Annotated in this window: 54 protein-coding genes (1 of these 54 running past the window's edge); 15 read left to right on the plus strand and 39 right to left on the minus strand. The window is 36.2% G+C overall.

The features are described 5' to 3' along the window. Nucleotides 1-165: 165 nt before the first annotated feature. Nucleotides 166-993 carry a glutamate racemase gene (murI, locus tag J3U56_RS08570; RefSeq protein ID WP_267348858.1) on the minus strand — a complete coding sequence of 276 codons (828 nt, stop codon included), beginning with the start codon at nucleotides 991-993 and terminating at the stop codon, nucleotides 166-168. Between the two features lie 199 nt (nucleotides 994-1,192). Here murI and metK point away from each other — a divergent pair, with 199 nt between their 5' ends. From metK to J3U56_RS08590, 4 genes are all read left to right on the plus strand, one after another. Then, nucleotides 1,193-2,344 (plus strand): methionine adenosyltransferase, encoded by a 1,152-nt coding sequence (metK, locus tag J3U56_RS08575; RefSeq protein WP_267334189.1) that lies wholly within the window; start codon nucleotides 1,193-1,195, stop codon nucleotides 2,342-2,344. Further along, a complete protein-coding gene (locus tag J3U56_RS08580; protein ID WP_267344563.1) occupies nucleotides 2,328-2,831 on the plus strand; it encodes a SprT family zinc-dependent metalloprotease in 504 nt (167 codons plus the stop codon). The genes metK and J3U56_RS08580 overlap by 17 nt, the downstream gene beginning before the upstream one ends. Before the next feature lie 161 nt (nucleotides 2,832-2,992). Then, on the plus strand, nucleotides 2,993-3,457 hold the full coding sequence (locus J3U56_RS08585; RefSeq protein ID WP_179854760.1) for a hypothetical protein: 465 nt from the start codon (nucleotides 2,993-2,995) through the stop codon (nucleotides 3,455-3,457). Beyond that, complete coding sequence (locus J3U56_RS08590) at nucleotides 3,451-4,293, plus strand: 23S rRNA (adenine(2030)-N(6))-methyltransferase RlmJ (RefSeq protein ID WP_267344561.1); 843 nt, start codon at nucleotides 3,451-3,453, stop codon at nucleotides 4,291-4,293. The genes J3U56_RS08585 and J3U56_RS08590 overlap by 7 nt, the downstream gene beginning before the upstream one ends. 75 nt (nucleotides 4,294-4,368) lie before the next feature. Here the strand turns inward: J3U56_RS08590 and J3U56_RS08595 are convergent, their stop codons facing one another. The 31 genes from J3U56_RS08595 to pgk all read right to left on the minus strand — a co-directional run bounded on the left by J3U56_RS08595 (nucleotide 4,369) and on the right by pgk (nucleotide 39,785). Then, entirely contained in the window at nucleotides 4,369-4,737 is a 369-nt protein-coding gene (locus tag J3U56_RS08595) for a diacylglycerol kinase (RefSeq protein WP_141671541.1), read from the minus strand. A gap of 21 nt (nucleotides 4,738-4,758) precedes the next feature. Further along, nucleotides 4,759-5,718, minus strand: a complete 960-nt coding sequence (accA, locus tag J3U56_RS08600) for an acetyl-CoA carboxylase carboxyl transferase subunit alpha (protein WP_267344560.1) — start codon at nucleotides 5,716-5,718, stop codon at nucleotides 4,759-4,761. Nucleotides 5,719-5,955: 237 nt separating this feature from the next. Further along, entirely contained in the window at nucleotides 5,956-9,435 is a 3,480-nt protein-coding gene (gene dnaE, locus J3U56_RS08605) for a DNA polymerase III subunit alpha (RefSeq protein WP_267367378.1), read from the minus strand. Between the two features lie 190 nt (nucleotides 9,436-9,625). Beyond that, complete coding sequence (gene fabF / locus J3U56_RS08610; RefSeq protein ID WP_267334183.1) at nucleotides 9,626-10,870, minus strand: beta-ketoacyl-ACP synthase II; 1,245 nt, start codon at nucleotides 10,868-10,870, stop codon at nucleotides 9,626-9,628. A 155-nt stretch (nucleotides 10,871-11,025) separates the two neighbouring features. Next, nucleotides 11,026-11,259 carry an acyl carrier protein gene (gene acpP, locus J3U56_RS08615; RefSeq protein ID WP_034948180.1) on the minus strand — a complete coding sequence of 78 codons (234 nt, stop codon included), beginning with the start codon at nucleotides 11,257-11,259 and terminating at the stop codon, nucleotides 11,026-11,028. 150 nt (nucleotides 11,260-11,409) lie between these two features. Continuing rightward, complete coding sequence (gene fabG, locus J3U56_RS08620; protein ID WP_065634142.1) at nucleotides 11,410-12,144, minus strand: 3-oxoacyl-ACP reductase FabG; 735 nt, start codon at nucleotides 12,142-12,144, stop codon at nucleotides 11,410-11,412. Nucleotides 12,145-12,162: 18 nt separating this feature from the next. Continuing rightward, nucleotides 12,163-13,098, minus strand: coding sequence for an ACP S-malonyltransferase (gene fabD, locus J3U56_RS08625; protein ID WP_267344559.1), 936 nt, complete (start codon nucleotides 13,096-13,098; stop codon nucleotides 12,163-12,165). A 34-nt stretch (nucleotides 13,099-13,132) separates the two neighbouring features. Continuing rightward, nucleotides 13,133-14,086: a beta-ketoacyl-ACP synthase III gene (locus J3U56_RS08630; RefSeq protein ID WP_065634140.1), complete on the minus strand. Its 954-nt coding sequence runs from the start codon at nucleotides 14,084-14,086 to the stop codon at nucleotides 13,133-13,135. A 4-nt stretch (nucleotides 14,087-14,090) separates the two neighbouring features. Then, nucleotides 14,091-15,137: a phosphate acyltransferase PlsX gene (gene plsX / locus J3U56_RS08635; RefSeq protein ID WP_267334181.1), complete on the minus strand. Its 1,047-nt coding sequence runs from the start codon at nucleotides 15,135-15,137 to the stop codon at nucleotides 14,091-14,093. A 33-nt stretch (nucleotides 15,138-15,170) separates the two neighbouring features. Then, nucleotides 15,171-15,338, minus strand: coding sequence for a 50S ribosomal protein L32 (gene rpmF, locus J3U56_RS08640; RefSeq protein ID WP_065557369.1), 168 nt, complete (start codon nucleotides 15,336-15,338; stop codon nucleotides 15,171-15,173). A 4-nt stretch (nucleotides 15,339-15,342) separates the two neighbouring features. Then, a complete protein-coding gene (gene yceD, locus J3U56_RS08645; RefSeq protein WP_267334180.1) occupies nucleotides 15,343-15,852 on the minus strand; it encodes a 23S rRNA accumulation protein YceD in 510 nt (169 codons plus the stop codon). Nucleotides 15,853-16,082: 230 nt separating this feature from the next. Further along, nucleotides 16,083-18,002 carry a BglG family transcription antiterminator gene (locus J3U56_RS08650; protein WP_267344558.1) on the minus strand — a complete coding sequence of 640 codons (1,920 nt, stop codon included), beginning with the start codon at nucleotides 18,000-18,002 and terminating at the stop codon, nucleotides 16,083-16,085. Nucleotides 18,003-18,005: 3 nt separating this feature from the next. Further along, the gene (gene dagF, locus J3U56_RS08655) at nucleotides 18,006-18,746 is read right to left on the minus strand and encodes a 2-dehydro-3-deoxy-phosphogluconate aldolase (RefSeq protein WP_267344557.1); all 741 of its coding nucleotides are present in this window, start codon (nucleotides 18,744-18,746) and stop codon (nucleotides 18,006-18,008) included. Next, nucleotides 18,746-19,885 carry a DgaE family pyridoxal phosphate-dependent ammonia lyase gene (locus J3U56_RS08660; RefSeq protein WP_267334177.1) on the minus strand — a complete coding sequence of 380 codons (1,140 nt, stop codon included), beginning with the start codon at nucleotides 19,883-19,885 and terminating at the stop codon, nucleotides 18,746-18,748. Before J3U56_RS08660 ends, dagF begins: the two co-directional genes overlap by 1 nt. Then, entirely contained in the window at nucleotides 19,863-21,017 is a 1,155-nt protein-coding gene (locus J3U56_RS08665) for an amidohydrolase/deacetylase family metallohydrolase (RefSeq protein ID WP_267344556.1), read from the minus strand. Before J3U56_RS08665 ends, J3U56_RS08660 begins: the two co-directional genes overlap by 23 nt. Nucleotides 21,018-21,068: 51 nt before the next feature. Continuing rightward, nucleotides 21,069-21,722 (minus strand): DUF4310 family protein, encoded by a 654-nt coding sequence (locus J3U56_RS08670; RefSeq protein ID WP_267344554.1) that lies wholly within the window; start codon nucleotides 21,720-21,722, stop codon nucleotides 21,069-21,071. Nucleotides 21,723-21,740: 18 nt separating this feature from the next. Further along, nucleotides 21,741-22,493: a DUF4311 domain-containing protein gene (locus J3U56_RS08675; RefSeq protein ID WP_267344553.1), complete on the minus strand. Its 753-nt coding sequence runs from the start codon at nucleotides 22,491-22,493 to the stop codon at nucleotides 21,741-21,743. A gap of 20 nt (nucleotides 22,494-22,513) precedes the next feature. Beyond that, complete coding sequence (locus tag J3U56_RS08680; protein WP_267334173.1) at nucleotides 22,514-22,810, minus strand: DUF4312 family protein; 297 nt, start codon at nucleotides 22,808-22,810, stop codon at nucleotides 22,514-22,516. 14 nt (nucleotides 22,811-22,824) lie between these two features. Further along, nucleotides 22,825-23,193, minus strand: a complete 369-nt coding sequence (locus J3U56_RS08685) for an SFCGS family glycine-rich protein (protein WP_267334172.1) — start codon at nucleotides 23,191-23,193, stop codon at nucleotides 22,825-22,827. A gap of 47 nt (nucleotides 23,194-23,240) precedes the next feature. Further along, nucleotides 23,241-23,570, minus strand: a complete 330-nt coding sequence (locus J3U56_RS08690; RefSeq protein WP_267334171.1) for a hypothetical protein — start codon at nucleotides 23,568-23,570, stop codon at nucleotides 23,241-23,243. A gap of 494 nt (nucleotides 23,571-24,064) precedes the next feature. After that, nucleotides 24,065-24,949, minus strand: a complete 885-nt coding sequence (locus J3U56_RS08695; RefSeq protein ID WP_267367380.1) for a TPM domain-containing protein — start codon at nucleotides 24,947-24,949, stop codon at nucleotides 24,065-24,067. Nucleotides 24,950-24,988: 39 nt separating this feature from the next. Next, a complete protein-coding gene (locus J3U56_RS08700) occupies nucleotides 24,989-25,588 on the minus strand; it encodes a LemA family protein (RefSeq protein ID WP_267367382.1) in 600 nt (199 codons plus the stop codon). A gap of 417 nt (nucleotides 25,589-26,005) precedes the next feature. After that, nucleotides 26,006-26,317 (minus strand): antibiotic biosynthesis monooxygenase family protein, encoded by a 312-nt coding sequence (locus J3U56_RS08705; RefSeq protein WP_267348872.1) that lies wholly within the window; start codon nucleotides 26,315-26,317, stop codon nucleotides 26,006-26,008. 81 nt (nucleotides 26,318-26,398) lie between these two features. After that, nucleotides 26,399-30,625 carry a DNA-directed RNA polymerase subunit beta' gene (gene rpoC / locus J3U56_RS08710; RefSeq protein ID WP_267348873.1) on the minus strand — a complete coding sequence of 1,409 codons (4,227 nt, stop codon included), beginning with the start codon at nucleotides 30,623-30,625 and terminating at the stop codon, nucleotides 26,399-26,401. A gap of 91 nt (nucleotides 30,626-30,716) precedes the next feature. Further along, nucleotides 30,717-34,745, minus strand: a complete 4,029-nt coding sequence (gene rpoB, locus J3U56_RS08715) for a DNA-directed RNA polymerase subunit beta (RefSeq protein WP_267334166.1) — start codon at nucleotides 34,743-34,745, stop codon at nucleotides 30,717-30,719. A gap of 250 nt (nucleotides 34,746-34,995) precedes the next feature. Then, nucleotides 34,996-35,364, minus strand: a complete 369-nt coding sequence (rplL, locus tag J3U56_RS08720; RefSeq protein WP_034884317.1) for a 50S ribosomal protein L7/L12 — start codon at nucleotides 35,362-35,364, stop codon at nucleotides 34,996-34,998. A gap of 59 nt (nucleotides 35,365-35,423) precedes the next feature. Next, nucleotides 35,424-35,921, minus strand: a complete 498-nt coding sequence (rplJ, locus tag J3U56_RS08725; RefSeq protein ID WP_065634123.1) for a 50S ribosomal protein L10 — start codon at nucleotides 35,919-35,921, stop codon at nucleotides 35,424-35,426. A gap of 232 nt (nucleotides 35,922-36,153) precedes the next feature. Next, nucleotides 36,154-36,855 (minus strand): 50S ribosomal protein L1, encoded by a 702-nt coding sequence (gene rplA / locus J3U56_RS08730; protein WP_065634122.1) that lies wholly within the window; start codon nucleotides 36,853-36,855, stop codon nucleotides 36,154-36,156. Between the two features lie 3 nt (nucleotides 36,856-36,858). Next, the gene (gene rplK, locus J3U56_RS08735) at nucleotides 36,859-37,287 is read right to left on the minus strand and encodes a 50S ribosomal protein L11 (RefSeq protein ID WP_034884321.1); all 429 of its coding nucleotides are present in this window, start codon (nucleotides 37,285-37,287) and stop codon (nucleotides 36,859-36,861) included. Between the two features lie 177 nt (nucleotides 37,288-37,464). Next, entirely contained in the window at nucleotides 37,465-38,544 is a 1,080-nt protein-coding gene (gene fbaA / locus J3U56_RS08740; RefSeq protein ID WP_065634121.1) for a class II fructose-bisphosphate aldolase, read from the minus strand. A gap of 77 nt (nucleotides 38,545-38,621) precedes the next feature. Continuing rightward, complete coding sequence (gene pgk, locus J3U56_RS08745) at nucleotides 38,622-39,785, minus strand: phosphoglycerate kinase (protein ID WP_065634120.1); 1,164 nt, start codon at nucleotides 39,783-39,785, stop codon at nucleotides 38,622-38,624. A 226-nt stretch (nucleotides 39,786-40,011) separates the two neighbouring features. On the opposite strand from pgk, the gene rpsT reads away from it, so the two are divergent. The 4 genes from rpsT to dtd all read left to right on the plus strand — a co-directional run bounded on the left by rpsT (nucleotide 40,012) and on the right by dtd (nucleotide 42,334). Then, nucleotides 40,012-40,275, plus strand: coding sequence for a 30S ribosomal protein S20 (gene rpsT / locus J3U56_RS08750; RefSeq protein ID WP_065634119.1), 264 nt, complete (start codon nucleotides 40,012-40,014; stop codon nucleotides 40,273-40,275). Between the two features lie 120 nt (nucleotides 40,276-40,395). Then, entirely contained in the window at nucleotides 40,396-41,043 is a 648-nt protein-coding gene (locus J3U56_RS08755; RefSeq protein WP_267334165.1) for an SPOR domain-containing protein, read from the plus strand. A gap of 5 nt (nucleotides 41,044-41,048) precedes the next feature. After that, nucleotides 41,049-41,891, plus strand: a complete 843-nt coding sequence (locus J3U56_RS08760) for a virulence factor BrkB family protein (protein WP_267334164.1) — start codon at nucleotides 41,049-41,051, stop codon at nucleotides 41,889-41,891. Nucleotides 41,892-41,899: 8 nt separating this feature from the next. After that, a complete protein-coding gene (dtd, locus tag J3U56_RS08765) occupies nucleotides 41,900-42,334 on the plus strand; it encodes a D-aminoacyl-tRNA deacylase (protein ID WP_267334163.1) in 435 nt (144 codons plus the stop codon). A gap of 105 nt (nucleotides 42,335-42,439) precedes the next feature. On the opposite strand, the gene J3U56_RS08770 is transcribed toward dtd, so the two are convergent. Then, nucleotides 42,440-43,798, minus strand: a complete 1,359-nt coding sequence (locus J3U56_RS08770; protein ID WP_267367384.1) for a histidine-type phosphatase — start codon at nucleotides 43,796-43,798, stop codon at nucleotides 42,440-42,442. A gap of 279 nt (nucleotides 43,799-44,077) precedes the next feature. On the opposite strand from J3U56_RS08770, the gene dauA reads away from it, so the two are divergent. Further along, nucleotides 44,078-45,751 (plus strand): C4-dicarboxylic acid transporter DauA, encoded by a 1,674-nt coding sequence (dauA, locus tag J3U56_RS08775; protein WP_267334161.1) that lies wholly within the window; start codon nucleotides 44,078-44,080, stop codon nucleotides 45,749-45,751. Nucleotides 45,752-45,935: 184 nt separating this feature from the next. Beyond that, nucleotides 45,936-46,481, plus strand: coding sequence for an HdeD family acid-resistance protein (locus J3U56_RS08780; RefSeq protein WP_267334160.1), 546 nt, complete (start codon nucleotides 45,936-45,938; stop codon nucleotides 46,479-46,481). A gap of 111 nt (nucleotides 46,482-46,592) precedes the next feature. Here J3U56_RS08780 and rsgA read toward each other — a convergent pair whose 3' ends face one another. Further along, complete coding sequence (gene rsgA, locus J3U56_RS08785) at nucleotides 46,593-47,621, minus strand: small ribosomal subunit biogenesis GTPase RsgA (protein WP_267344547.1); 1,029 nt, start codon at nucleotides 47,619-47,621, stop codon at nucleotides 46,593-46,595. Nucleotides 47,622-47,700: 79 nt separating this feature from the next. Here rsgA and orn point away from each other — a divergent pair, with 79 nt between their 5' ends. The 5 genes from orn to J3U56_RS08810 all read left to right on the plus strand — a co-directional run bounded on the left by orn (nucleotide 47,701) and on the right by J3U56_RS08810 (nucleotide 53,679). Further along, nucleotides 47,701-48,264 (plus strand): oligoribonuclease, encoded by a 564-nt coding sequence (orn, locus tag J3U56_RS08790; protein WP_267334158.1) that lies wholly within the window; start codon nucleotides 47,701-47,703, stop codon nucleotides 48,262-48,264. A gap of 22 nt (nucleotides 48,265-48,286) precedes the next feature. After that, nucleotides 48,287-49,552: a lipid IV(A) 3-deoxy-D-manno-octulosonic acid transferase gene (gene waaA, locus J3U56_RS08795; protein ID WP_267334157.1), complete on the plus strand. Its 1,266-nt coding sequence runs from the start codon at nucleotides 48,287-48,289 to the stop codon at nucleotides 49,550-49,552. Nucleotides 49,553-49,566: 14 nt separating this feature from the next. After that, nucleotides 49,567-50,544: a ferrochelatase gene (hemH, locus tag J3U56_RS08800; protein ID WP_267367386.1), complete on the plus strand. Its 978-nt coding sequence runs from the start codon at nucleotides 49,567-49,569 to the stop codon at nucleotides 50,542-50,544. A gap of 192 nt (nucleotides 50,545-50,736) precedes the next feature. Further along, on the plus strand, nucleotides 50,737-52,068 hold the full coding sequence (locus tag J3U56_RS08805) for a CoA-disulfide reductase (RefSeq protein WP_267348881.1): 1,332 nt from the start codon (nucleotides 50,737-50,739) through the stop codon (nucleotides 52,066-52,068). A 189-nt stretch (nucleotides 52,069-52,257) separates the two neighbouring features. Next, a complete protein-coding gene (locus J3U56_RS08810) occupies nucleotides 52,258-53,679 on the plus strand; it encodes a cation:dicarboxylate symporter family transporter (protein WP_267367388.1) in 1,422 nt (473 codons plus the stop codon). Between the two features lie 212 nt (nucleotides 53,680-53,891). On the opposite strand, the gene galU is transcribed toward J3U56_RS08810, so the two are convergent. The 5 genes from galU to J3U56_RS08835 form a co-directional block, all read right to left on the minus strand. Continuing rightward, the gene (gene galU / locus J3U56_RS08815; protein WP_267367391.1) at nucleotides 53,892-54,806 is read right to left on the minus strand and encodes a UTP--glucose-1-phosphate uridylyltransferase GalU; all 915 of its coding nucleotides are present in this window, start codon (nucleotides 54,804-54,806) and stop codon (nucleotides 53,892-53,894) included. Between the two features lie 506 nt (nucleotides 54,807-55,312). Next, a complete protein-coding gene (locus tag J3U56_RS08820) occupies nucleotides 55,313-55,816 on the minus strand; it encodes a hypothetical protein (protein ID WP_267334152.1) in 504 nt (167 codons plus the stop codon). Between the two features lie 69 nt (nucleotides 55,817-55,885). Continuing rightward, a complete protein-coding gene (locus J3U56_RS08825; protein ID WP_081297505.1) occupies nucleotides 55,886-56,035 on the minus strand; it encodes an entericidin A/B family lipoprotein in 150 nt (49 codons plus the stop codon). A gap of 27 nt (nucleotides 56,036-56,062) precedes the next feature. Then, a complete protein-coding gene (locus J3U56_RS08830) occupies nucleotides 56,063-57,256 on the minus strand; it encodes an aromatic amino acid transaminase (protein WP_267344542.1) in 1,194 nt (397 codons plus the stop codon). A gap of 255 nt (nucleotides 57,257-57,511) precedes the next feature. Continuing rightward, nucleotides 57,512-57,671 carry the 3' portion of a RidA family protein gene (locus J3U56_RS08835; protein ID WP_267367393.1) on the minus strand. 227 nt of this gene lie beyond the right edge of the window, so the window shows 160 of its 387 coding nt (coding positions 228-387); its start codon lies beyond the right edge, outside the window; it ends in the stop codon at nucleotides 57,512-57,514.

Raw genomic sequence — 57,671 nt, forward strand, 5'->3', positions numbered from 1 at the left:
ACACCTTTTTATTCGTCAAGATCTTTTTTCAATATTTTTGATCTTGCTCTCTAACACGTTCTTCGTTTGTTTTTCACTAACGCCGAGTCAGTGGATGCGCATTATAGGCACTTCATTTTTTTTATCAAGCAAAAAAACATGATCTTTTAATTGTTCGAATAAGCTTTAAACACTCAAAACATTAATGCATTGATATCGTTGAAGATTATATTGAGCTAATTTGCTAGTTAATTTTTCAACATATTGGTTAAGCGCTGTGCTAACAATAATATTCTCTTTATTTAGTGGTAAATTACTATCAATCAATTTGCCTTTTTCATGAAGTAATTCATAAACACGCATCGCAATTGCATTACCAGAGTCAATAAAAGTAGCGTGAGGAAAAATTACCTGCAACTCTTCTTTGATAAAAGGATAATGTGTACATCCCAATACAATAGTATCAGGGCAAACCGATAAACTTAGCCAAGGCTGTAATAACTGTTTAAGTTGCGGCATATTAACTGCCATACCTTGCAGTTTATTCTCTGCAATCTGTGCTAGTTCAGATAGCCCAAGTAATTCAACTTTACAATCAGGTGCAAACTGTTTAATCAAATTGTTTGTATAGGCTCTTTGAACTGTTGCTTTGGTTGCTAATAGCCCTATACATTTATTTTTAGTCATTTGACTAGCTGGTTTAATAGCTGGCACGACGCCAACAATCGGAAAAGAAAATTTAGCACGTAAACTAGGTAAACATATGGTACTTGCTGTATTACAAGCAATAACCGCTAAATCAATAGTATATAATTTGCTAATGTTATCAATAACATTAATTACTCTATCAATAAGAAACTGTTCTGATTTATCTCCGTAAGGGAACATTTCATTATCAAATGCATAGATATAGTGTAGATTAGGCATCTTTTTGTAGATTTCATTATAGACAGATAACCCACCGATACCCGAATCAAATATTAATATTGTTGGAGATTGTCTCGCTATGCTCATATTAAATAAAGATTAGGAAATTAAATCGACATTATCCTAAATTGAATAAAAATTTATGCAAGTAATTTTGTTTAAGGTAATACTGGCTTTTTTACTCATAAATTATTAAAATAGACGTCTAGATGGTAAAACTGCTAAAATAGAATACATCTCATCGCATATCAAGTATTGCATTTAATAAGTTAAAAGAAGGTATATCATGTCAGAATTTTTATTTACTTCAGAATCTGTTTCAGAAGGTCATCCAGATAAAATCGCCGATCAAATATCTGATGCAGTGCTTGATGCTATTTTAAAGCAAGATCCAAAAGCAAGAGTAGCTTGTGAAACTTATGTTAAAACTGGTATGGCTTTAGTCGGTGGAGAGATAACGACATCTGCTTGGGTAGATATTGAAGAGTTGACTCGCAAAACTATTCATGACATCGGATATACTAGCTCAGAAATGGGGTTTGATGCCAATTCATGTGCGGTACTCAATGCTATTGGTAAACAATCACCAGATATAAACCAAGGTGTCGATCGCAAAGATCCTCTTGAACAAGGTGCAGGTGATCAAGGCATTATGTTTGGTTATGCTACCAATGAAATGCCGAATTTAATGCCTGCAGCAATTAGTTATGCACATGATTTAATGCGCCGTCAGGCAGAAGTCAGAAAAAATGGAACGCTCCCTTGGTTACGCCCTGATGCTAAAAGTCAAGTCACATTAATCTATCAAAATGGTCAGATAAAAGGCGTTGATACAGTAGTTTTATCAACCCAGCATTCAGAAGGTATTGAACAAAAAGCAATACAAGAAGCAGTAATGGAAGAAATCATTAAACCAACATTGCCTGCCAAATGGTTAACATCAAGAACCAAATACTTTATTAATCCTACGGGTCGATTTGTTATCGGTGGTCCAATGGGGGATTGTGGATTAACGGGTCGTAAGATTATTGTCGATACTTATGGTGGAGCTGCACGTCATGGCGGAGGCGCATTTTCAGGAAAAGATCCATCTAAAGTTGATCGTTCAGCTGCATATGCTGCTCGGTATGTTGCTAAAAATATTGTTGCAGCAGGGCTTGCCGATAAATGTGAATTACAAATATCGTACGCAATAGGCGTTGCAAATCCAACATCGATTTATGTCAATACTTTTGGCACAGAAAAGATTGATCATGATAAAATAGTAAATTTAATCAAAGAATTTTTTGATTTAAGACCTTATGGATTGATTCAAATGCTTGATTTGATTCAGCCAATTTATCAACAAACTGCTAGTTATGGCCATTTTGGTCGTGATATTTTCCCATGGGAAAAAACAGATAAAGCTACATTACTTCGCGATGCCGCAGGATTATAGACGAATACCCATTTTATTACATAATAAAGTCATGGCTTGTTTAAGGGAAAACCTAAGACAAGCCAGCCTTATTTTACACACCGTATTTCCTGAACCTAAAGTAATTTATAAAGTTAAAGGAAGTATTGCCGGTAGCGCACTGTTAACACGCTGGGAAATACAGCTTAATTCAATAATGTTAACTGACAATGGTGATACATTTATTGATGAAGTCGTTCCTCATGAACTTGCTCATCTACTGGTGTTTAAAACATTTGGTAAAGTTAAACCTCATGGCAAAGAGTGGCAATATATGATGTCTGAAGTATTAGGTAAATTACCAAAAGTAACCCATAACTTTACAATAAAGCGCAATAGCTATATGTACCGTTGTAATTGCCAAATCCACCATTTAACTAAAATCAGACATAATAAAATCCAAAACAATAAAACTAGTTATTTATGCCAAAAATGCGGTAGTATACTTAAACAAGTTATTCCAATTTAGACCATTACATGTGTAAACTCGATTTTCATTTTTATAAAAGTTCATTTTTTATTCTTCTCTTAGGTGTGTTTCTGTATATTTTCGGTAATTTTTATATTCCTCTATATAATGGGTTAACAGTTACACTTATTGAACACCTACAATCTCTCTTTTTATTATTTATGTGTGGTTATACGTTTTATTATGCAAAACGCGTACAACATCATGCTACCTTATATAAATTCTGGATTTGGACAATCTTTTGGTGGATTATGCTTTTTGGACGAGGAATAAGTTGGGGGCGTGATTTTTATCCTGACGTTCCACGTTTTTATTATAAAATCATTGCAGCTATTGTAATGGGTATACCATTACTGACGACTTTCTTACCAACAATCCGCAAAGAAATAGCACGGCGTTATAAATTTGAAAGTATTCCTTTTTGGCATATCTTTTTCGCATTTCTTTTTTTGGGAATTGCAGATATCGCAGAGCACCATCGTATGGGACACGAATTTTTAGTATTAACTCGAGAACGTAAAGATTTGATTGAAGAATTAATGGAAATTCCTTGCCTGCTCTGTATAGCATTAACAACTTTCTATATGCAAACAAATGAACAAAAAAGGTTGAGTAAATCATGTTAAGTTATCGTCATAGCTATCATGCTGGTAATCATGCAGATGTGTTAAAACATATTGTTTTAACCTTGTGTCTTGAATCGTTAAAAGAAAAAGAAAAATCGATTTTATATTTAGATACGCACTCTGGTGCTGGCCGTTATTTATTACAAAGCGAGCATGCTGAAAAAACGGGTGAATATTTATCAGGAATAAATTTAGTTTGGCAACAAACAGCTATACCAGAAGCTCTTACTCCGTATATTTCAGTGTTAAAACGATATAATCCTTTTGATACTTTGAAATATTATCCAGGTTCTCCTTTAATTGCTAAACAACTATTAAGAGAACAAGATAAATTGAATTTAACTGAATTACACCCAAGTGACTATCCTTTATTAAAGCAAGAATTTGCAAAGGATAAGCGCGCTAACGTGTTACGTGAAGATGGTTTTTTGCAATTAAAATCTAAATTACCACCACAATCACGTCGCGGCATTATTTTGATCGATCCATCTTACGAAATAAAAGAAGACTATCAAAAAATTCCAGCAGCAATTTATGAAGCTTATAAACGTTTTGCAACTGGAGTTTACTTGATTTGGTATCCTGTTGTGTCAAGAACACAAAGCCAAAAAATGATAGATGGAATTGTAAATTTAGGAATTAAACGAATATCACAATTTGAACTAGCATTAAGGCCGGATAATAATCATAAAGGAATGACCGCATCGGGCATGATTGTCATCAATCCACCTTGGAAATTGCATGAGCAAATGCAAACAATCTTACCGTGGCTATCCAATATTCTTGATACAGATAAGACTGGCAATATACTGATTAAAAAATTAGTGACAGAATAAATTGTCAGGTTAATAAACAAAATGCGAGGTTTTCTCGCATTTTAAATAATTATAAAGAAAACGTTAAAACTGAAATTATGGAAAAAAATGGCATGCAAATAAATAGATCCATAAAATAATAGTTAATAATAAAGATAAAAATACCGCTGCTGAACCATAATCTTTAGCTCGACCTGATAACTCATGTCTTTCCTTACCTATACGATCAACAACACACTCAATTGCACTATTAATCAGTTCAACAATCATGACTACACCAATCGAGCCAAGTAATAAAATACGTTCATAAATAGAAAAATCGATTAGCATCACAATAATATAAGCTACTATTAATAAAATTAATTCTTGACGAAATGCAGCTTCATACCTAATAGCCGATTTAAAGCCTTTTAAAGAATATTTGGTTGCATTAAAAATACGTTGTAAACCTGTCGATTTTTCCATCATAACATTCCAAATTAAAAATTATCTAACATATCCGTAATTCATTAGCCTTTGAAATCTTCTCTCCAATAAAACCGACTCATCCATATTTTCAAGCTCGTCAAGATCACTTAGTAGCTGCTTTTTCAATGAGGTAGCTACTGTACTATAATCACGATGCGCACCGCCAAGAGGTTCAGGCACAATAGAATCAATAAGATTTAATTTGAGTAATTTATCAGCTGTCATATTCATGGCTTCAGCAGCAACTGATGCCTTATCTGCGCTTTTCCATAATATAGAAGCACAGCCTTCAGGAGAAATCACAGAATAGGTACTGTACTGTAGCATATTCACTTTATCTGCAACACCAATAGCCAGTGCGCCGCCAGATCCACCTTCACCAATTACAGTACAAATTGTTGGCACTTTTAAACGTGACATTTCACGTAGGTTACGCGCTATGGCTTCAGCTTGACCTCGTTCTTCTGCACCAATCCCAGGATAAGCACCGGGTGTATCGATAAAAGTAATAATAGGTAATTTAAAGCGTTCAGCCAATTGCATCAGCCTTAATGCTTTACGATATCCTTCCGGAGCAGGCATACCAAAATTACGATATATTTTTTGTTTGGTCTCACGACCTTTTTGATGGCCAATAACCATAACAGCACGATCATCAATACGTGCAATTCCACCTACAATAGCTTTATCATCAGCATAAGCACGATCACCAGCTAATTCATCAAAATCAGTGAAAATCTCTTTAATATAATCTAATGTATACGGTCGGTTTGGATGCCGAGCTAGTTGTGCAACATCCCAAGGGGACAAGTTTGCAAATATTTTTTTAGTTAATTCACGACTTTTTTGATTTAACTGTTTAATTTCTTTATCTAAATTGATATCTAATTCCACTTGTTGTGAATCAATATTCTTTAAGGAATTAATTTTTGCTTCTAATTCCGCTATCGGCTTTTCAAATTCCAAAAAATTGCTCATAACGATTATGATTGCCTCTTGTGTTATTTGTATTTCCTAAAAAATACACTACTAAATACAGTATATTGACTATTTCTTAAGATAAAATTAAGCCAATTCTACTATGTAATACGCATTAAAGTCACCAATATTTATTTCAGTAAGCTTTAAGATATATTAAAATCATTTTACCTAATTCTATTGATATAAATTTTATTCTGAGTAGTTGATGAAAAATGCATCGCTAATATATATGGGCTATTCGAACTCAAATTCAATACGCTCATTTCCAAGTAATGTTTTCAACTCTACGATTAAAGCATCTTCAGGAACTATACGCCAAGTTGTTCCAAATTGGATCCGAACGACCGAATCATCTCGATGATAATAAAGATTAACCGGTACACTTCCATGTCGATAAGGTTCTAAAATCTGTTGTAAACGCTGTAATATCGAACGATTAGCTTCAGCTTCAGTTAATGTAATAGCCAAGCCCTTAACATATTTAGCTCGAGCATCTTTCAAATCAACAATATCGCGAACAGACATCTTTAGTCCACCATTAAAATCATCGGGGCTAACTTGACCTGACACTATCAGAATTTTATCTTTAACTAAAAGATGCCCAAACTTTTCTAAAGAATCGGCAAATAACATACCATCAATTCGACCAGAACGATCATCTAAAGTAAATAGACCAATTTTATTGCCTTTTTTGGTAATTCTAACTCTTGCATCAGCAACTATTCCTGCGAAGGTAGCTGTCTTTCCCCAACCAGTTGGCGCAGCTTCACTAATGCGTACGCCACCGGCATAACGATTGAGTTCTTTTAAATATTGCGTAACCGGATGGCCGGTTAGATAAAGTCCTAAAGCATCTCTTTCGCCATCAAGTAATACTTGAGCGGGTAATTCTGGTACTGCTGCATAAGCATGTTCAACTTGTTCAGGCTCTTCAGCTAATACGCCAAACATATCTTCTTGGCCAATATTTTGCGCTTTGGTATATTGCTCAGCTGCCTGCATTGCATCACTAATACTATGTAAAATTGCTGCCCGATGCGGTCCTAATTTATCAAAAGCACCGGCCATAGTTAGCTTTTCTAATACACGTCGATTGATTTTTTTCATATCTGTGCGCGCGCACAGTTCAAAAATATTTTTAAAATAGCCCCCACTATTACGAGCTTCAACAATTGCTTCAATTGGCCCTTCACCAACGCCTTTTATTGCACCAATGCCATAAACAATTTCGCCTTTGTCATTCACATGAAAATGGTACAAACCGCTGTTAATATCTGGAGGATTAACTTTTAGTCCCATTCGTAAGCATTCATCAACCAAGCCCACAATTTTATCGGTATTATCCATATCTGCTGTCATAACAGCTGCCATGAATTCAGCTGGATAATGGGTTTTCAGCCATAAAGTTTGGTAAGACACCAGTGCATAGGCGGCAGAGTGTGATTTATTAAAACCATAACCTGCAAACTTTTCAACCAAATCAAAAATATGCATTGAAAGTTCACCATCCACACCTTGTTTCTCAGCGCCTTCTTTAAAAACAGAACGTTGTTTAGCCATCTCTTCTGGTTTCTTTTTACCCATAGCACGGCGCAGTAGATCAGCACCGCCTAAGGTATAACCGGACAAAGTTTGTGCTATTTGCATGACCTGTTCTTGATATAAAATAATCCCATAAGTTGGCTCTAAAATAGGTTTTAATGACTCATGTTGATATTTTATATCGGGATAAGAAACATCTTCTCGCCCATGTTTACGATCGATAAAATTGTCTACCATTCCTGACTGTAAAGGTCCCGGGCGAAATAATGCTACTAAAGCAATCATATCCTCAAAACAGTCTGGTTTTAAGCGCCGAATTAAATCTTTCATGCCACGCGATTCTAGCTGAAATACTGCGGTTGTTTCAGCTTTCAGCAATAAATCGAAAGAGTCTTTATCATCCAGAGGAATGCGCGTAATATCAACAAGTTCTTTCCCTTCTCTAATCTGACGTTCATTAATCATTTTGATCGCCCAATCAATAATGGTTAATGTGCGCAATCCTAAGAAATCAAACTTAACTAAGCCAGCATATTCAACATCATTTTTATCAAATTGAGTAACAGGATGATGCCCTTCGGGATCACAATAAATAGGTGAAAAATCGGTAATTTTTGTTGGTGAAATCACAACACCACCCGCATGTTTACCTGCATTGCGAGTTACGCCTTCTAATTGACGAGCAATATCAATTAGCGACTTAATTTCCTCGTTATTATCATATAATTCTTGTAATTGTGGCTCAATTTCGAATGCTTTAGCCAGTGTCATACCTGGATCTAAAGGAATCAATTTAGAAATACGATCGACAAACCCATAAGGATGGCCAAGCACTCGCCCAACATCTCGAATTACAGCTTTAGCTGCCATTGTACCAAAAGTAATAATCTGTGAAACCGCATCACGACCATACATATCAGCAACGTGATCAATAACCAAATCACGTTTTTCCATGCAAAAATCGACATCAAAGTCAGGCATCGATACACGTTCAGGATTTAAAAAACGTTCAAAAAGTAAGTCAAAGGCTAACGGATCTAAATCTGTTATTTTTAATGCATAAGCCACTAATGAACCCGCTCCCGAACCTCGACCTGGGCCAACTGGAATATCATTATCTTTTGACCATTGAATAAACTCCATCACGATCAAAAAATAACCGGGAAAACCCATTTGATTAATAACATTAAGTTCAGTTTCTAAACGCTCATCATATTCTGCTCGTTTTTGTGCTCTAATATCTGGATCAGGAAAAAGAAACTTTAGTCGTTCTTCAAGGCCTTCACGTGATTTATAGACTAGAAAATCTTCAGTAGACATATCCCCTGTTGGAAATTTAGGTAAAAAATATTCACCCAAACGTATAGTCACATTGCAACGCTTAGCTATTTCTACACTATTTTCTAAAGCCTCAGGAATATCTGAAAACAACTCACACATTTCCTGCTCATTACGCAGGTACTGTTCTGGTGAATAGTTCTTAGGACGATTAGGATCTTCAAGAGTGTTGCCATCATGTATCGCTACGCGAATTTCATGGGCCTCAAAATCAGAAGGTTGTAAAAAACGAACATCATTGGTCGCAACAACCGGCAACATATATTGTTCAGCAAGTTTTACTGCGCTATGAATAAACAACTCTTCGTTGTTACGTTTAGTACGAACTAACTCAAAATAAAAGTGATCATGAAAATTTTCTTTATAAAAATTGATAGCGTTATCGATTATAGACTCATTATTACGAATAATACCTATACCAATATCACTTTCCCGCCCAGCCAAAATTATAAGTCCGGTACGATATTGAGCTAACCACTGCTGATCAACAACTGGCATATCACCGATATATCCCCTTTCATAAGCTTTAGATATAAGTAATGTCAGATTTTTGTAACCTTCATTATTAGCAGCGAGTAGCGTTAATCGATAAATATCATCCGGTAATTGTGAGCTTCTGATTGCTAAATCAGCACCAATAATCGGCTTAATTCCTTTTGCCATCGCAGATCCATAAAACTTAACCAAACCACAAAGATTGGTAAAGTCGGTAATAGCAAAAGCAGGCATATGCAACTGGCTAACCTCATTAACCAGTGTCCCCACTTTAGCGATACCATCAACCATTGAAAAGTCACTATGTAGATGAAGATGAATAAACTTAGGCTCTGTCATATTTATCAGAAATAATTATGCTAAAAAATTGTTAGCGATTATATCACAAGCAATAGCAATATTCTTATTCTGTTTATCAACATGTTTTGTTTGAATTGAAAAAAGAAGGAATCTTTTGAATAACGTTGATCGATGAAAATGATTAAACTTATACCACCGATAATCTAATTTATCGGTGGGTAGAGATCAATTAAATTTTCTTAAATAACACTGAACCATTAGTTCCGCCAAAACCAAATGAATTACAAAGTGCATATTCTAAGTTTTTAACTTGACGAGCGGTATGCGGTACATAATCTAGATCACATCCATCATCAGGATTATCTAAATTAATTGTTGGAGGCACAGCCTGATCGCGTAATGCCAATACCGTAAAAATAGACTCAACAGCACCCGCAGCGCCTAGTAAATGACCAATCATTGATTTAGTTGAACTTACCATTACTTTGTTGGCATTTTCTTTAAAAATGCTTTTAACTGCTTGTGTTTCTGCTTTATCACCAGCTGGCGTTGATGTACCATGAGCATTAATATAGCCCACTTGCTCAGGTGTTATTCCTGCATCTCGAATAGCACATTTCATGGCTAATGCTGCCCCACTACCATCTTCTGGTGGTGAAGTCATATGATAAGCATCAGCACTCATACCAAAGCCGACAACTTCTGCATAAATTTTTGCACCGCGTTTTTTAGCATGCTCATACTCTTCTAAAAACATAATGCCAGCACCATCACCCAGTACAAAACCATCACGATCTTTATCCCATGGTCGACTTGCCGCTTTAGGATTATCATTATTAGTTGATAATGCACGCGCTGCACCAAAACCGCCAATACCAAGCGGTGTACTCGCTTTTTCACCGCCACCAGCAAGCATACCATCAGCATCACCATAGGCTATCATACGTGCTGCATGACCAATATTGTGTACGCCTGAAGAACAAGCTGTTGCAATTGTAATACTTGGTCCTTTTAATCCATAAATAATCGATAAATGACCAGCTATCATATTCACTATGGTAGAAGGAACAAAAAACGGACTAATTTTACGCGGGCCACCATTAATTAAAGCACTATGATTTTCTTCAATTAATCCAAGTCCACCAATGCCTGAACCAATAGCACAACCAATACGTTCTGCATTTTCTTCCGAAATTTCAATACCCGCATCTTGCATTGCTTGTATACCAGCAGCAATGCCATATTGGATAAAATAGTCCATTTTACGAGCATCTTTACGTGAAATATTATAATCTTCGCCATTAAAATTTTTAACCATAGCGGCGAAGCGCGTTGCGAAAGGGGCAGTATCAAAGTGTTCTATTAGTTCAACACCACTTTGTCCAGCTAAAAGTGCTTGCCAAGTGGATTCAACTGTATTACCTACCGGAGATATCATGCCCATTCCGGTGACAACAACTCTGCGTTTAGACACATTGTCCTCCAGAAAAGGATTGAAATGAAATTTGAATCATTGAAAATTTTATGTTGAGTTTTCAATACATGAATATTAATTTTTATATAAAAATTAAAGATATAAATACAAACTAGGCGATCATTTGACCGCCTATTATGAAAACTCTGCTAACCTTATTGATTCGCAGTAATATAATCAATTGCTGATTGTACAGTTGTAATCTTTTCAGCTTCTTCATCAGGAATTTCAGTATCGAATTCTTCTTCTAAAGCCATAACTAATTCAACTGTATCAAGAGAGTCAGCGCCAAGATCTTCAACAAAAGAAGATTCATTCTTAACTTCTTCCTCTTTCACACCAAGTTGCTCAACAATAATTTTCTTAACTCGCTCTTCAATAGTGCTCATACTCTTTTTTTTCCTATAAATATCGCCAAAAGCGGCGGTGAATGTAAGTTTATAAAATGTTGAAAAAGATGCAAATCATTTTTCAACCCAATTGCTTATTTTTTGCTCAAAAAGTCAAAATATTGGCTTATTCTACACTATTCTGATCAATTACACCATATACATGCCACCATTGACATGTAAAGTTTCACCAGTAATATAAGATGCTTCATCGGAAGCCAAGAATGCAACAGCATTGGCTATTTCTGATGGCTCTCCTAATCGTCCAGCTGGCACTTGTGCTAACGTCACGGCTTTTTGCTCATCGGTTAATGCTTCAGTCATATCTGTTGCAATAAATCCAGGCGCTACCACATTAACCGTAATACCTCGAGATGCAACTTCACGAGCTAATGATTTACTAAAACCAATTAATCCTGCTTTAGCTGCCGCATAGTTAGCTTGCCCTGCATTACCCATTGTACCAACAACAGAACCGATTGTAATAATTCGTCCATAACGTTTTTTCATCATAGATCGCATTAAAGCCTTAGATAGGCGGAACACCGAAGTTAAATTGGTATCTAAAATAGATTGCCACTCTTCTTCTTTCATTCGCATTAATAAATTATCACGAGTGATACCAGCATTATTCACTAAAATATCAATATCACCAAATTCAGTTTTAATAGCATTAATGACAGATTCAATCGATGCTTCGTCAGTCACATTTAAAGCAAAACCTTTGCCATGTGTACCTAAATATTGACTGATTGCTTCAGCACCTTTTTCTGTTGTTGCAGTGCCAATAACAGTTGCACCACAAGCAACTAACTTTTCAGCAATCGCTTTACCTATCCCGCGACTTGCACCAGTAACTAAAGCAATTTTTCCTGATAGGTTCATAACTACCCCTTTTATCTTCTATTTAGTATTTTCTATTGCAACATCTAATGACGCTTTATCATTGACAGCACATGCTGATAACGAATCAACAATACGTTTAGCCAATCCAGTTAGTACTTTACCTGGTCCTATTTCAACTAACAGTGTTACACCTTGTTTCGCCATTTGCTCAACAGTTTCTGTCCAGCGAACAGGGCTATAAAGCTGCGCAATTAATGCGGCTTTAATTTTTTCTGCTGAGGATTCAATCTTAACATCAACGTTATTAATAACCGCAAATTTTGGCGTGTTGAAAGTAATTTCATTCAAGGCAATAGCTAATTTTTCGGCCGCGGGTTTCATTAACTCACAATGGGAAGGAACACTAACAGCTAATGGTAAAGCACGTTTAGCACCTGCTTCTTTGCAAAGTACGCCAGCGCGCTCTACAGCTTCTTTATTACCGGCAATAACAACTTGTCCTGGTGAATTAAAATTGACAGGCGCAACAACTTGGCCTTGCGATGCTTGTTCACACGCTTTACTTATTGACTCATTATCTAAACCGATAATGGCATACATCGCACCAGTTCCTGTTGGTACAGCCTCTTGCATAAGTTTGCCACGTAATTCAACTAATTTAATTGCATCTTTAAAATCAATCACGCCAGCACATACCAATGCCGAATATTCACCTAAACTATGTCCTGCCATAAATTCAGGTTGTGCACCATTAACACTTTGCCAAACTCTAAACGTAGCAACTGAAGCAGCTAATAAAGCTGGTTGTGTTTGCCATGTTTTGTTCAGTTCCTCAACTGGACCTTGTTGTACCAATGCCCATAAATCGTAACCTAATACTTGTGACGCTTCGTCAAAAGTAGATTTTACAATTGGATAATTGTCAGCAAGATCTTTTAACATACCGACGGCTTGTGAACCTTGTCCTGGAAAAACCATTGCAAATTTGGTCATTTTTAAATCCTTGAATACTCAAAATAATTTTTGTTTAAAATCTAACGAGCGCAGAGCCCCAAACAAAACCGCCACCAAAAGCTTCTAATAAGATTAGTTGGCCTCGCTTAATACGGCCATCTCGCACACCTGTATCTAATGCACAAGGGACCGATGCGGCTGAAGTGTTGCCTTGTTTATCTAAAGTAACAATAACTTTACTTAAATCCATATCTAAACGTTTTGCTGTGGCTGAAATAATTCTTAAATTTGCTTGATGTGGTACTAACCAATCTAAATCGGATTTATTAAAGGAATTTTCTGTTAGTAATTCATCGACTAAATTTGAAAGCTCTTTGACAGCAATTTTAAATACATCATTGCCTTGCATAGTCATATAAACGGGATCATTCATATCACGGCGATCAACATAAGGATATTTTAATAACTCGCCGTAACGACCATCAGCATGAAGATGTGAAGCAATAATCCCTGGTTCTTGAGAAGCACCAACCACAACAGCACCGGCACCATCGCCAAAAATGATAATTGTTCCACGATCTGTTGGATCGACACCACGAGTTAGCATGTCCGAACCAACCACTAATGCATATTTAATTGCACCACTTTTTATATATTTATCGGCAATATCAAGTGCATAGACGAACCCTGAACATGCAGCAGAAACATCAAAAGCAATGACATCTCCGATAGCTAACTTTGCTTGCAGTTCGGTGGCTGAGCTAGGAAAAGCATTCACTGAAGTTGCGGTGGCAACTATAATCATACCTATCTCATTTTTATCAATCTTTGCCATTTCAATAGCATTTAAAGACGCTTCATAAGCCATAGAAGTTACTGTTTCGTCTGGTGCTGCAATGCGTCGTTCTTTTATTCCTGTTCGTGTTGTGATCCATTCATCACTGGTATCGACCATTTTTTCAAGATCGGCATTGGTTCTTATCTGTTTTGGAAGATAACTCCCTGTTCCTAATATCTTTGTATACATCTAATTATTCGCTCTTAGGTAGTACGGAAGAAAGGCTGCTTGCAATCTTCTCAGGTATATTGGTTTGGATAGCCAAAATAGCTTGTTCTATTGCTGCAAAGAATGATTTTTGATTAGCGCTACCATGACTTTTAATCACAATGCTTTGAAGCCCAAGCAAACATGCGCCATTATATCGTCCGGGATCTAAATAACCAAAATTTTTAGACACCTTTCTTTGTAACCACTTACTTAATAGTTTCATTAATAATGAATTATGGCCAATAGATAGCTTAAATGAAGACATGAAAATTTTAAGTAAACCTTCTACTGTTTTTAATGTCACATTACCCACAAAGCCATCACAGACTAGTACATCGGTTTTACCAGTTAAAAGCTCGTTACCTTCTAAATAGCCGATATAATTAATATTATCATTCGATTTTAAAATCGCTGCTGCAGCACGTATTTTATCCAAACCTTTTGTATCTTCTTCACCAATATTAAGTAAAGCAACTCTGGGATGATCAATTTTAAGCACTGTTTTGGCTAAGATTTGCCCCATTATGGCAAATTGCACTAACATATCACTATCACACTGAGCATTAGCACCTAAATCCAATACTACTGTATTTTGATTATTTAATGCAGGAATGATGGCAACTAATGCAGGACGGTCAATACCAACTAGTGCATGTAATAATAGCTTAGACAGTCCCATTAATGCACCAGTATTACCAGCGCTAACGCAAGCTTGAGCTTGGTTATTTTTAACCAATTCTAGCGCTATTCTCATTGATGAGCCATGGCTATGCCGGATGGCATAAGCAGGTTTCATATCATTAGCAATAACAGATGTTGATTCGATCAACATTAGTCGATGGTCTTGTTGATATTGCTTGACAAACTTTGCATTTTCTTTAGATAAAAAAAGACTAATTTCTGCTGGATCACCCACCAGAAAAATAGAGAGATTTGGATAACAATTTAGTGCTTGTATTGCAGCAGGAACAATCACACGAGGACCAAAGTCCCCGCTCATAGCATCTAACGCAATGGTTAGATTATCCAAAATGTCACCTGAAGATTTCTAATGACTAAATAATTATTTAGAAATCACTTTACGACCACGATAATAACCATCAGCGGTTACGTGATGACGTAAATGTGTTTTGCCTGATTCATCAACTGAGATATTAGCAGCAGTTAATGCATCATGAGAACGACGCATACCACGTTTTGCACGAGTTTTACGATTCTGTTGAACAGCCATGGATTTACCCCTTATTCTTTAAACTAACTAAAATTGCAAATGGATTCGGCTTTTCATTCTCAACAGGAATTTCACCAAATACCATATCTGCCTCTGACACTTCGCAGTGTTTACTATCATGTACCGGCGCAATTGGTAACGAGAGAATAATTTCGTCCTCAAGTAACGCTAATATATCGACCTCGCCAAACTCGTTCATAAAAACGGGTTCATAATGTTCCGGTAACGCCTCTGCCTGAGCATCGCTCTTAACAGGACTAAATTTATTCATCACATGAACTTCAGTGATAAAAGGTTTGAAACAACGTTGACAAATAAGCTCCAACGTTATTTTTGCATCAATTGCGATAACACAAAGTTTCTGCTCATCATAATAAAAAGACAAACTACACTCAATATCGCTTTTCAGACTTTCAACCCTTGTTGCACTTTGCGCTGGATAGTATCCAACATAATCAAGTCGTTTTTGTGCCGCTTTGACAGGGTCAATTGTTAATGGCAATTTATTTTGCATAAGATAAGCTTGCTACCTTGAAAATTATTTTATGCAGTTAAAAACTACACAATGCCGTAAGGCGCGCATCTTACCTTTAAATGACCATTTCGTCAATGGGCGCAACTAATATTATTTGTATTAGTTATTGATTATTCCCTTAATATTTTATCAAATATATTTATTTTAATTTCGTAAAAAGTTTAATATAAAAAAATGCAATTTCGACTATTAACAATACCAATGACAGTTTAAGACAATCGTCCAAAGCTATCTTTGACGATAGCTTGGAAATCTTCAAAGGTTTTACTATTTAATAAACGTTTGGTTGAACGCTCCTTCACTAAATTGACAAACAAATTATAAATTCGCATCGCATCTTCATATTCATCCTTACTAATTGCTAATAAAAAAATGACGTGTGCGACTTCATTTTTATCCCATAAAATTCCTTGTGGCGCTAATATGGTTGTCACAACCGTCTTTTTGGCCAACAGACCTACTGAGTGAGGAATAGCAATATTTTCACCTAATAATGTTGAAACAATCGCTTCACGTTCAATGACAGAATGATAAAAAGATGCATCGACATATCCTTGCTTTTCTAAACGATGACAAACCACTTTAAAAAGTTCTGATTGTGTTATTGGTTTATCCATGATAAGAAAAAATTTTTTGTCGAAAAAACGCTCGATCATATAGGGCATTGTTCTGTCTATCATAGCCAATCGCCCTAATTGCTCGAGTTGATAGGCAGTTGGAAATGGCGCTATTTTAACAATTTGCTTATCTTTTTCAGTTAAGCGTACGGTTGAGACAATAAAATCTTCCTCAATATTTGTTAACTGCTCATATTCTCGATATGAAAGTATACGACTAATTTGAATATGTGGAAAATCACGCTTAATCTTCGATTCAATCATACGTAAGGTTGCATTACCAAGATCGCTCACTAGCAGTATTTGAGCATATCTTTCATGACCAGCACTATAATTACGTTCTAATGCGACACCAATGTGCACAGCCAAGTAACTGATCTCATCTTCGGTCATTTTTGATTCGGTATATTTTTCCATATTTGCTAGTGCTGATAAGGTAATATCATAAGCAAACGGATAATATTGTTTTATTTCTTGCAATAAAGGATTTGTTGTACGAATTTGATATTTCACGCGCGATAGCATCGATGAAACGTGGATTGACATATCTTCGAATAATTTTTCATCCTTCAATAAATTATAGTGATAAGTATGATTAATATAAGATAAAATATGTTTTACAAGCGCTAAACTTTTTGCTTGATTTGGCGAATCAATAATGGTGCGAGACATGATTTGAACGCATAAATAATTCAACTCAGCTTGAGAAAGTACACTACCTAGAAAATAAGAAAACTCTTCCGAAATCTCTTGAGCTGCGCCAATAACAGTACTATTAATCTGATCTATTTGATAATCAATTAACTCATAACCTTGCGTAATTCGGCTAATTGAAACAGCACAACTATAGAGTAAATAACTTTTTCCTTCAGCATTTAATTTTAACTCAAAACGCTCAATTTGATCTTGCAATACCTTTTCTAAATAATCCAACTCAATATCATTCAATATATGCTTTTGAAGTCTACCAATTGTTAAGGTATCTTCCGCCATATATCGTTGCCATAAAATATCAGTTAAACATGCTCGAATGGAAGACTCTTCACCAATTAAACGCATACCATAATAGGGACGGTTTTCTAATTGCAAATTATACTTATCTAAATATTGTTTAACTTCAATCACATCATTTTGCAACGTACTACGACTTAAAAACCATTTATCAGCAATATCATCTAATTTGACAGAATTAGATTGTGTTAGAAAAGCGATTATTAAAGCAACTATCCTCTCTTTGCTTGTTCGTGGAATATTTTCTATTGAATGTGAATTAGTTAAAGCTGCATAACGTTTAGCATCAGATATTAGCAGTTGATAACCAATATTTTTAGTATAATCAATTTGCGCGCCATAATGACGTAAAATATCATTAAGTGCTGAAATGTCAGTACGAATAGTACGAGTAGATACCGAAAAACGGTTAGCGAGTTCCTGTTGAGGCAGCGTTTCGTTTTTTATGGTATCAAATAAATACGCTAATCGCTGATAAGAAAACAGCACTTTAGATGACATTATTTATCCTACCAATTTTTGTGTAATTGCCAAAAGTTTTTCAACATCAGCAGTGCGCGTTTCTCCTGTCGCTTGATTAATAATAGAACTATAAATATGTGGGATAATCCTTTTCACACCAGCATCTAAAGCTATCTTCAAAATGACTTCATAGTTGTCTAAATCGATTCCCCCTGTGGGTTCCAGATAAAAATCTTGTTCAGCACAACACTTTGCCACATATTCAAATTCGACTCGATGTTTTAATCCACCCATTGGAAAAAATTTGATTGAACTTCCGCCCATATCTTTGAGTAATGCAATTGCTGTTTCAATCGGTACCTCGCTCTTGGTAGTTTTACTACTCAACGGGCCAGTAGCAATATTGACCAATCCAATTCTACCCGTTGGTGATACTAAGCCATTAATCACAGTCTCTTTTTGACCTAACAAAGCACGGCTAGCTCCCACACCAGTAAAGACTTGATTGACATGTTGTGGTTGAAGTACTGCTGATATTTCAGATACCATATCTGACTGATTCGGATCGCCAGCGCCCAACCCTATTGAAATAGCATTATCAATTGCTTGCGCATATTTTTTCATATCGGTTATTGCTGATTGATTATCACAATAGTTTTTCGATAAAATACCAACTACAACATGAGTTTGTGCTGCTTCATAAACGGCTTTAGCATTATCAATTGAGTTAGCCAGAACATTTAAACAGACACGATCATTATAATAATTAGGTGTCAACTGCATTATTTTACTCCTAGTATAATACGTTTAATTTTATTATAAATAATGTCAAGTTGAGCAGAAGTTACACTACGTACATCAACATCAACTTTACCTTCGTTAGCTTTATATTCGCGAAAATAAACAGCAATTTCACCTTGCTTCATTAATTCAACTATTTCGATAGCACTTTTACCTATTACAGTGCTATCAAATGCGATTTCTGTACGAGCAATATCTCGCCCTGCACTATCCCAAACCACGTTGGCTAATACGCCAGGTAAAGAATTAAGATTATCAATAAATGGGGTCATTTTACTCACCATTTGCTGACCAGTTTCTTGCTTAGGATCGTTTACATAAAGTTCAATGGCTTTAGTTAAACCTAAAATACCTTCTTTCCCCACCTTCATTGGGCGTCCAATGCCTTGAGATTGAAGTTTTAACCATTCAATTGCTTGATGACGACCAATCACTAAACCACTTGTCGGTCCTTCAATTGCTTTTGCACCACTATAAATAACTAAATCAGCTCCTTGCTGATAATAGATATATAAATCCTCTTCTGCGGCAGCGTCAACAATCAGTGGTATATTATGTTTTTTGGCAATGGTAGCTGCTTGTGCAACTGTTAACATACTTTTTTGCACGCAATGGTGTGACTTAACATATAAAATGGCTGCTGTATCAGCATTAATTAATGATTCGATATGTTCGGGTTTACATTCGTTCGCGTAACCTGCCTCAACGACAATCCCGCCACCTAAAGACACCATTGTCCCAATTGGTGCACCAAAATTAACGTTATGCCCTTTAGGAACAATAATTTCACGAGGTACATATTTATCAGACGAATGTAGATTAAATAATAGATCGCGATCATCCTTAATAATTAACCCTGCAACAGCTTGTGCTATACCTGCTGACGCACATGAAACCACGACTGCACTTTCGACATTGAGTAATTTGGCAATATATTGCCCAGTTTTATCAACTAAGTCTTTGATTTCAAAATATTCGCTTAAACCATGAGATACCGCATCCACCACTTCAGGTCTTGGTGTTGAAACGCCTAAAATAGTCATACGCCCTGACGCATTAATGACCTTTTTTAAATGATATTGACTATAAACGTCTTTTTCAGTTTGAGATTGTGAGCGCATTTTTACTACCTTCTTCTGTTATTTCTATGTATAACGAATGTTTTGTCGAATCAGCAACAATCGATGCTAAAGGCACGAATTGTTCATGACATCGTCTGACTTCACCTTCTGAATCAGCTAACTCAATAGCTTGTTGTTTAATATCAAAAACAGTCAAATCAGCATCATAACCAACTGTTAACTTGCCCTTATTTTTAAGACGCAAAACTTGTGCCGCATTTTGAGTAACACTATCAATAATTTTTTTTCGGCTATAACCAAGACAAATAAACTTGGTCATCACATTTGCTAAACTAAATACGGGACCTTGTAAACGATTTTTAGAATAAATGTCGGAACTAATTGTATTAGGATAAATATCTAAGCACTTAGCACGCTCGGCAACAGCAAAGCTAAAGCTTTCTCCACCATGGCCAATATCTAAAATTACGCCACGTTCAATAGCGCGTTTGATTGAATCTCGCAAATTGTTTTGTTTATCAAATATTTGATTTGGCTTACCATTAAAACAGTGAGTAATAATATCGCCTTTAGTTAATAAATCGGCAATTTCATCTAGTTCTGGCGGATTATTCCCGACATGAATCATCAGTGGTAAACCGGTCTTTTTCTGCATCTTTTTCGCTTTGATTAATGGTAAAATACCATTTTCACCCACCACACTACGGCTCATCCTAACTTTTATTCCAATAATAAAATGAGGATATTTAGCTAAAGTTTTGTCAAATAACGCGACATCAACATCTTGCATATCGGCAAGTTCATTTTGTCTAATTAAGCCAATTTTTGAAATATTCAAAAATGAATAAACATGAGTCTGCACTTGCTGAGCTAATTGATAGAATTCATCAACATCAAGTGCACCAACACTACCTGCATCCACAACAGAAGTTACGCCCGCTTTAACCCCAATTAAATCAGGCTCATCATGATAGATGGGTGAACGCGCAAAGCAATGAGTATGAGAGTCGATCCATCCGGCACTGACATAATATTTCTGTTTTAGGTCTAAAATGCGAATAGTTGGATCTGAAATGGCACTGTCTATTTTGACAATTTTTCCTTGATAAATAGCAATGTCGGTTATCGAGTCATCAATTAATATGGCGTTTCTTATAATTAAATCATACATAAGTTGTTCCAAATCCGCTGTAATTTAACCAACTACAGCGGAGAGTTAACATTAGACAATTGGAAATATTCCACCAAAAATCATCGCACCTAAAATTGCACCACCTGTAATTGGCTTTTTCCATACATAAAAAAGTAATGCACCAAGTAAAGAGCCAATACCAATAGGAATTGAAGCTACCATAGCTGATAAAATAATCATTGGTCCTAAGAATCGTCCAGAAGCATTACCGGCACCCATCATCACATCAGCACCAAAAGTCGATCCACTGCCACTATTAACAGTAAACTTTCGGATAAGAATAATAATGGCGCCAATCATTGCACCTAACACTAATCCTGTCGCTAATGCAGCTAAAAAGTTTTCAACAGGAAAGGTATAACCACCCGCTAACAATAATGCTGGTACACCTAATCCAATACCTGTTTGTAAAGCGCCACCAATATCCAATATGCCAACTAATGAACCTTCAATAACGCGGGCAAACAAAAAACTAGCGCCAAATGCTGCAACTGCACCATAATCACCGGTTGTCATTCCTGATTTGAGCATTGCAACAAACGCAATCTCATTAAATGCACCTATACCATATACATAAAAAGTATGCGTTCCAGCAAAAATACCTGCTGATAAAAGTCCACAAATAATCGGGAATGACCAATCGGCATACCAAAAACTTTTATTAATGGTTGTTTGAGTATTCATAATGTGTTATTCCCTATATTATTTAAACCAATAAGACAGACCATCTCGAAATGAATTTATCATCTTCATATCAAAACCGCGAAAATATCCACTCATCACAAATAGAACAATGATCGCAACTAACATAATCTTCATAACACGATTCCAGCCACTATCATCTACGCCTTTACCAATTAGGATGCCTAAAACTAAGCCCGGTACAGCATTACCCATAATCAATTGAGCAAGTCCGCCAAACAATGTCCCCCAAAAACCACTACGACGACCAGCATCTAACGCTGCCAACCAAAAGATAACAGGCATTACTGTTGCCACAAGCAGATTTGCCGCAGGGACTAATACTTTCGTCGCGGTAATTTTTAGGGAATCAGGAATAACAGAAGTGGTGGTATTTAAAAATAACACCACAATGACGCCGACAAATGCACAAGCTAATGCCATTTTTTTAGGATCATGTAGCGTTTCGGCAAGATTACGATTTTTTATCATCAGTAACGATGCTCCCCAGTTGGGAATAATTCGGTGATCGACATCTTGGGTAAAAGAGCCCGCAGCCACTGATGATGCCCATGCATTAAAAAAGAAACCAAGACCAAATGAGAAATGCGCCGCAGGATCACCTTCACAAGAATTAAGTTCGCCAAGTGTTCGAAAAGCCCCCATACCTTGATAGGTTGGCGCATGAAACATTCGAGCAGCCCCGGCACCAACGCCAAAACCACAAAGTCCACCAATAATAATAGACTTTAATGCAATAATTAGAATTTCCATCATTTCCCTTATACGTTATGTTATTCAGATTTAAATTCAATATCCGCAAGATTAACGAAACTTACATTAACAGAGACATCAAGAGTGATGTCGTAAAGGGTTCTTTTCCTTGGCAGAAAAACAAACAAAAAGCGCTCAGTTGTTATCATTTGTTTTGCTGATACAACTTGAATATCTTGTGGTTCAATACGTAATACAATATCGCCGATATGGTTAAATACCTCTTTTTGAACCTGGCTTAATGCTATTGCAAATGCCCGTTGTTTAGATTCACCTTTACCATTTACCCTGACAGACAACTGTTGTGTTTTTTTCATTTTTATCTTCGCACTTATGGACGTGGATTTTTTTTCAAAAATGCTTGTGCAATACGCTTGCCAAGCTCTTGTGTATCCATAAAACCAAAACCAAGAACTTTACAACCATCATTAATTGCGGTCTCACCTTCCTCTATTGATCGCATACCATGGCGTTGTGAATAGCCATATTTATTTTGTGCAGTAATCGCACCTGCGCCGCCGCTACCGCAAAACGATAAGCCCAAATCAGCATGCTTCTCATTCATGACATCACCTAACTTCATATCAGCTGCCATACCAGGAATAACAATTGCCCTACAACCTTCTACAGAGTTAATTCCTTCGGCAATCTTTTGCCCTTTTCCCATCCTATCGCCAATAACAATGACTACTTCAGTCATACTATTTCTCCTATTAATTATTGTTTTTTAATTGTCTAGTAATCTTTTCAATTTGCCTTAGCTACCTCATAATGCACAGCCAATAAATAGGCTTCTTCCATTGGCAAATTATCAAATAATTCTACTGTTCTGCGAGCTAGCGCTAAAGATTCCTGTGAAAGTTCATCAAATAAGCTTGGATCAATTTCTGGTAATTTTTCAAGTGTTTTTGCCCGTTGCACCATAGCTTTAACGTGCGAAAGTAACATAGCCTTTTGCACATCATTTTGCGTAATTTGCTGTTCAATCAACCAGCCATTTATAATTTTAATAATTTGTGATGTAACTAATTCTGGTTCAAGATTATCCTCGATCATGCGAAACTTTATTGATGACATAACACACATAATTCTCTTCTTTTTTAAGCATGGATTAAGCGTAAATGAAACCACAATTAACGTGGATAGAGACTTTTTCCGTCAACAACAGGAAATTAATTATCATTTATCGCAATAAATGGCGTCATCTGCGTTTATAGAGGGAAAAATTAAATTAAGCCAGAATAAACAGATTGTTAAATTTGTGAGTTTGATCATAAAAATGATACATAGAGAGAGAAGTGAAGATTTTTTATTTTTGGGATTTTATACGCAAAAGTTTTGGAATTTTTGTGGTTTTGCTTAAATTCAGGGTAGGATGCTATACTGAAACGTACTTATTTCCTTAAAATTCTTGACAACGTTTTTTGATTTTTGTTCTTTAGGATCTCGGACGTGAGTAATTTTGTGGTTTTTTCATTTCGGTGCAAACGTCCGAAATCCTACCATACAAAAAATCTCTTTTAAGAAATTAAAAAAATACTATACCTTCATGTATAGCGCCCTTAAAATCTTTACCAACTACCAGAAGCACCACCACCGCCACTGCGTCCGCCGCCTCCACCACCGAATCCGCCAGAACCACCAAAACCACCACTATTACCACCAAAACCTCCGCCACCACCGCGTCGGTTAATGCCCCCTCCACTTCCTTTAGCCATTAAAATACCACTTAAAATGGTACTTGCTACAAAAGCTAAAAATAATAGTGGTAATGCAATATATAGTGGAAAGCCATGCCATAATGTAAATCCGCCAACAGAGAGTCCATTGAGTAATCCTGTGCTTAAACTTCGTTTTGCACTGATTTTGCTTGAGTTAGATAAGATGAAGTTAGCAATGACAAAACAGATAAAAAATGAGACTAATCCATAATTAAAAACAGTTGCGCCAAAGTCACTTGCTAGCAATGAATTCAGATTCTGTTGTGAGTCATCATCGGTTGTAGTGTCTGAATTATCGATTTTTTGACTTAATACGGTTAAAGCGTCGTATATGCCTTGATAATAGTTATGTTGTTTAAACTGAGGTGCAAGTTGGTCACGAATAATGTGGCTAGCAATCAAGTCGGTAATGGTGCCTTCAAGACCATAGCCGACTTCGATACGCATACGTTTATCATCTTTAACGATCAGTAACAATATGCCATTATCACGACCTTTTTTACCAATTTTCCAGTCAATAAAAACCCTATCGGCATATTGCTCAATCGTTTCATTATCAAGCTTCGCTATCATCAATACCGCAATTTGTGCACCATCAGTACGTGGTTTTTCAAACGCAATTAAACTTGATTCTAGCTTATCGATTTGTGACGATGTCAGGGTATGCGTGATATCAATAACACGTTGGCTAAATACGGGGATCTCAGTTAACCCATAACTCAGCCAACTGATCATCAATAGCACGCTGAATACAAATAACCTTTTCATTTATATTTACTGTCCAAAATTGACAGCAGGTGCATCAGAGATCTGTTTTTCATTATCAACCGTAAATTGTTGCTTAGTTTGTTGACCTAAAATATCTGCAACCCATTTAGTTGGTAGCGTACGGATATAACTGTTAAAATTTTTAACCGTTTCAATGTAGCGTCCTCTTGCTACTGTAATACGATTTTCTGTACCTTCAAGTTGGCTCATCAAATCTTGATAAAGTGTATTAGCTTTAAGATCCGGATAATTCTCACTTACAGCAATAAGCCTGCTTAATGCTGAACTTAAATCGGATTGTGCTTGTTGGAATTTCGAAAATAAAGTAGGATCCGTTAACTGATCAGCATTAATTTGAATCGATCCAACTTTAGCTCGTGCATCAGTGACTTGTGTTAATACTTCTTTTTCATGAGTTGCATAACCTTTTACTGTATTAACCAAATTAGGCACTAAATCAGCACGTCTTTTATATTGGTTAATAACTTCTGACCAAGAAGCTGCAACCGCCTCATCTTGAGTTTGAATACTGTTATAATCTTTAAAAAAGATAAATCCACCAATAATAATGAGTACAAGAATAACTAACAAAGATTTTGATTTCATTATAAACCTCTTATAAAGTACTTAACTTTGGTTAAATGTGAATACTAATTAATTAAGCAACGATGAAAAATAACTTATTCTGACATCCAGTTACTGCTTTAAATAACCATAATGCACAAAAGCAAATGGCGTAAAAACAACAATAGACAACTTAATCGATAAAGATGAGATTATTAGAGATAAAGACAAAAATTTATGTCGCTAACTGATTGTTATCATTCACTATATTTCAGTTGCATACCACATAGTTTAAATTAACTGTTAAATATTATATCGAGTTTTAGCAAACTTGCGAAGTATAATCGAAGGAATTTATGCAAAACACTTCATTGCTTTATTAATGGTTGCTCACAAAGCCATTTATTATAAGTATAACAATCTGTTAATTTTTACCGATAATTATAATCAGATTATTGGCTATAAAATCACTTCAAAGCATTCAAGCTCTGCTGGCGCAAAATAGATATCATGATTATTTGGCCGATTATTGGTATTTCGATGAGTATGTTTAAAGTGTTCAGAGTTTACCCAAGCGTCAAAATCCGCTTTAGTTTCCCACTCTGCAAAAGATGAAAATAGTGTATAGTTTTCTTCAGTTTTTCCTTGTAAGAAATAAAAACGATTAAATCCTTTCATCTCTTTCAAATGGCTATCACGATTTCGCCATATATCAATAAAAGTATCTTCGCTACCACGTTTAATTTTAAAACGATTCATGACTATATACATAAATATCTCCTTTTAATTTACTTATGTCCGATAAAAAAATAGCACGTTTACACGTGCTATTTTAAAAATTAAATCAACCAATTATTGATTGTTGTTTTCTTCCGCTGCAGAGTTAAGTAATTCAGCTAAGTTTGCTGTTGCTTCTTCAGCAGAAACAGTTGTTTGAATGTCATCAGTTGATGGCATTGCACGTTTACGTAAACGCTCTTTATGGTAAGCATAACCCGTACCAGCCGGAATTAATCGACCAACAATAACGTTTTCTTTCAAGCCACGTAATTCGTCGTTTTTACCCGCAACTGCTGCTTCAGTTAATACGCGAGTCGTTTCTTGGAACGATGCCGCAGAAATAAATGATTCAGTAGTAAGTGATGCTTTAGTAATACCAAGCAGATCATGCAAGTAAACAATTGGTTCTTTACCTTGTGCTTCAAGTTCACGATTAATAATTTTCAAGCGTGATACTTCAAGTTGTTCACCGTCAAGTAGACGAGAACCACCCGGATGAATAACCGTTGCTTTGCGTAACATCTGACGAACAATGACTTCAATGTGTTTATCATTGATTTTTACACCTTGTAAGCGATAAACTTCTTGAACTTCGTTAACGATGTAACGTGTCACTGCATTAACACCACGTAAACGTAAAATGTCATGTGCAGATTCTGGACCGTCAGAAATCACATCACCACGTCCAACTTGTTCACCTTCAAATACGTTAAGTTGACGCCATTTTGGAATCATCTCTTCATATGGATCACTACCATCAAGTGGAGTGATAATTAAGCGACGTTTACCTTTGGTCTCTTTACCAAACGAGATAATACCATCGATTTCAGCAAGAATTGCTGGCTCTTTCGGTTTACGTGCTTCAAATAAGTCAGCAACGCGTGGTAAACCACCGGTAATATCTTTGGTACCAACCGATGCCTGTGGAATACGTGCAAGGGTATCACCCACATTGATTTCAGCACCATCTTCTAATTGGACTAATGCTTTACCAGGTAAGAAGTATTGCGCGAGCATTTCAGTGCCAGCAACATAAATATCATTACCTTTTGCATCCACAATCTTAATTGCCGGACGTAAATCTTTACCTACCCCAGTACGTTCAGCTACATCTAAAATTGCAATTGATGATAAACCTGTCAATTCGTCGGTTTGACGAGTAATAGTTTGACCATCAACCATATCTACAAATTTGACAAAGCCTTTCGCTTCAGAGATAACTGGCATGGTATGTGGATCCCAGTTAGCGATTGTTTCACCAGCATCAACTGTTGCGCCATTACCTTTGGTTAAAATCGAACCATAAGGAACTTTGTAAGTTTCTTTCATTCGACCCAATTCATCAATAATGGTTAACTCAGCATTACGAGATGTAATAACCAGTTTCTTATCTGGGTTAGTTACAAATTTAGCATTGGTTAATTTAATGCTACCTTTGTTTTTCACTTGAACACTCGATTCTGCTGCCGCTCGCGATGCCGCACCACCAATATGGAACGTACGCATGGTTAACTGTGTACCTGGCTCACCGATTGATTGTGCCGCAATAACACCGATTGCTTCACCTTTATTCACCAAGTGACCACGGGCAAGGTCACGACCATAACACTTCGCACAAACCCCAAAATCAGTATCACACGAAACCACAGAACGGACTTTCACACTATCAACTGATTCAGCTTCGAGTAAATCACAATAACTTTCATCAAGTAGTGTATTACGAGGAATTAAAATATCTGCACTACCTGGTTTTAATACATCTTCTGCTGTTACACGACCTAATACACGTTCACGAAGTGGCTCTTTAACATCTCCACCTTCGATAACGGGTGTCATTACTACACCTTCTAACGTGCCACAGTCATCTTCAATAACAACGAGATCTTGCGCCACATCAACTAAACGGCGAGTTAAGTAACCTGAGTTCGCTGTTTTTAATGCGGTATCGGCAAGACCTTTACGCGCACCATGGGTCGAGATAAAGTACTGAAGAACGTTCAACCCTTCACGGAAGTTTGCCGTAATTGGAGTTTCGATGATAGAACCATCCGGTTTTGCCATCAAACCACGCATACCTGCTAACTGACGAATCTGAGCGGCAGAACCACGAGCACCTGAGTCGGCCATCATATAGATGCTGTTAAAAGAAGATTGTACTTCTTCTTTGCCTTCACGGTTAGTCACTTTTTCAGTTGATAAGTTATCCATCATCGCTTTTGCAACACGTTCATTGGCTGCTGCCCAAATATCGATAACTTTATTATAACGTTCACCAGCGGTAACTAAACCTGATTGGAACTGTTCTTGAATTTCAGCAACTTCAATTTCAGCTTCATTGATGATTTGCGATTTTTTCGCTGGAATTTCCATATCATCAATACCAACTGATACACCTGAACGAGCAGCATAAGCAAATCCAGTGTACATTATTTGGTCAGCCAAAATGACGGTTTCTTTCATACCTAATTGACGATAACAGATATTCAAGATACGAGAAATCGCTTTTTTACCTAGTGGTTGGTTAATCACAGAGAAGCTCATACCTTTCGGCATAATTAACCATAAGATAGCACGACCAACTGTAGTATCTACCACAGAGGTTGTTTCTTCCCACTCACCAACACTGTTACGTTGGCTTTCTGTTATACGTACTTTAACTTTCGCATGTAACTCAACTAAACCTAAACGATACAGTTTTTCTGCTTCTTTAGGGCCAGTTAAAACCATGCCTTCACCTTTCGCATTGACTTTGTCACGCGTCATGTAGTAAAGACCTAATACCACGTCCTGAGAAGGAACAATAATAGGCTCACCGCTAGCAGGTGAAAGGATATTATTGGTTGACATCATCAACGCACGCGCTTCTAATTGCGCTTCTAACGTCAATGGAACGTGCACCGCCATTTGGTCACCATCGAAGTCAGCATTGAATGCCGCACAAACTAATGGGTGTAATTGAATCGCTTTACCTTCAATTAGAATAGGTTCAAATGCCTGAATACCTAATCTATGTAGTGTCGGCGCACGGTTTAGTAATACTGGATGTTCACGAATAACTTCATCTAAGATATCCCAAACAATTGCATCTTCACGCTCAACCATTTTCTTGGCTGCTTTAATGGTAGTTGCATAACCACGACGCTCTAATTTACCGTAAATAAATGGTTTGAATAGTTCAAGTGCCATTTTCTTCGGTAAACCACATTGATGTAATCGTAAATATGGACCTACAGTAATTACAGAACGACCCGAGTAATCGACACGTTTACCTAATAAGTTTTGACGGAAACGACCTTGCTTACCTTTAATCATATCGGCAAGTGATTTTAATGGACGTTTGTTTGAACCAGTAATAGCACGACCACGGCGACCATTATCTAATAATGCGTCGACAGATTCTTGTAACATACGTTTTTCATTACGTACAATAATATCTGGCGCAGCTAAGTCTAATAAACGTTTTAAACGGTTATTACGGTTGATCACTCGACGATAAAGATCATTTAAATCTGATGTTGCAAAACGTCCGCCATCAAGTGGTACTAATGGACGTAAATCAGGTGGCAACACAGGTAATACGTTTAAGATCATCCATTCAGGTTTATTTTCTGATTGAATGAATGCTTCGATAATCTTAATCCGTTTAGTGATTTTTTTCCGTTTTGTTTCAGAGTTTGTCGTTGAAAGTTCGTCACGTAGTGCTTCACATTCCGCTTGCACATCAATATTGCGTAATAATTCTTGAATTGCTTCGGCGCCCATACGAGCATCAAATTCATCGCCAAACTCTTCTAACGCATCTAAATATTGTTCTTCTGTTAAAATTTGACCACGCTCTAAGTTGGTCATACCACCATCAAGAACCATAAATGATTCAAAATAAAGCACACGTTCAATGTCACGAAGTGGCATATCTAATAATAGACCAATACGTGATGGTAATGATTTTAAGAACCAGATATGTGCAGTTGGTGATGCAAGCTCAATATGCCCCATACGTTCACGACGCACTTTAGCTTGTGTGACTTCAACGCCACATTTTTCACAAATTACACCACGATGTTTTAAACGTTTATATTTTCCACATAAACATTCATAATCTTTAACGGGTCCAAAAATACGCGCACAAAATAATCCATCACGTTCAGGTTTGAACGTACGATAGTTAATTGTTTCAGGTTTTTTAACTTCACCAAAAGACCATGAACGAATCATATCAGGAGAAGCAAGGCCTATCTTGATAGCATCAAAGTCTTCTGTTTTTGTTTGTGCTTTTAGAAACTTTAGTAAGTCTTTCACAATTGGCTCCTATGGAGTTAAACCAATTAGATAACTTATCATTGCTGATAAGTTATCCCTATAAATAGAAATCATTTTTAGTTAGTGAAGATTACTCTTCATCTAACTCGATATTAATACCTAGCGAACGAATCTCTTTTAACAATACATTAAATGATTCTGGAATCGCAGGTTCCATACGATGATCACCATCTACAATATTTTTATACATCTTAGTACGGCCGTTTACGTCATCTGATTTGACCGTTAGCATTTCTTGTAGTGTGTAAGCAGCACCATAAGCTTCAAGTGCCCATACTTCCATCTCACCGAAACGCTGACCACCAAATTGAGCTTTACCACCCAATGGCTGTTGAGTAACCAGACTATATGAACCTGTAGAACGTGCATGCATCTTATCATCAACTAAGTGATTTAATTTAAGCATGTACATATAACCTACCGTTACCGGACGTTCAAACTGTTCACCCGTACGGCCATCATATAATGTAATTTGACCTGAAGTCGGTAAATCACCCAATTCTAGTAATGACTTGATTTCTTGCTCTTTTGCACCATCAAACACTGGTGTAGCAAGTGGCATACCATTACGTAAATTTTGTGCCAATGTCATCACTTCTTGATCGGTAAATTCTGCAACATTAACTTTTTGTGCAGCACCTAAACCAAGATCGTATGCTTTTTGGATAAACTCACGTAATTTAGCAAGTTCTTGCTGTTCTTTAAGCATTGTATCAATTTTTTGACCAATACCTTTAGCCGCCATACCTAAGTGGGTTTCGAGAATCTGTCCAATATTCATACGTGATGGAACCCCTAGTGGGTTTAACACGATATCAACTGGACGTCCTTTGTCATCATATGGCATATCTTCAATTGGGTTGATTTTTGAGATAACCCCTTTGTTACCATGGCGACCCGCCATCTTATCACCAGGCTGAATTTGACGTTTAACCGCTAAATAAACTTTAACAATTTTGAGCACTCCAGGTTGTAAATCATCACCTTGAGTAATCTTCATGCGTTTAGCTTCAAGTTTTTTGTTAAACTCAACTTTAATTTCTTCGTGCTGCTCGGCAAGTTGCTCTAATTGTGCTTGCTTATCTTCATTAGCAATCCCAATAGTTAACCATTTTTCACGTGGCAGAGCATCTAATTTATCTGCTTTGATACCACCAGAAATTAACACATCACGAATACGTGCAAACAATGCTGCTTCTAAGATCTTAAGTTCTTCAGTCAAATCTTTTCGTGCTTGTTTAAGCTGCATCTCTTCGATTTCAAGTGCACGTTTATCTTTTTGTACACCATCACGCGTAAAGACTTGAACATCAATAACTGTACCAGAAACACCATTTGGTACACGTAATGAAGTATCTTTAACATCAGATGCTTTTTCACCGAAAATAGCACGTAGTAATTTCTCTTCTGGTGTTAATTGTGTTTCACCTTTAGGCGTCACTTTACCAACCAGAATATCACCACCTTTTACTTCAGCGCCGATATAAACAATACCAGACTCATCGAGTTTAGAAAGTGCTGCTTCACCCACATTTGGAATATCAGCAGTAATCTCTTCAGCACCTAATTTAGTGTCACGAGATACACAAGATAACTCTTGAATATGAATCGAGGTGAAACGGTCATCTTGTACCACTTTTTCAGAGACTAAAATCGAATCCTCAAAGTTATAACCATTCCATGGCATAAATGCCACGCGCATATTTTGACCAAGTGCTAACTCGCCTAAATCCGTTGATGGACCATCTGCAAGTACATCGCCACGCTCAACTTTTTCACCTAACTCCACACATGGAATTTGGTTAATACAAGTATTTTGGTTAGAACGGGTGTATTTGGTTAAGTTATAAATATCAATCCCTGTTTCACCAGCATACATTTCGTCAGCATTGACATTGATTACGATACGTGATGCATCAACATATTGAACAGTACCACCTCGACGAGCAACAGCAGTTACACCTGAGTCAACCGCAACTGCACGTTCCATACCTGTACCAACAAATGGTTTTTCCGCTTTTAATGTCGGTACTGCTTGACGTTGCATGTTTGCACCCATCAAGGCACGGTTCGCATCATCGTGCTCAAGGAATGGGATTAATGAAGCACCAACAGAAACGATTTGTTGTGTTGATACGTCCATATAATGAACTTGTTCCGGGCTATATAAACCAGATTCACCATTTAAACGACAAGTCACTAAATCTTCTTTAAAACGACCATCATCATCTAAATTTGAGTTTGCCTGTGCAATAACAAATTCACTTTCATCGATTGCTGATAAATAGTTAATCTCATCAGTTACAACGCCATCAATGACTCGGCGATATGGGGTTTCTAAGAATCCATACTCATTAGTACGAGCATACACCGCCAATGAGTTAATCAAACCAATGTTTGGACCTTCAGGTGTTTCAATCGGACATACGCGACCATAATGAGTTGGATGTACGTCACGCACCTCAAAGCCAGCACGTTCACGCGTTAAACCACCCGGACCTAAGGCAGAAATACGACGTTTATGCGTAATTTCAGATAATGGATTGTTTTGATCCATGAACTGCGATAACTGACTCGAACCAAAGAATTCGCGAATTGCCGCTGAAATTGGTTTAGCATTAATCATATCTTGTGGCATTAATGAATCAAGATCGCCTAAAGATAGACGCTCTTTTACAGCTCGCTCAACACGAACTAAACCAATACGGAATTGGTTTTCTGCCATTTCACCAACACTACGAATACGACGATTACCTAAATGGTCGATATCATCCACTTCGCCATGACCATTACGGATAGCGATAAGTTTCTTCATGACATCAACGATATCGCCTTTGGTTAACACGCTTTCGCCTTCGATATCTTCACGCCCTAAAGAACGATTAAACTTCATACGGCCTACTGCTGATAAGTCATAACGTTCGTCAGAGAAGAATAGATTATCAAATAGTGCTTCAGCTGCTTCTTTTGTTGGTGGCTCACCAGGGCGCATCATACGATAAATTTCAACCAATGCACCTAAACGGTCACGAGTTGAATCAACATTTAATGTTTCAGAAATGAATGCACCATGATCTAAATCATTGGTAAATAATGTTTCAATTTTTTTATGGCCAGCATTGGTTAATTCAAGCAATAGCTCTAACGAAATTGGCGTGTTAGCAAAAGCAATAACTTCACCAGTCTCTTCATTAACATAATTTTTTGCTAATACTTTATTAACGATATATTCAACTGGTACATCAATCTTAGTTACTTTATCTTTTTCTAGTTCACGAATGTGGCGTGCGGTTATACGACGGCCTTTTTCAGCATAAACTTTACCTTTTGATTCAATATCAAACAGAGCCGTTTCACCACGTAAACGCTCAGGAACCAGATCCATTTTTAATTTTGATTTGCCAACTTCAAAAATAGTTTTTTCAAAGAAGATATCTAAAATTTCTTCTGTTTCATAACCAAGCGCTCGTAAAATAATTGTCGCTGGAAGTTTACGACGACGGTCAATACGAGCAAAAAGATTGTCTTTTGGATCAAATTCGAAATCAAGCCAAGAGCCACGATAAGGAATAATCCGCGCATTATATAAAACTTTACCAGAAGAGTGCGTTTTACCTTTATCACTATCAAAGAACACACCCGGACTACGATGTAATTGTGAAACGATAACACGTTCAGTGCCGTTAATCACAAATGTACCATTATCCGTCATTAAAGGAATTTCGCCCATATAGACGTCTTGCTCTTTAATATCTTTAACTGTTCCTTCTGGCGCATCTTTATCATAAATAACTAAACGTAATTTAACGCGCAACGGTGCTGAGTAAGTGATCCCTCTAATTTGACATTCTTTAACATCAAACACAGGTTCGCCCATTTTAAAGCTCACGTATTGTAACTCAGCGTTACCACTATAACTTTTTATCGGAAATATTGAACGAAAAGCGGCTTCTAAGCCGTACTGACCTTCTGGATCTTGCTCAATAAATTTCTGGAACGAATCAAGTTGAATAGAAAGAAGATACGGTATATCCAAGACTTGTGGACGTTTACCAAAATTCTTACGAATTCGTTTTTTCTCGGTATAAGAGTAAACCATTAGTTCCTCAACTTGCTTATCTGCTATTTTAGCATGATTAAATATTCATCAGGGGTATTACTATCTATCAAATAAGAACGCCTGACACCTCATCGAAAATATCTATAAATATCAATTGATTAGGCTTAATAAATATACTATTTCTTTATTACTTTTTATTGATAGTCTTCAAATAAAATTCTTTGACTTTTTACAGCGCAAAAAGGCTGGAGGTAAAAACCCCCAGCCACTTAGCTTACAATTGATAAACTTATTTAAGTTCGACAACTGCACCAGATTCTTCAAGTGCCTTTTTAAGTTCATCTGCATCAGCTTTGCTAACGCCTTCTTTAACTGTTGCTGGAGCTGATTCAACAAGATCTTTCGCTTCTTTTAAGCCTAAACCTGTTGCACCACGAACCGCTTTGATAACAGCGACTTTGTTAGCGCCAACATCTTTTAAGATTACATCAAATTCAGTTTTTTCTTCTGCTGCTTCAGCTGGACCAGCTGCTGCAACTGCTACAGCTGCCGCTGCAGAAACGCCAAATTTTTCTTCCATCATTGATACAAGTTCAACAACATCCATTACAGACATTTCAGCAACTGCATCTAAAATTTGTTCTTTAGTGATAGACATAATATAGTTTCCCAAATTTACAATTTTTTAATTAATAATATTCACAATCACACTGCCAATTAAGCAGCTTGTTTTTGATCGCGAACTGCTGCAAGAGTACGAACCAATTTGCCAGCTGCGGCTTCTTTCATGGTTGACATCAAGCGAGCTAATGCTTCTTCATAAGTAGGTAATGTTGCTAAGCGATCAATGTTCGCTGCAGTAATCAACTCACCTTCAAAGGCTGCGGCTTTAATCTCAAATTTTTCATTTTCTTTTGCAAACGCTTTAAAAATACGCGCAGCAGCACCTGGGTGCTCATTTGAAAATGCAATAAGAGTTGGACCAACAAACGCATCTTTTAAGCACTCGTATTGAGTTCCCTCAACAACGCGGCGTAATAAGGTGTTACGAACAACACGCATATAAACACCCGCTTCACGAGCAGATTTACGTAATGCAGTCATCTTTTCTACAGTTACGCCACGAGAATCAGCAACAACTGCAGATAGCGCACCTTTGGCGATTTCATTAACTTCAGCAACAATTTCTTGTTTATTTTGAAGATTTAGTGCCATTGGTATTGCTCCTGGATTATATACTAGGCAAAGCCTAGACTTATTTTAACTAACTACACATGTAGCTAGCACAACCACGATGAGCAGAATCCCTCTATTATATCTTATCAGGTTCTGTCACCGTCTACGTAGGAAGATTAAGTAATTAAATATCAATTACACCTACGGTCTTGGACGGGGTCTGGTTAAGGCCAGACACCAACCGATTTTTTCTGTTTAATTATCGAAATAATTAAACTGTTGCATTTAATGTCGCTTGATCGATAGCAACACCTGCGCCCATTGTAGTAGATAGGCTAACTTTCTTCACAAATACACCTTTAGCAGATGCAGGTTTTGCTCGTTTTAACGCAACAAGTAATGCTTCTAAATTTTCTTTAAGTTTATCTGCATCAAAATCAGCTTTACCGATAGTGGTATGGATAATACCATTTTTATCATTACGGTAACGGATTTGACCAGCTTTAGCGTTTTTCACTGCTTCAGCAACGTTAGGCGTTACAGTACCCACTTTAGGGTTTGGCATTAAACCACGAGGCCCTAAAATTTGACCTAATTGACCAACAACACGCATAGCATCTGGTGATGCGATAACCACGTCAAAATTCATTTCGCCTTTTTTGATTTGATCAGCTAGATCGTCCATACCCACTAATTCAGCGCCAGCTTCTTTAGCGGCATCAGCGTTTGCACCTTGAGTAAAGACTGCAACACGAATACTACGACCGGTTCCGTGTGGAAGTACAATTGCACCACGCACATTTTGGTCTGATTTACGTGAATCAATACCTAAATTAACTGCAACATCAACACTTTCTGTAAATTTAGCAGTGGCAAGTTCTTTTAATAAAGCAATTGCTTCGTTGATATCATATTGTTTAGTCGCATTCACTTTTTCGCGGATAAGTTTAGCTTTTTTAGATAGTTTAGCCATGAATTAACCCTCCACTTCCAAGCCCATTGAACGTGCAGTCCCTTCAATAGAACGCATCATCGTTTCAATGGTAGCACCATTCATATCTGCAGCTTTTAATTCAGCGATTTCGCGAATTTGCGCACTCGTTACTTTACCTACTTTTTTCTTGTTAGGTTCGCCAGAACCAGACTTGATTTTAGCAGCTTTCTTTAATAATACTGCCGCAGGTGGAGTTTTAGTAACAAAAGTAAATGAACGATCAGAATAGACTGTAATAACAACAGGAATAGGTAGACCTTTTTCCATGCTTTCTGTTTTTGCATTAAATGCTTTACAGAATTCCATAATATTAACACCGTGTTGACCAAGTGCTGGACCAACTGGTGGACTAGGATTTGCTGCACCAGCTGCAACTTGCAACTTGATGTAAGCTTGTACTTTTTTTGCCATTTTTAGTTTCCTTTTCTCGGGTGCAAACGCCTCTATTAATAAATAGACAGCTCCCCTAAGTTAAATGAGGGCAGAATTATCCTACAATCGATTAATAAATGCAAGATTTATTTATTACACATAAAAGCAGGCAATATTTACCGCCTGCTTTTATTTAATAACAATGTTATTCAAGAATTAAAGTACATTAATTGCATTAAGTTCTTTAAATGCAAGTTCTAAACGTGCAACTAATGATTCTTGTCCTTTACGTAACCATACACGTGGATCGTAATATTTTTTATTTGGAGCATCAGGTCCTTCTGGGTTGCCTAATTGACCTTGTAAATATGCTTCGTTGGCTTTGTAATAATCTAAAATACCAGCCCAGTTTGCCCATTGCGTATCAGTATCGATATTCATTTTAACAACACCGTAACTAACTGCTTCAGCAATTTCTTCAGGAGTAGAGCCTGAACCACCATGGAATACAAAATTCAATGATTTTTCGGGTAAGCTAAATTTTTCAGAAACATATTTTTGTGAATTATCGAGAATTTTTGGTGTTAACTTAACATTTCCTGGTTTATACACACCATGAACATTACCAAATGATGCTGCGATAGTAAAACGTGGACTAATTGCACTTAGACGCTCATAAGCATAAGCGACATCTTCAGGTTGAGTATAAAGTGCTGAACTATCCATATGGCTATTATCAACACCATCTTCTTCACCACCAGTACAACCAAGCTCTAACTCTAATGTCATTTTCATTGCTGACATACGAGCAAGGTATTGGCAACAAATATCAATATTGTCTTTTAAAGTTTCTTCTGATAGATCGATCATGTGAGAAGAAAATAGTGGTTTGCCAGTTTTAGCAAAATGCGTTTCGCCAGCATCAAGTAACCCATCAACCCAAGGCAGTAATTTTTTTGCACAGTGATCGGTATGAACAATCACTGGTACACCATATTTTTCAGCCATTAAATGCACATGTTTAGCACCAGATACAGCACCTAACACTGCACATTCTTGACCTTCAAGTTTTAAACCTTTACCCGCAATAAATTGTGCACCGCCATTAGAAAATTGCACAATAACAGGCGAACCAACTTTAGCTGCTGTTTCAATAACCGCATTGATTGTATTAGTGTCAACACAGTTTACAGCTGGTAATGCAAAATTATTTTCTCGTGCAATTTGAAATACTTTTTGCACATCATCACCAGTTACCACACCAGGTTTAACAACATCAGAAATCTTTGTAGCCATTTTATTACCTATAAATTTATTTATATAAAAAGTAAAGGATGAGTGATTGGCTCATCCTTTTTTATTAAATGTCTTAATTACGCTTTAGCTCTCGCTTCTAGCATTGCAACAGCCGGTAATTTTTTACCTTCCACAAATTCAAGGAAAGCTCCACCACCAGTTGAGATATAAGAGATTTTATCTTCAATTCCGAATAAATCAATTGCAGCTAATGTATCACCACCACCTGCGATTGAAAAACCTGCACTATCAGCAATAGCTTTCGCTACAATTTCAGTACCGCGACGGAAATTCGGGAATTCAAACACACCAACAGGGCCATTCCATAAAATAGTTTTGGCTTTTTTGATGATATCAGCTAATGCTTCTGCTGATTTATCACCTAAATCAAGAATTTGTTCATTTTCTTTAACATCTTTTACTGATTTTTCAGTGGCTGTAGCCGTTTCGCTAAATTCAGTAGCCACACGCACATCAGTTGGAACAGGAATATGGCAATTTGCCATTAATTTTTTTGCCTCAGGAATTAAATCTGCTTCGTAAAGTGATTTACCAACATTATAGCCTTCAGCTGCGATGAATGTATTTGCGATACCACCACCAACAATAATTTGGTCAGCGATTTTTGATAAAGAATCAAGAACAGTCAATTTTGTTGATACTTTAGAACCAGCAACAATCGCAACCATTGGACGAGCTGGGTTATCAAGCGCTTTACCTAAAGCATCTAATTCAGCAGCTAATAATGGACCTGCACAAGCAACTGGTGCAAATTTACCAACACCATGAGTAGACGCTTGAGCGCGATGTGCTGTACCAAAAGCATCCATAACATAGATATCGCAAAGTGCGGCATATTTTTTTGATAAAGCTTCATCATCTTTACCTTCGCCGACATTAAAACGTACGTTTTCAAGCACAACAAGTTCACCTTCTTTAACGTCAACACCGTTAAGATAATCTTTAACTAGGCGGACAGGAAATGAAACATGTTCTTTTAAATAATCAACAACAGGTTGCAGTGAAAATTCTGGATTATATTCTCCCTCGGTTGGACGCCCAATATGCGAGGTTACCATTACTTTAGCACCTTTTTTAATTGCCTCTTCAATTGTTGGCAATGATGCTTTAATACGTGCATCAGAGGTTACTTTACCATTTTTAACTGGCACATTAAGATCTGAACGAATAAATAGACGTTTTCCTTTTAGATCAAGATCTTGCATTCTAATAATAGACATGAGACATCCTCTTATGAAATATAAATAAAATAAATTTTACATTATTCTAACATAAAAAATAAGATTAGGTTACTTTCATTAACGCTTAAATAGTAAACATTTACGTTAAATACTTAATCGAAAAGCCACAAAATTTTTTTATCTAACAGCATTGACAAAAGAAAGAAAATCAGGCATATTTTGCCGCCTTATTAATATCTAATTTTTCTAAATTTGGGAGTTGACTTTGGCTAATATCAAATCAGCTAAGAAACGTGCGGTTCAATCCGAAAAACGCCGTAAACATAATGCTAGTAACCGTTCAATGATGCGTACTTATATTAAAAAAGTTTACGCAGCTGTTGCAGCTGGTGATAAACAAACAGCTGAAGTAGCATTTAAAGACATGCAAGCAGTTATTGACCGTCAAGCGGCTCGTGGTCTAATCCACAAAAACAAAGCAGCACGTCATAAAGCGAATTTAATCAAACAGATAAAAGCATTAGCTTAATACTTTATTCTGTTAGTTACTATAGTTAATTAAGAACCTAGCAAAAAGTGGTGAAAACCACTTTTTTTATTTATGTGCTAATCATTTATCAATAACAAATAAAAACAAAGAGAGTTTATTGTGGTTCAGCGTGATTATGTGAGAAAAAAGAGCCAATCTAAAAAAAATAAGTCACGAAATATGCCTAATTTAATGATATTATTAGCTATTATCATTATTATTCTGTTCTCTGCTATTCTCTACTTTGTTTCAAATAATAAACCTACGCAAATTACTGAACAGCCCAAAGCGAAAACTCAACCTCCGGCAATCACGTTACCAGAACAACCCCAAGAAAGATGGACATATTTAAAAGAGTTAGAAACGCCAAATGCTAGCTCTAACGCTCAAACAAATTCTGTTGCAAGTGAACGACAACAAATTCTCGATAGTTTTGTTAATAATTCACGTCCTGTTACAACCACACAAAATACCAATAACACGAATAATGCTAACACACAAATAACAACGACTTCAGCCCCATCACAAACAAGTCAAATAGTGAATACCTCAAATAAATGGTCACTACAATGTGGAGCTTTTAAAGATAAAGCTAATGCTGATACACTAAGAGCCAAACTTGCTATGACAGGAATAAGTGGTAATATTTCTGCAGGTCAACTGTATCGTGTGACTGTCGGACCTTTTACCAACAAAAATGAGGCTGATAAAACAATGAGCTCGTTACTCAGTAATGGTATTAACAATTGTGTTGTTTCTAACAAATAAAAACGATGAAAACATTTAAGCACATACAACTGTTCTCAAAAATGTTATGGTGGCGGATCAACCATGACCGTTTAACGACATCATCTGCAGGGTTAGCTTATACCACGATACTCGCACTGGTACCGTTGATTACGGTAATCTTTTCTTTACTGTCTGCTTTTCCAATGTTTAGTGAAGTGAGTCGATCATTAAAGCAGTTAATTTATAGTAATTTAGTACCAACAGCCAGTGACACTATCCAAAACTATCTGGAACAGTTTATTGCCAATACAAAGAAAATGACTGTGGTTGGGATAATTGGACTAATTGTCACATCGTTATTATTGATCAATTCAATTAACACAGCTCTCAATCATATTTGGAAAACAAAACGCAAACGCTCATTAATTTATAATATAACCATTTATTGGACGATATTAACCTTAGGCCCTATTTTGGCTGGCAGTAGCGTAGCGATAAGTTCATATATTTTTTCGTTAAAATGGATTTCTACAGCGATAACCAGTAACCTACTAATTAGCATTTTACCATTTCTTATTTCTGTTATTGGTTTTTGGTTACTTTATAGTATTATTCCTACCGAATCTGTCCCTTTTAAAGAGTCATTTATTGGCGCAATCGTCGCTGCAGTCTTATTTGAAATAGGAAAGCGAGCATTTTCACTTTATGTTAGCTCTTTTCCTACCTATCAATTGATTTATGGTGTGGTATCTTCGATACCTATTATGTTGGTTTGGATTTACTGTTCATGGTGTATTGTGCTATTTGGTGCAGAGTTTGCCGCGACATTGACTGACTATAACCGCCAACAAAAACAATCTATTGAAAATCAGTCTCAAGTGGAATAATAAAATCTATGATTGCCTTAATACAACGCGTTACGCAAGCCAGTGTTACTGTTGATAAACAAATTATTGGACAAATCAACCATGGCCTACTTATTTTATTAGGTGTTGAGCAAGGTGATGATCAACAAAAAGCCACTCGATTATGTGAAAAAGTTCTAGGCTATCGTATTTTCAGCGATAGTGAGGGAAAAATGAATTTGAATGTTCAGCAAGCTAAAGGTGAGGTATTAGTTGTTTCTCAATTTACACTTGCTGCTGATACCCAAAAGGGAATGCGACCTAGTTTTACTAAGGGAGCAAAACCCGACGAAGCCAATAAACTCTATCAATTTTTTGTCGAGCAATGTAAAAAACAAATTAATACCCAAACTGGGCAATTTGCTGCCAATATGCAAGTATCATTGATTAATGATGGTCCGGTTACTTTTTGGTTACAGACTTAAAATATTATTCATGCCTCAACAAATAGATTAACTAAAAAGTGAATTATTTTACCGTAAAAGACGAATAAACAATTTCAGTAAAATTATTATTTATCACCTTTATAATCATCTTAAATTTTTTAACATATCTATTGCTGATGCTTGAGGGGATAAACCTAATTTATTTAGCTTAGTAAGATAATATTGTTTTACATCTTCCCAATAGTAGTAAGGATAATGTTCAGTTTTGACAGGAAGATGCACTTCCTGCTCATTTAACAGAATCTTTACCAGTATCGGTTGATCTACTTTTTTACTTTTATAAAAAATCCATTGCATATTTGCCATCATAGGAATAATTTTATCTGCCTGCCAAACCAAAGGATATTGTACTATCGGATTTGCAACTGTTGCAGTCCCTTCTATTTCAAGTAAAGTCGCCAAAGGCGATACGGTTTCGGCATGGGCAAAACGCAAATTAGCGTCAATATTATTATTCTTTATAGCAAAATCTGCTGTATTTAACATATCCCATAGTAAAGGTGCAGCTATTTTAATCTGAATACCATTTGCATCAAAGGCTGGACCTATTTGTAGATAATTTTTTACAGTAACGATATTATTAAATTGTGTTTTTTCATCTTCATGAAAAAATGAATTAAGATCCACATGATTTTCTGCTAATAATTGTGGAGAAAAAGCGAGTAATTCTTGATACAACTGATAAACTGCAATAACAAAATCCATTGATTTTATGGATGAATTTTCATTAATTTCAAGACCTTTATCTAAATATTTTTGGATAAACTCATCACTAAAAATTCGGTGTAAAAAATGGTACCCCATCTCCCATGAATCTGGCATATTTTCAATCAATTTTATTGCATTTTTCACTTTTTTACTTTGTTTAAATTCCTCATAAGCGGGGGAATACTCGAAAAAACGCAATAATGTTTGTTGATCTTCTTGCTGTTGCGTGACGTTGATTTGAGGATATTTTGAATGAAAAGCTTCAACAAAAATGTTTGCTGTCTCTTTGGCTCTGGGTGAACTTGAAGAGATAACCTCAATTTTCTGACCTTTAAAAACAGAAGGATAATTATTCAACATCCGCTGACTGATTAAACGAATATTTTGTCGTCCCAGATCGGTTAGAGCGCCATAATGGCCTTTATTCAATTGTGTAATACGGCTAATTTGGTCAAGCAAATCTTTACCAAGATGCGTCAACTGACCCTTATTTTCAGCGATTAATAAAGTTTGGTAGGCAATATCTTCATATTTTGATTTGCTAATATAACGCGATCCATGCCGCCCAACATGATCAATATAAAAAGCATCGTAACCATCAGGCGCTGGTGTGTATGTGTATTTCGAATCAAAATGATATGCAGTTTTAGATCCTGCCGCTATTTGCTGTTCGGCAAATCCCATACAAGAAAAGGCAAATAAACACAGAGCACAAATTTTTTTGGCATAATCCATAAAAATACTCCTGACAATTAAATATCTATTTACCAAACTTCTCAGTAAAAAATTAACTTATATAACACAATAAACGTTTAATTATAATGTAGCCAAATTGAATGTTTCAGATAGTATTGTGATCAGTCGAATTAAATCATTTAATTTTTATTCTACCTATTATAAATGGCAAGGTCAAAAAACAGATTATTATTTTAAGTCATCTCTTTTTAATTTTTGTAAAAAGGATTATCTTATTACCCATTAAAAATAACCTTTGCTTAATTGATAAAAAAACTAATGAAATTATATGGATTTACTGGTACTAAAATTTGTTGTGCTTTCATTTCGGCATGTATAACAACCCCTTATAACCTCACTCGCTTTTTTAAAGACCTTATTGCAGGCATTACAGTTGGTATTATTGCAATTCCGCTAGCAATGGCACTAGCTATTGCCAGTGGTGTACCGCCTCAACATGGACTTTATACGGCAATTATTGCAGGATTAGTCATTGCATTAACAGGCGGATCGCGTTATAGCGTTTCGGGTCCAACTGCTGCTTTCGTTGTTATTTTATATCCAGTTTCGTTACAATATGGATTAGCTGGATTATTAGTAGCGACACTATTATCCGGTTTTTTTCTAATTTTAATGGGCGTTGTAAGATTAGGTCGATTAATTGAATATATTCCTCTACCCGTGGTTTTAGGTTTTACATCTGGTATTGCAATTACTATTGCCACCATGCAGATCAAAGATTTTTTTGGCTTAACACTCGAACACATGCCCGAAAATTACATTACAAAGGTCATTGAATTAGCAAAAACATTACCCACTATCAACATAGCCGATACCCTAGTTGGAATCGTGACATTAATTGTCTTAATTGTCTGGCCAAAATTTCGAGTAAAAATATCAGGCCATTTACCTGCCTTAATTGCTGGTATTGCAGTTATGTTTATTTTTAAACAATTTGGTTATCAAATTGAAACCATCGGTTCTCGATTCACTTATACGTTAGCCGACAATAGTATTGGTCATGGCATTCCATCGGTGTTACCTGAATTCATTTTGCCATGGCAATATACGGATTTTAATTTAGACTGGTCTACGCTCTCCGCGCTGCTCCCCATTTCACTCACTATGGCGATGTTATGTGCTATTGAATCACTGCTTTGCGCTGTAGTATTAGATGAAATGACTCATACCAAACATCATTCCAATAGTGAATTGATCGGTCAAGGGTTGGGAAATATCATTGCGCCATTTTTTGGTGGAATTTCAGCAACAGCAGCTATCGCACGTTCTGCCGCCAATGTCAAAGCGGGTGCGACATCCCCTGTTGCTGCAATGCTACATTCAATCATTGTTTTATTAGCACTTATCTGCTTTGCTCCACTTTTATCTTATATCCCGCTTTCAGCAATGGCAGCATTATTATTAATCGTGGCGTGGAATATGAGCGCAGTACAACGCGTAATTTATATCATTAAACGCGCACCTAAAGATGATATTTTGATTATGCTTATTTGTATGTCTTTAACCGTATTATTTGATATGGTGATTGCTATAACACTTGGCATAGTCTTAGCTTCAATTCTATTTATGCGTCGCATTGCACATATGACACGTTTGGTTGAAATCAATCGAACCAATGAAAAAACATTAGTTCTCCGCATTAATGGACCACTATTTTTTGCCGCTGCTGAGCGCACCTTTTCGGAAATTTACCAGAAAATAAATGGCTATGAGCATATTGTATTACAATGGGATGCGGTGCCTATTCTTGATGCTGGTGGATTAAATGCATTAATTCATTTTATTGATGAATTACCAAAACAGGTTGATTTATCAATTTGTGAATTACAATTTCAGCCGCTAAAAACAATAGCGAGAGCTAAAATTGTACCTGTTCCAAATAAATTGATGTTTTTCTCAACACTTGATGAAGCACTGAAAGATAAAGAATAATTTTATATTTAGTTTTATTATATTAACGCTATAAAAAACACAACAAAACTCAACCCTAATCATTGTTGTGTATATTGTATTAAACTGTAATAGCTTATCTTTTTTCGTCAATCGTTATTGGCAAAATTATTGATAGGCATATACCCAACAACATAAATTAATCATGACAATATAGGAAATGCATATGATAACTGATTTAAACAATATTAATAATCTCAAACAAAAATCAAACTGGTTTATTTTAGTTGGTATAATTTTAATCGTGTTAGGATGTTTAGCACTAGGTTATCAATTCGTCGCAACTGTCTTTTCAGTGTATTTTATTGGAACATTAATTTTAATTGCAGGTATTGCTCAAGCAGTACACTCTTTTAATATTAAAGGTTTTGGACAATCAGCGTTATGGGCTGTAATGGGCGTTTTATATATTTTTATTGGTTTAATGTCATTTTTCCAACCTATCGCTGTATCATCAGCGTTAACATTAGTGGTTTCTATTCTACTGATTATGAGTGGCTTTACTCAAATCTTTGCGGCAATGAACAACCGCTATTTACCACGCTGGGGATGGGTTTTAACCTCAGGAATCATCACATTAATTTTAGGATTTATGATACTTGCAGGTTGGCCATATAACAGCCTTTGGGTATTAGGCATGTTTTTAGGTATTGATCTTATATTCCAAGGTTGGGCATATGTAGCAATTGGTTTTGCACTTAAAAATCGATAGTTTAAACGCAAAAGTTGCTCACTAACTTAGTGTATAAATTATGTGAGCAACAACTTTCACTACAATGATGTCACACCTTAAAATTGATGTTTAACAAATACAACCAAATAACTATTTGTAATTTTTATTCGTTTTTGCTTTGACTTCTTTCATGGATTGTAAAATTCGATGATAGTTATCAAGCCTTGAAGGGGCTATTTTTTTATCAATAACTGCTTGTTGCAATAAACAACCTGGTGTTGTTAAATGATCACAATCACGAAATTGGCATCCCCCTAAATAATCCGCAAATTCTTTGAAACCATTTATAACCTGCTCAGGCTCTAAATGCCACAAACCAAACTCACGAATACCTGGAGAATCAATAATGTCGCCACCATTAGGCAGATGATATAACCTCGTTGACGTGGTGGTATGTTGACCAAGCCCAGATATTTCTGAAACATCGCCTGTGAGTGCAAATTGCGATTGATGAGGTAATAATAAGTTAATAATACTTGATTTTCCCACCCCTGACTGCCCAACTAAAATAGATACCTTATTTTGTAAGGTCTGTTGTAACGCTATAATGCCCTGCTGATCTTGACAAGAAACAAAAAGCACCTGATAACCAATTTGGCGATATATGGCTAATTGACTTTCAACGTCTTTACGTTGTGAATCAGTAAGCAAATCAATCTTGTTTAACACAATAATTGGCGTGATGTCTGTTGCCTCACAAGCAACTAAATAGCGATCAATAATATTAAGCGATAATTCAGGCAAAACAGCTGAGATAATGACGATTTGATCGACATTCGCAGCGACCGGCTTAACACCATCATAAAAATCAGGACGAACCAACTCTGAATGGCGAGGGTAAACGGCCTCGATAATACCATTGGTATTTGGCTCTAAACTTTCACGCCAAACCACTTTATCGCCAGTCACCAATGAAGGTAAAGTTCGACGAATACTACATCGACAAATTTTACCTAAACTATCCTCCACATCCGCAGACTTACCAAAACGGCTAACAACCACACCATCACTTGGTGACGTGAAGTTGGCTAAGTTTTCATCTGACTTTATGGCTAAACGTTGTTGATGTTTCGCAGCCATGCGTCTTTTTTGATTTTGAGATAATTGATTTTTTGCCACAGTCAATAATTTTTACTAAAACAGTTTGACAGTTATGCTACACTAGTCAGCATTAAAAAGAAAATTTCTATGACATATTATGACTACATCATCACAAGTTAACAGTAATAATCTTATCTGGATTGACCTTGAAATGACAGGTCTGAATCCCACTGTTGATCGCATCATCGAAATCGCCACAATTGTGACTGATTCAGATCTCAACATTGTTGCTGAAGGTCCTGTTATTGCCGTACATCAATCCGATGAACAACTGGCGCTGATGGACGATTGGAACAAAAATACCCATGGAAAATCAGGTTTAATTGAACGCGTTCGTCAAAGTCAAATCAATGAACAGCAAGCAGAACAACAAACCATCGAATTTTTAAAACAATGGGTACCAGAAAACTGCTCCCCCATTTGTGGCAATACTATTGCACAAGATCGTCGTTTTTTATTTAATTACATGCCTAATTTAGAACGTTACTTTCATTATCGTTATTTAGATGTCAGCACTATTAAAGAGTTAGCCAAACGTTGGAAACCTGAGATATTAAAAGGAATAAGTAAACAAAGTACACACCAAGCGCTTGATGATATACGCGACTCAATTGCTGAACTTACTTATTATCGTAAGTATTTTTTTAATGTAACCCAATAATTAGACATGTTGGATAATTGTTATGCAAATTCTATATAATGTCCTGTTATATATTATCCAACCATTAATATGGATAAAATTACTGTGGCGTAGCCGTAAAGCACCAGCTTATCGCAAACGTTGGTTAGAACGCTATGGTTTTTGTAAACACAAAGTCAAACCAAATGGCATTTTAGTTCATGCCGTATCTGTTGGTGAAACCATTGCCGCCATTCCGCTAGTAAAAGCGTTACAGCAGCGATATCCCGATTTACCTATTACTGTTACTACAATGACGCCAACGGGTTCAGAACAAGTAAAATCATTATTAAAAGATAGTGTCAGCCATGTCTATTTGCCTTACGATCTACCTTGTGCATTACATCGATTTCTTAAAATCGTATCACCTAAATTGGTGATTATTATGGAAACAGAACTTTGGCCCAATTTGATATCCCAGTGCTATAAACGCCATATCCCAGTGATTATTGCCAATGCTAGGTTGTCAGAGCGATCGGCTAAAAGGTATGCTAAGTTAGGAAAAACGATTAGCCACTTATTGGCTAAAATTAGTACTGTCGCGGTACAAAATCACCAAGATGGCGAGCGTTTTATATCGCTAGGCTTGCCAAAAGAACATTTGTCCATCACCGGCAGTATCAAGTTTGATATCAACTTAACAAATCAACAGCAACAACAAATAATCGCATTAAAACAACAATGGCAATTAAATCGACCGGTATTAATTGCAGCAAGTACACATACTGGTGAAGATGAAATTATCTTATCTGCTTTTAAACTATTACTGCAAAAACACGCTAATCTTTTATTAATTTTAGTACCCCGTCATCCTGAACGTTTTAATACTGTTGAAAAGTTAATTAATGATGAAGGTTTTAATTACATCAAACGCAGTAATCAACAAATACCAACGCCCCAAACACAAATAATTTTAGGCGATACAATGGGAGAGTTAATGGTGCTTTATGGTATTGCCGATATTGCCGTAGTTGGAGGTAGTTTCGTCAAACACGGTGGACATAATCCATTAGAACCCGCTTTACACCATATTCCTATTATCAGCGGAGAGCACTATTTTAATTTCAACGTTATTTGTGAACAGCTCATTGCTGATAATGCAATGATTATTAGTGATAGTTCAGCCAATAAATTGGCTTTATTCGTTGATAATTTATTAACTAACCCAACTCACTGCAAGCAAATTGGCGAAAAAGCACACTATGTGTTAAAACAAAATCAAGGTGCTTTAGCTAAGTTACTTGCTATTATTAACCATTATCTTTGTTAATCGAAGGGTGATTTGTGGATAAAAAACAAGGCTTATTATTAGTGAATCTAGGCACACCTAGCAAATTAACACCAGATGCAATAAAACAATATTTAACAGAGTTTTTATTGGACAAGCATGTGGTCGATTTGCCTTATTTGTTATGGTATCCCATTTTAAAATATCTAATATTACCCAAACGTGTTCCCTATATTATAAATCACTATAAAAAAATATGGGTCAATAACTGCTCGCCTTTACTCCACTACAGTCAATTATTATGTGACAAGTTACAACATGAGCTACCAGAAACTTACTGCGAGCTGGCAATGACTTATGCTCAACCCGATATGCAGTCGGCACTCAATAATCTTAAATCATGCAATAAAATTACTGTATTACCCTTGTTCCCACAATACTCTACCACGACAACGCTTGCAGTATTGGATAAATTAAAACAGATGATTAAACGTGATAGTCATTTTAATAATATTAACTATATTCGCGATTATGCTGACAATCCATGTTATATTCACGCGCTTTATACACAAATTGAACAGGCAATTTTAAAAAATGGAAAGCCGGAAGTATTACTACTTTCTTATCATGGTATTCCTGAACGTTACCGCAAAAGACGTCAAGAAGATTATATTGAGCGTTGTCAACTCACTACCGAATTATTGATAAAAAAATGTCATCAAAGTGGTCTTGATTTATCAATTCAGATGGCTTATCAATCGAAATTTGGTAAAGGAAAATGGGTCGAACCTAACACCAGTGATATCCTACAAAATCTAGCGAATACTGGTATCAAACATGTACAAGTCATGTGCCCTGGCTTTTCCGCTGATTGTATTGAAACCCTATACGAAATCGATGATGAAAATCGGCAAATATTTCTACAATCTGGTGGTAAACAATTCTATTATATTCCAGCACTAAATGATTCTCGTTTACATATTGAATTAATAAAAAGTTTGGTTAATTGTGATAAAACCTATCCTTTAACCTAAATTAGTCGACATAATGTTAAACATTAATCATAACCACTAATCAAAAGGCTAATCACTTAAAACGCATATATGCTTCAATTATAAATTCGAAATTGATTACAATTAATGCGAAATAATGAGCGGCCAACAATATTTGATTTAACGTGTGGTAGGATAATAAATATCAATATTATTAGCAGTAAGGAAAAATAGATGAAAATAATTATTATCGGTGCTCAAGCAGCTGGAGCAAGTGCCGCAGCAAAAGCTAAAAGAATCAATCCCGAGGCAACTATCCGTATTTATGAAAAATCCGATATCGTATCGTTTGGTGCTTGTGGTTTACCCTACTTTATTGGTGATCACTTTAGTGATGCCAACGAAATGATATCACGAACACCCCAACAGTTCGAAAAAGACGGTATTGACATAAAAATTCTTCATGAAGTTGTTGCAATAGATACTCTATCTAAAAAATTGAAGATAAAAGATCTGACTAATGGACACTGTTTTGAAGACACTTACGACAAATTACTTTTAGCGGTGGGTGCAAGTCCAATCATTCCACCATTTTCAAATGATAAACTCAAAAATATTTTTACACTTCGTGATCTCTATGATGGTCAAGCAATTAAAAAAACGCTAAATGATGCTCAAGTTAACAATATTATTGTGGTTGGAGCTGGTTATATTGGACTAGAATTGGTCGAATCACTTGTTGCATTAAACAAAAAAGTTAAGTTGATTCAATTGGATGATAGAGTATTAGTTGATGCATTCGATGCGCAAATTACCGATATCATAGCTGAAAATATCAAGCAATATTGCGATTTACATTTACAAGAAAAAGTACTAGGTTTTGGTGGACAAGATAAAGTCACCCACGTGATAACCGATAAAGACCAGTACCCAGCCGATATGGTTATTATTGCAACAGGTGTAAAACCCAATAGCAGCATTTATAACAATTTAGGGATTAGTACCTTAAAAAATGGTGCAATTATTACTGATGCGTTAGGCCAAACCAATATTTGTGACATCTATGCAGCAGGCGATTGTGCCGCACTTTATCACAAGGTTAGCCATGATATGGTCTATATTCCATTAGCGACCGGAGCAAATAAACTTGGCAAAGTTGTAGGTGAAAATTTAGCCGGCGGACACTGTCAATTTCCTGGAACCTTAGGTACATCAGCATTAAAAGTGTTTGATATTGAAGCTGGTCGAACAGGTATTACAGAAAATGATGCTAAAAAAGCAGCCATTGCCTATAAAACCGTTGTAGTAAAAGATAAAAACCATAGCAACTACGTTGCTGGGCAAACCAGCATAACCGCTAAACTAATTTATCATGCCGAAACTCGTATTATTTTAGGTGGACAAATTGCCGGGGGGGTTGGAGCAGCGTTAAGAGTCAATGTGTTAGCAACAGCAATATGGGCAAAAATGACCATTGATGAATTAACTATGTTGGATTTTTTATATGCTCCTCCTTTTTCTAGGCCATGGGATGTTTTAAATATCGCAGGATCCATCGCAAAATAGCGAATACATAATCAATCAGGGTTATCGAACAACTATATTGCAAATTAGCGATTAATATTCAATTAAAGTAAACACAATACTGAAATATACCCATTGATAGATTAATTAAATCAGAAATTTATTTTATAACCGATATATTTACATTTTTTATTTGATAATTAAATTTATCAGCAAAGGCGAGGTTCAACTATGTCAGATGCCATTTTTCAAGGAACTTTTTTTGAAAAGTTCTTATCCATAACTCATTACCAAACCTTAATTGGAATTGGACTTTTACTTGTCTGCTTTTTTGCTGTAATGAGGCCATTACAAAACCGAAAAGTCAATTTTTCGATTCGTATGTTAGTCGGATTAATACTTGGCGCAGTACTTGGTTTAGGCATCCAAGCTGCTGCTGGATTTCCTGATACATCAAGTGTTTGGATGCAAGAAACAGCAACATGGTATGGTCTTTTTGGGCGTGCATTTATTGCCTTTATTCGTATGCTAGTTATTCCACTCATCTTTGTATCCATCGTTAAAGTCATCATTGATTTCTCCGGAAAAGACAATCTACCTCAGATTGCTTTTAGAGGTATCTTTTGGTTACTCTTTACTACGGCTATCGCTTGTTTGGTGGGTATTATACTTGCCAACCTATTTTCCCTCGGTGAAATGAGCAAAGCATCAGAACTTCAAGCTCAAGCAAAACAATATACCAATATAATTGATACGTTTATCAACCTAATACCCAGTAACATTATCGCCTCAATGGTTAAAGAAAATATTGTTGGTTTAGTCATCTTTTCTGCTTTGATGGGACTTGCTGCCAATCGAATGGAAAAGAAAAATCCTAAACCAATCGAACTATTTAAAACATTTATCGAAGCGCTATACAAAATTGTCATGTCAATTGCTATGACAGTAATAAAATACATGCCTTACGCGGTAATAGCTTTACTTGCCCGTACCATCATTTCGAATGGTATACCGGCTATTATTCAAGTTTCCAGTTTTGTCGTTGCCATTTATGTTGCGACCTTAATTATGCTAATTGTGCATATTGCTATTGTATTAACGCATGGTATATCACCAATAACATTTATCAAAAAAGCGTTGGGTACATGGCTATTAGCCTTTACCAGCCGGTCATCTGTTGGCACATTACCTATGACAATTTCTACATTAACTGTCAGAATGGGGGTTAATACCGGTACAGCTAATTTAGTCTGCTCGCTTGGTAGTACAATGGGGATGAACGGCTGTGCTGGCTTCTTTCCAGCATTACTCGCAGTCATGGTTGCACATATGGTTGGTATTGATACTAATATTCAATTTTATATTATGTTAGTGATTGTCGTTGTGATTGGTTCAATCGGTATTGCGGGTATTCCTGGTACCGCAACCGTTGCGGCAACTGTCGTATTATCTGGAATGGGCATGGCTGAGTATTTTCCGTTGATTGGTATGGTCCTTGCTGTTGATCCAATTATTGATATGGCCAGAACTTTAGCCAATGTATCTGGCGCAATGACCGCGGCGATTGCCACTGATCGTGAAGTAGGTTTGATGGACTTGAACGTATATAATGATCCTAATGTGACACTTGAAAATGAATCAACAGATGCCTAATTAGGTTGCTATTATTAAATAGTAAGCTAAATGTCAGCTGAGATAAACACAATCAATATTTTAACAAATTACACTAATGGTAAAGTGGAGTAGATTACAAATAATCATTTAGATTGAAAATCTACAAATTGTGTACATCTCAATTAATAAATTCAAAATAAAAAAGGTGCGAAATGCACCTTTCTTATAATCGATTAATGACAGTAAAAACATTAAAGCGTTTTAAGCCAAGCTTTTACATCATTACCTAAACTTTTGTGACGCATTGCGTATTGCACAAAAGTTTGAACATAACCTAATTTATTACCGCAATCATGGCTACGACCTTTTATACAATAAGCATCAACCGGATCTTCTTCTAGTAACATTGCAATAGCGTCGGTTAATTGAATTTCACCACCAGCTCCTAAAGGCGTTTTAGCAAGTAATGGCCAGATTTTTTCAGATAATACATATCGTCCGACAACTGATTGATTAGAAGGCGCAGCGTCAATGGTCGGTTTTTCAACTACACTATACATCTGAGCAGTATTGCCTGCTAATAGCGCTTCACCACGGCAATCGACAATACCATAAGAAGAGACTAACTCTTTTGGCACTGGTTCGACCATGATTTGACTACGTTTGGTTTCTTGATAGTTACTAATCATCGCTGCTAAATTGTCTGTGCTAAGATCACTATCATATTCATCAATAATTACATCCGGTAACACGACCGCAAATGGCTCATCGCCAACTAAAGGGTAAGCGCATAATACTGCATGACCAAGCCCTTTAGCTAAGCCTTGACGAACACTGGTTATCGTCACATTTTTTGGCAAAATACCTTGCACTTCTTGGAGTAATTGACGTTTAACTCGGGCTTCTAGCATAGCTTCTAATTCAAAACTTGTATCAAAATGATTTTCGATAGAATTTTTTGATGAGTGCGTTACAAAAATAATTTCTGTGATTCCAGCGGCTATACACTCTTTAACGACATATTGAATAAGCGGTCTATCCACAACAGGCAGCATTTCTTTAGGGATGGCTTTAGTCGCAGGCAACATGCGAGTACCCAGCCCTGCAACAGGGATAACGGCTTTTTTTACTTTTCCATTTACTGATGGTTCAAAATTTAGTGTCATTTTATTTCCTTAAAAACAAATTAACTGACAACGCTGTTATAGCTGTAATTACTATAACGTCCATTAACAAAGGTATTTTTGATTGGTATAAACTTTAGCATACAAGTAATCAAAATACTCTAATAAATTATTGCTACAAAATTCGGTATTAGATAAGCCAATTTGGTTTTAGATTGTAATACAAAATCAGCCAGAACGGTATTAGATATCAATAAAACATCTTAGATTAATCTAAAAATATTAAACAAAATTAGCAATAGGTTATTTCAGCTTAACAAGCAATAAACAACACTATCGTATATCTTAAATAAGAATAAATCGCCATTAGATGCTAGCGAAAAAATCCAACCACAACCAATAAGGGAATTAGATGACCAATATAAAGCAAAAGTGCGACTGAATTTCACAAAAATTATCCAAATACAATAGTATAAGATCAACCAAGCAAAACCTATTACCAGGCGATTAACGAATATCGCAATGAATTTTGTTCTCTCATATAATGCCTATTTATTTATCGATATCTCATTAGACTCAATTAATAAAGGGTTATCTTTATCTTTGGCTAAAGAATCAATAGCAATATAAACAATTTGGCAATTTTGTAAAACTGCTTGTCTAACAACAAATTTTGCTTTGCGATCGCGTTCTTGTTTTTGTGCAGGGCTAATATAAAGATCATCGTAACCGTCATCATACAAGGTAGCCCTATCTAATAAACTTTGTGTTCGCCAAAAAGTTTCCTTAGGATAATCACGTGTAAAAATCTGATCGGTTAGCTTGCCTTTTATACCTGCATAACTTGAAGATAAATGCTTACTAGCACGACTTTGAGCGATATAAATTGATTGGTAACTTTTTTTATTGGAAGGAAGTAAATTTAACGAAAACTCAACGCCTGCGCGAGTTGAGTATTGGCAATTATGCATAACTGAGGGTGCAGTTCGAAAATTTAATGAACCACACCCAACAAGTAAAAAAAACACGACGAAAATAATAAGACGCTTCATTTTTACTTAAGTATATTCACAAAATAACCGTTTTCACATTTACCTTGCAAATAGACTACTTTGTCTTATTTACATTTTATCGCTAACTTTTTCAGCAGTATTTGAAATAGCTTTACCGCCAGATTGCACATCTTTACCTACACCATTTACTGTATTACATCCAGTAACTAATGTTGTCATTACAAGACCGAACACAATAATTAACATTTTTTGCAACATTTGATACTCCTTTCATTATTTACATTGTTATTTTAGTGTAGCAAATGCTTCTGCCACACGATGAATGTTATGGTGATTTAACCCAGCCACACACATTCTTCCGCTGCCCACCAAATAAACAGCAAAGTTATCTTTTAATTGTGTAACTTGATTTTGGGTAAATCCAGTGTAACTAAACATACCACGTTGTTTAACTAAATAATCAAAATTACGGTCTAACGATTTGTTTTTTAATAATTCAACTAAGGTTGATCGCATTGTCACAATACGATTACGCATTGATGCCACTTCTTTGAACCATAACGCTTTAAGATCATTATTATTTAAAACATAAGACACAAGATGTGCGCCATAAGCTGCTGGACTTGAATAATTACGACGAACGGTCGCTTGAAGTTGCCCAAGCACATGACTTGCGACTTGGCTATTATCACATAAAACCGACAAACCACCAACTCGCTCACCATAAAGGGAAAATGTTTTAGAAAAAGAGTTACTGATAAGTCCACACAATCCTACTTCTGCGGCCTTTCGAAGCGCATATGCATCATCGTCAATATTTTCACCAAAGCCTTGATAAGCAATATCCATAAAAGGGATTAAATCTCGATTTTTTAAAACTGCTATGACTTTATCCCATTGATCGTGCGTTAAATCAGCACCTGTTGGGTTATGGCAGCAAGGATGCAGTAAAACAATGCTTTTAGCCGGTAATTGGTCTAAAGATTGAAGCATAGCATCAAATTTTACGCCACAGGTTTTATCATCGAAATAAGGGTATTGATTGACCTTAAAACCTGCCCCACTAAAAATGGCAATATGATTTTCCCAAGTAGGATCACTTACCCAAACCTGAGAATCTGGAAAATAGCGATATAAGAAATCGGCACCAATTTTTAATGCACCCGATCCACCTAGTGTTTGAATAGTTGCAATTCGCTTATCTTTATAAGCGCTGTGATTTTCACCAAAAAGCAAAACTTGAATAGCTTGACAATAAGCAGGCAATCCACTCATCGGTAAATAAAGTTGCGCACCTTGATTATGCTGATAGATATAATCGCGAGCAGCTTTAATACATGATAATTGTGGGACGACACTGTTTTCATCATAATAGTAGCCAATACTTAAATTGGTCTTGTTTTCTCTATTATCATTATTAAATTCTGCGACCAAAGATAAAATTGGATCGCCCGCATACGAATCGATTTTTTCAAACATATTGACTACCTACTAACACAATCAACACTGACTAATAGTTGTAGATTATTACATCAACTTAATTGTCAATCAATCACTAAATAAAAGTTTAACAACAAATAATTAGAGTGATATTTACTGAGTAAATAAAGGCAAAATATATTATTTTTAAACTATAAAAATAGACCAATCTATACGCAATTAGCTCAATCTATTAGTTATAGTTTATTTATCGTAAGCATTAGCACTTTATGGTGCTAACAGAATATGTCACGCCTATTTAACAGCAATCACTTCAATTTCTACTTTTGCATCTTTAGGTATTTTAGCTACTTGTACACAAGAGCGTGCCGGAAATGCCGCATTGTTCTCAGTAAAAAATGACTCATAAATAGCATTCACTGCGGCAAAATCATTCATATCTGCTAAAAATATA

It is taken from the genome of Gilliamella sp. B2824 (genome assembly GCF_026536245.1).
Taxonomy (GTDB): domain Bacteria; phylum Pseudomonadota; class Gammaproteobacteria; order Enterobacterales; family Orbaceae; genus Gilliamella.

What these genes read in the sequence shown, in the direction of transcription:
- rplL (WP_034884317.1), bottom strand. Translation starts at nt 35,364, where the DNA reads ATGTCTATCACTAAAGAACAAATTTTAGATGCAGTTGCTGAAATGTCT.
- J3U56_RS08690 (WP_267334171.1), bottom strand. Translation starts at nt 23,570, where the DNA reads ATGTCATCAATAAAGTTTCGCATGATCGAGGATAATCTTGAACCAGAA.
- J3U56_RS08760 (WP_267334164.1), top strand. Translation starts at nt 41,049, where the DNA reads ATGAAAACATTTAAGCACATACAACTGTTCTCAAAAATGTTATGGTGG.
- dagF (WP_267344557.1), bottom strand. Translation starts at nt 18,746, where the DNA reads ATGCAGTTGACACCTAATTATTATAATGATCGTGTCTGTTTAAATGTT.
- J3U56_RS08595 (WP_141671541.1), bottom strand. Translation starts at nt 4,737, where the DNA reads ATGGAAAAATCGACAGGTTTACAACGTATTTTTAATGCAACCAAATAT.
- J3U56_RS08680 (WP_267334173.1), bottom strand. Translation starts at nt 22,810, where the DNA reads ATGAAAAAAACACAACAGTTGTCTGTCAGGGTAAATGGTAAAGGTGAA.
- J3U56_RS08695 (WP_267367380.1), bottom strand. Translation starts at nt 24,949, where the DNA reads ATGATCAGTTGGCTGAGTTATGGGTTAACTGAGATCCCCGTATTTAGC.
- J3U56_RS08585 (WP_179854760.1), top strand. Translation starts at nt 2,993, where the DNA reads ATGTGTGGTTATACGTTTTATTATGCAAAACGCGTACAACATCATGCT.
- J3U56_RS08580 (WP_267344563.1), top strand. Translation starts at nt 2,328, where the DNA reads ATGCCGCAGGATTATAGACGAATACCCATTTTATTACATAATAAAGTC.
- accA (WP_267344560.1), bottom strand. Translation starts at nt 5,718, where the DNA reads ATGAGCAATTTTTTGGAATTTGAAAAGCCGATAGCGGAATTAGAAGCA.
- fabG (WP_065634142.1), bottom strand. Translation starts at nt 12,144, where the DNA reads ATGAACCTATCAGGAAAAATTGCTTTAGTTACTGGTGCAAGTCGCGGG.
- fbaA (WP_065634121.1), bottom strand. Translation starts at nt 38,544, where the DNA reads ATGGCTACAAAGATTTCTGATGTTGTTAAACCTGGTGTGGTAACTGGT.
- pgk (WP_065634120.1), bottom strand. Translation starts at nt 39,785, where the DNA reads ATGTCTATTATTAGAATGCAAGATCTTGATCTAAAAGGAAAACGTCTA.
- J3U56_RS08780 (WP_267334160.1), top strand. Translation starts at nt 45,936, where the DNA reads ATGATAACTGATTTAAACAATATTAATAATCTCAAACAAAAATCAAAC.
- fabD (WP_267344559.1), bottom strand. Translation starts at nt 13,098, where the DNA reads ATGACCAAATTTGCAATGGTTTTTCCAGGACAAGGTTCACAAGCCGTC.
- J3U56_RS08665 (WP_267344556.1), bottom strand. Translation starts at nt 21,017, where the DNA reads ATGTATGATTTAATTATAAGAAACGCCATATTAATTGATGACTCGATA.
- dauA (WP_267334161.1), top strand. Translation starts at nt 44,078, where the DNA reads ATGAAATTATATGGATTTACTGGTACTAAAATTTGTTGTGCTTTCATT.
- rplA (WP_065634122.1), bottom strand. Translation starts at nt 36,855, where the DNA reads ATGGCTAAACTATCTAAAAAAGCTAAACTTATCCGCGAAAAAGTGAAT.
- J3U56_RS08675 (WP_267344553.1), bottom strand. Translation starts at nt 22,493, where the DNA reads ATGGAAATTCTAATTATTGCATTAAAGTCTATTATTATTGGTGGACTT.
- J3U56_RS08820 (WP_267334152.1), bottom strand. Translation starts at nt 55,816, where the DNA reads ATGAAGCGTCTTATTATTTTCGTCGTGTTTTTTTTACTTGTTGGGTGT.
- J3U56_RS08660 (WP_267334177.1), bottom strand. Translation starts at nt 19,885, where the DNA reads ATGCGCTCACAATCTCAAACTGAAAAAGACGTTTATAGTCAATATCAT.
- rplJ (WP_065634123.1), bottom strand. Translation starts at nt 35,921, where the DNA reads ATGGCACTAAATCTTCAAAATAAACAAGAAATTGTTGCTGAAGTTAAT.
- J3U56_RS08830 (WP_267344542.1), bottom strand. Translation starts at nt 57,256, where the DNA reads ATGTTTGAAAAAATCGATTCGTATGCGGGCGATCCAATTTTATCTTTG.
- rpoB (WP_267334166.1), bottom strand. Translation starts at nt 34,745, where the DNA reads ATGGTTTACTCTTATACCGAGAAAAAACGAATTCGTAAGAATTTTGGT.
- yceD (WP_267334180.1), bottom strand. Translation starts at nt 15,852, where the DNA reads ATGCAAAATAAATTGCCATTAACAATTGACCCTGTCAAAGCGGCACAA.
- metK (WP_267334189.1), top strand. Translation starts at nt 1,193, where the DNA reads ATGTCAGAATTTTTATTTACTTCAGAATCTGTTTCAGAAGGTCATCCA.
- dnaE (WP_267367378.1), bottom strand. Translation starts at nt 9,435, where the DNA reads ATGACAGAGCCTAAGTTTATTCATCTTCATCTACATAGTGACTTTTCA.
- J3U56_RS08705 (WP_267348872.1), bottom strand. Translation starts at nt 26,317, where the DNA reads ATGTATATAGTCATGAATCGTTTTAAAATTAAACGTGGTAGCGAAGAT.
- murI (WP_267348858.1), bottom strand. Translation starts at nt 993, where the DNA reads ATGAGCATAGCGAGACAATCTCCAACAATATTAATATTTGATTCGGGT.
- J3U56_RS08810 (WP_267367388.1), top strand. Translation starts at nt 52,258, where the DNA reads ATGTCAGATGCCATTTTTCAAGGAACTTTTTTTGAAAAGTTCTTATCC.
- J3U56_RS08630 (WP_065634140.1), bottom strand. Translation starts at nt 14,086, where the DNA reads ATGTATACAAAGATATTAGGAACAGGGAGTTATCTTCCAAAACAGATA.
- J3U56_RS08770 (WP_267367384.1), bottom strand. Translation starts at nt 43,798, where the DNA reads ATGGATTATGCCAAAAAAATTTGTGCTCTGTGTTTATTTGCCTTTTCT.
- J3U56_RS08685 (WP_267334172.1), bottom strand. Translation starts at nt 23,193, where the DNA reads ATGACTGAAGTAGTCATTGTTATTGGCGATAGGATGGGAAAAGGGCAA.
- dtd (WP_267334163.1), top strand. Translation starts at nt 41,900, where the DNA reads ATGATTGCCTTAATACAACGCGTTACGCAAGCCAGTGTTACTGTTGAT.
- waaA (WP_267334157.1), top strand. Translation starts at nt 48,287, where the DNA reads ATGCAAATTCTATATAATGTCCTGTTATATATTATCCAACCATTAATA.
- acpP (WP_034948180.1), bottom strand. Translation starts at nt 11,259, where the DNA reads ATGAGCACTATTGAAGAGCGAGTTAAGAAAATTATTGTTGAGCAACTT.
- J3U56_RS08825 (WP_081297505.1), bottom strand. Translation starts at nt 56,035, where the DNA reads ATGTTGCAAAAAATGTTAATTATTGTGTTCGGTCTTGTAATGACAACA.
- J3U56_RS08590 (WP_267344561.1), top strand. Translation starts at nt 3,451, where the DNA reads ATGTTAAGTTATCGTCATAGCTATCATGCTGGTAATCATGCAGATGTG.
- J3U56_RS08805 (WP_267348881.1), top strand. Translation starts at nt 50,737, where the DNA reads ATGAAAATAATTATTATCGGTGCTCAAGCAGCTGGAGCAAGTGCCGCA.
- rplK (WP_034884321.1), bottom strand. Translation starts at nt 37,287, where the DNA reads ATGGCAAAAAAAGTACAAGCTTACATCAAGTTGCAAGTTGCAGCTGGT.
- J3U56_RS08700 (WP_267367382.1), bottom strand. Translation starts at nt 25,588, where the DNA reads ATGAAATCAAAATCTTTGTTAGTTATTCTTGTACTCATTATTATTGGT.
- galU (WP_267367391.1), bottom strand. Translation starts at nt 54,806, where the DNA reads ATGACACTAAATTTTGAACCATCAGTAAATGGAAAAGTAAAAAAAGCC.
- rpmF (WP_065557369.1), bottom strand. Translation starts at nt 15,338, where the DNA reads ATGGCTGTTCAACAGAATCGTAAAACTCGTGCAAAACGTGGTATGCGT.
- J3U56_RS08650 (WP_267344558.1), bottom strand. Translation starts at nt 18,002, where the DNA reads ATGTCATCTAAAGTGCTGTTTTCTTATCAGCGATTAGCGTATTTATTT.
- J3U56_RS08670 (WP_267344554.1), bottom strand. Translation starts at nt 21,722, where the DNA reads ATGAATACTCAAACAACCATTAATAAAAGTTTTTGGTATGCCGATTGG.
- orn (WP_267334158.1), top strand. Translation starts at nt 47,701, where the DNA reads ATGACTACATCATCACAAGTTAACAGTAATAATCTTATCTGGATTGAC.